The sequence below is a fragment of the Paenibacillus sp. SC116 genome, assembly GCF_024733555.1.
GTDB lineage: Bacteria > Bacillota > Bacilli > Paenibacillales > Paenibacillaceae > Paenibacillus_B.
Genome location: NZ_JANIOF010000001.1, coordinates 1139910 through 1197580 on the forward strand (window position 1 = coordinate 1139910; position 57671 = coordinate 1197580).

Annotated in this window: 60 protein-coding genes, 1 riboswitch and 1 other annotated feature (1 of these 62 only partly in view); of the genes, 7 read left to right on the forward strand and 53 right to left on the reverse strand. The window is 43.7% G+C overall.

The annotated features are described in order from the left end of the window. From NQ117_RS04730 to NQ117_RS04780, 11 genes are all read right to left on the reverse strand, one after another. Nucleotides 1-512: the 5' portion of a lysophospholipid acyltransferase family protein gene (locus NQ117_RS04730; RefSeq protein WP_258276835.1), read on the reverse strand. Its footprint begins 70 nt before the window's first position; only the first 512 of its 582 coding nucleotides appear in the window; it begins with the start codon at nt 510-512; its stop codon lies beyond the left edge, outside the window. Nucleotides 513-519: 7 nt separating this feature from the next. Next, nucleotides 520-1218: a (d)CMP kinase gene (gene cmk / locus NQ117_RS04735; protein ID WP_258276836.1), complete on the reverse strand. Its 699-nt coding sequence runs from the start codon at nt 1216-1218 to the stop codon at nt 520-522. 179 nt (nt 1219-1397) lie between these two features. Further along, complete coding sequence (locus NQ117_RS04740; protein WP_258276837.1) at nt 1398-1652, reverse strand: hypothetical protein; 255 nt, start codon at nt 1650-1652, stop codon at nt 1398-1400. A gap of 106 nt (nt 1653-1758) precedes the next feature. Then, complete coding sequence (locus NQ117_RS04745) at nt 1759-2412, reverse strand: flagellar brake protein (RefSeq protein ID WP_258276838.1); 654 nt, start codon at nt 2410-2412, stop codon at nt 1759-1761. A gap of 151 nt (nt 2413-2563) precedes the next feature. Then, complete coding sequence (gene ypeB / locus NQ117_RS04750; protein WP_258276839.1) at nt 2564-3898, reverse strand: germination protein YpeB; 1335 nt, start codon at nt 3896-3898, stop codon at nt 2564-2566. Between the two features lie 301 nt (nt 3899-4199). Further along, nucleotides 4200-4934: a glutamic-type intramembrane protease PrsW gene (prsW, locus tag NQ117_RS04755; protein WP_258278172.1), complete on the reverse strand. Its 735-nt coding sequence runs from the start codon at nt 4932-4934 to the stop codon at nt 4200-4202. A 209-nt stretch (nt 4935-5143) separates the two neighbouring features. Beyond that, nucleotides 5144-5758, reverse strand: a complete 615-nt coding sequence (locus NQ117_RS04760; RefSeq protein WP_258276840.1) for a genetic competence negative regulator — start codon at nt 5756-5758, stop codon at nt 5144-5146. A 288-nt stretch (nt 5759-6046) separates the two neighbouring features. Further along, nucleotides 6047-6496 carry a DNA-directed RNA polymerase gene (locus tag NQ117_RS04765; protein ID WP_258276841.1) on the reverse strand — a complete coding sequence of 150 codons (450 nt, stop codon included), beginning with the start codon at nt 6494-6496 and terminating at the stop codon, nt 6047-6049. Between the two features lie 82 nt (nt 6497-6578). Then, on the reverse strand, nt 6579-7430 hold the full coding sequence (locus NQ117_RS04770) for a metallophosphoesterase (RefSeq protein ID WP_258276842.1): 852 nt from the start codon (nt 7428-7430) through the stop codon (nt 6579-6581). Between the two features lie 3 nt (nt 7431-7433). After that, nucleotides 7434-7799: a hypothetical protein gene (locus NQ117_RS04775; protein WP_258276843.1), complete on the reverse strand. Its 366-nt coding sequence runs from the start codon at nt 7797-7799 to the stop codon at nt 7434-7436. After that, on the reverse strand, nt 7796-8386 hold the full coding sequence (locus tag NQ117_RS04780; protein ID WP_258276844.1) for a CPBP family intramembrane glutamic endopeptidase: 591 nt from the start codon (nt 8384-8386) through the stop codon (nt 7796-7798). The genes NQ117_RS04775 and NQ117_RS04780 overlap by 4 nt, the downstream gene beginning before the upstream one ends. 194 nt (nt 8387-8580) lie before the next feature. Further along, nucleotides 8581-8832: a binding site (T-box leader), on the forward strand. A gap of 76 nt (nt 8833-8908) precedes the next feature. Here NQ117_RS04780 and serA point away from each other — a divergent pair. After that, nucleotides 8909-10498, forward strand: a complete 1590-nt coding sequence (gene serA / locus NQ117_RS04785) for a phosphoglycerate dehydrogenase (RefSeq protein ID WP_258276845.1) — start codon at nt 8909-8911, stop codon at nt 10496-10498. Between the two features lie 303 nt (nt 10499-10801). Here the strand turns inward: serA and NQ117_RS04790 are convergent, their stop codons facing one another. From NQ117_RS04790 to NQ117_RS04915, 26 genes are all read right to left on the reverse strand, one after another. Next, entirely contained in the window at nt 10802-12229 is a 1428-nt protein-coding gene (locus NQ117_RS04790; RefSeq protein WP_258276846.1) for an ATP-binding protein, read from the reverse strand. Beyond that, on the reverse strand, nt 12230-12946 hold the full coding sequence (locus NQ117_RS04795; RefSeq protein ID WP_028593496.1) for a response regulator: 717 nt from the start codon (nt 12944-12946) through the stop codon (nt 12230-12232). A gap of 67 nt (nt 12947-13013) precedes the next feature. After that, on the reverse strand, nt 13014-14267 hold the full coding sequence (gene ccsA / locus NQ117_RS04800) for a cytochrome c biogenesis protein CcsA (protein WP_309137849.1): 1254 nt from the start codon (nt 14265-14267) through the stop codon (nt 13014-13016). After that, on the reverse strand, nt 14264-15934 hold the full coding sequence (resB, locus tag NQ117_RS04805; protein WP_258276847.1) for a cytochrome c biogenesis protein ResB: 1671 nt from the start codon (nt 15932-15934) through the stop codon (nt 14264-14266). The genes ccsA and resB overlap by 4 nt, the downstream gene beginning before the upstream one ends. 30 nt (nt 15935-15964) lie before the next feature. After that, on the reverse strand, nt 15965-16486 hold the full coding sequence (gene resA / locus NQ117_RS04810) for a thiol-disulfide oxidoreductase ResA (RefSeq protein WP_258276848.1): 522 nt from the start codon (nt 16484-16486) through the stop codon (nt 15965-15967). Nucleotides 16487-16690: 204 nt separating this feature from the next. Beyond that, nucleotides 16691-17434: a pseudouridine synthase gene (locus NQ117_RS04815; protein WP_258276849.1), complete on the reverse strand. Its 744-nt coding sequence runs from the start codon at nt 17432-17434 to the stop codon at nt 16691-16693. 158 nt (nt 17435-17592) lie between these two features. Next, entirely contained in the window at nt 17593-18126 is a 534-nt protein-coding gene (locus NQ117_RS04820) for a spore maturation protein (protein WP_028593491.1), read from the reverse strand. A gap of 53 nt (nt 18127-18179) precedes the next feature. After that, nucleotides 18180-18809, reverse strand: a complete 630-nt coding sequence (locus tag NQ117_RS04825) for a nucleoside recognition domain-containing protein (protein ID WP_258276850.1) — start codon at nt 18807-18809, stop codon at nt 18180-18182. A gap of 107 nt (nt 18810-18916) precedes the next feature. Further along, a complete protein-coding gene (locus NQ117_RS04830; RefSeq protein WP_258276851.1) occupies nt 18917-20089 on the reverse strand; it encodes a D-alanyl-D-alanine carboxypeptidase family protein in 1173 nt (390 codons plus the stop codon). Nucleotides 20090-20330: 241 nt separating this feature from the next. Then, nucleotides 20331-20795: a GerW family sporulation protein gene (gene ytfJ / locus NQ117_RS04835; RefSeq protein ID WP_258276852.1), complete on the reverse strand. Its 465-nt coding sequence runs from the start codon at nt 20793-20795 to the stop codon at nt 20331-20333. Continuing rightward, nucleotides 20768-21460 carry a DUF2953 domain-containing protein gene (locus NQ117_RS04840; RefSeq protein WP_258276853.1) on the reverse strand — a complete coding sequence of 231 codons (693 nt, stop codon included), beginning with the start codon at nt 21458-21460 and terminating at the stop codon, nt 20768-20770. The genes ytfJ and NQ117_RS04840 overlap by 28 nt, the downstream gene beginning before the upstream one ends. Before the next feature lie 182 nt (nt 21461-21642). Beyond that, a complete protein-coding gene (locus NQ117_RS04845) occupies nt 21643-22347 on the reverse strand; it encodes a metal-dependent hydrolase (protein WP_258276854.1) in 705 nt (234 codons plus the stop codon). Then, entirely contained in the window at nt 22337-22957 is a 621-nt protein-coding gene (gene scpB / locus NQ117_RS04850; RefSeq protein WP_258276855.1) for an SMC-Scp complex subunit ScpB, read from the reverse strand. The genes NQ117_RS04845 and scpB overlap by 11 nt, the downstream gene beginning before the upstream one ends. Beyond that, nucleotides 22926-23717, reverse strand: coding sequence for a segregation and condensation protein A (locus NQ117_RS04855; protein WP_258276856.1), 792 nt, complete (start codon nt 23715-23717; stop codon nt 22926-22928). The genes scpB and NQ117_RS04855 overlap by 32 nt, the downstream gene beginning before the upstream one ends. Nucleotides 23718-23784: 67 nt before the next feature. After that, entirely contained in the window at nt 23785-24252 is a 468-nt protein-coding gene (gene ribH / locus NQ117_RS04860; protein WP_258276857.1) for a 6,7-dimethyl-8-ribityllumazine synthase, read from the reverse strand. A gap of 113 nt (nt 24253-24365) precedes the next feature. Continuing rightward, nucleotides 24366-25580 (reverse strand): bifunctional 3,4-dihydroxy-2-butanone-4-phosphate synthase/GTP cyclohydrolase II, encoded by a 1215-nt coding sequence (locus NQ117_RS04865; RefSeq protein WP_258276858.1) that lies wholly within the window; start codon nt 25578-25580, stop codon nt 24366-24368. Between the two features lie 30 nt (nt 25581-25610). Beyond that, complete coding sequence (gene ribE / locus NQ117_RS04870) at nt 25611-26300, reverse strand: riboflavin synthase (protein WP_258276859.1); 690 nt, start codon at nt 26298-26300, stop codon at nt 25611-25613. Beyond that, nucleotides 26285-27442 carry a bifunctional diaminohydroxyphosphoribosylaminopyrimidine deaminase/5-amino-6-(5-phosphoribosylamino)uracil reductase RibD gene (gene ribD / locus NQ117_RS04875; protein ID WP_258276860.1) on the reverse strand — a complete coding sequence of 386 codons (1158 nt, stop codon included), beginning with the start codon at nt 27440-27442 and terminating at the stop codon, nt 26285-26287. Before ribD ends, ribE begins: the two co-directional genes overlap by 16 nt. Nucleotides 27443-27825: 383 nt before the next feature. Next, nucleotides 27826-27992: riboswitch (FMN riboswitch) on the reverse strand. 282 nt (nt 27993-28274) lie between these two features. Next, on the reverse strand, nt 28275-28703 hold the full coding sequence (locus NQ117_RS04880) for a peptidylprolyl isomerase (RefSeq protein WP_258276861.1): 429 nt from the start codon (nt 28701-28703) through the stop codon (nt 28275-28277). A gap of 215 nt (nt 28704-28918) precedes the next feature. Beyond that, entirely contained in the window at nt 28919-30253 is a 1335-nt protein-coding gene (lysA, locus tag NQ117_RS04885) for a diaminopimelate decarboxylase (protein ID WP_258278174.1), read from the reverse strand. 113 nt (nt 30254-30366) lie between these two features. Next, the gene (locus tag NQ117_RS04890) at nt 30367-31944 is read right to left on the reverse strand and encodes a spore germination protein (protein WP_258278175.1); all 1578 of its coding nucleotides are present in this window, start codon (nt 31942-31944) and stop codon (nt 30367-30369) included. A gap of 365 nt (nt 31945-32309) precedes the next feature. Continuing rightward, nucleotides 32310-33065: an RNA polymerase sporulation sigma factor SigF gene (sigF, locus tag NQ117_RS04895; RefSeq protein WP_258276862.1), complete on the reverse strand. Its 756-nt coding sequence runs from the start codon at nt 33063-33065 to the stop codon at nt 32310-32312. 11 nt (nt 33066-33076) lie between these two features. Next, on the reverse strand, nt 33077-33532 hold the full coding sequence (gene spoIIAB, locus NQ117_RS04900; RefSeq protein ID WP_258276863.1) for an anti-sigma F factor: 456 nt from the start codon (nt 33530-33532) through the stop codon (nt 33077-33079). Continuing rightward, nucleotides 33529-33882: an anti-sigma F factor antagonist gene (gene spoIIAA, locus NQ117_RS04905; RefSeq protein ID WP_258276864.1), complete on the reverse strand. Its 354-nt coding sequence runs from the start codon at nt 33880-33882 to the stop codon at nt 33529-33531. The genes spoIIAB and spoIIAA overlap by 4 nt, the downstream gene beginning before the upstream one ends. Before the next feature lie 85 nt (nt 33883-33967). Next, nucleotides 33968-35203, reverse strand: a complete 1236-nt coding sequence (locus NQ117_RS04910) for a D-alanyl-D-alanine carboxypeptidase family protein (protein WP_258278176.1) — start codon at nt 35201-35203, stop codon at nt 33968-33970. A gap of 244 nt (nt 35204-35447) precedes the next feature. After that, nucleotides 35448-35870, reverse strand: a complete 423-nt coding sequence (locus NQ117_RS04915) for a hypothetical protein (protein WP_258276865.1) — start codon at nt 35868-35870, stop codon at nt 35448-35450. A gap of 460 nt (nt 35871-36330) precedes the next feature. On the opposite strand from NQ117_RS04915, the gene NQ117_RS04920 reads away from it, so the two are divergent. Further along, nucleotides 36331-37599, forward strand: coding sequence for a Glu/Leu/Phe/Val family dehydrogenase (locus NQ117_RS04920; protein WP_258276866.1), 1269 nt, complete (start codon nt 36331-36333; stop codon nt 37597-37599). Between the two features lie 81 nt (nt 37600-37680). Here NQ117_RS04920 and NQ117_RS04925 read toward each other — a convergent pair whose 3' ends face one another. The 5 genes from NQ117_RS04925 to NQ117_RS04945 form a co-directional block, all read right to left on the reverse strand. After that, the gene (locus NQ117_RS04925) at nt 37681-39009 is read right to left on the reverse strand and encodes a pyrimidine-nucleoside phosphorylase (RefSeq protein WP_258276867.1); all 1329 of its coding nucleotides are present in this window, start codon (nt 39007-39009) and stop codon (nt 37681-37683) included. A 68-nt stretch (nt 39010-39077) separates the two neighbouring features. After that, nucleotides 39078-39905, reverse strand: a complete 828-nt coding sequence (locus NQ117_RS04930; protein WP_258276868.1) for a purine-nucleoside phosphorylase — start codon at nt 39903-39905, stop codon at nt 39078-39080. Between the two features lie 60 nt (nt 39906-39965). Continuing rightward, nucleotides 39966-41144: a phosphopentomutase gene (gene deoB / locus NQ117_RS04935; protein WP_258276869.1), complete on the reverse strand. Its 1179-nt coding sequence runs from the start codon at nt 41142-41144 to the stop codon at nt 39966-39968. Nucleotides 41145-41213: 69 nt separating this feature from the next. After that, nucleotides 41214-42143, reverse strand: a complete 930-nt coding sequence (locus NQ117_RS04940; RefSeq protein WP_258276870.1) for a tyrosine recombinase — start codon at nt 42141-42143, stop codon at nt 41214-41216. A gap of 79 nt (nt 42144-42222) precedes the next feature. After that, nucleotides 42223-42459, reverse strand: a complete 237-nt coding sequence (locus NQ117_RS04945) for a YqzK family protein (RefSeq protein ID WP_258276871.1) — start codon at nt 42457-42459, stop codon at nt 42223-42225. Between the two features lie 200 nt (nt 42460-42659). On the opposite strand from NQ117_RS04945, the gene NQ117_RS04950 reads away from it, so the two are divergent. Beyond that, nucleotides 42660-44210, forward strand: a complete 1551-nt coding sequence (locus NQ117_RS04950; protein ID WP_258276872.1) for a S8 family peptidase — start codon at nt 42660-42662, stop codon at nt 44208-44210. 121 nt (nt 44211-44331) lie between these two features. Here the strand turns inward: NQ117_RS04950 and fur are convergent, their stop codons facing one another. From fur to NQ117_RS04970, 5 genes are all read right to left on the reverse strand, one after another. Continuing rightward, nucleotides 44332-44790: a ferric iron uptake transcriptional regulator gene (gene fur / locus NQ117_RS04955; RefSeq protein WP_258276873.1), complete on the reverse strand. Its 459-nt coding sequence runs from the start codon at nt 44788-44790 to the stop codon at nt 44332-44334. An 80-nt stretch (nt 44791-44870) separates the two neighbouring features. After that, nucleotides 44871-45512, reverse strand: coding sequence for a stage II sporulation protein M (gene spoIIM, locus NQ117_RS04960; protein WP_258276874.1), 642 nt, complete (start codon nt 45510-45512; stop codon nt 44871-44873). 97 nt (nt 45513-45609) lie between these two features. Next, entirely contained in the window at nt 45610-45795 is a 186-nt protein-coding gene (locus NQ117_RS24020; protein WP_309137850.1) for a hypothetical protein, read from the reverse strand. A 39-nt stretch (nt 45796-45834) separates the two neighbouring features. Further along, nucleotides 45835-46815, reverse strand: a complete 981-nt coding sequence (locus NQ117_RS04965; protein WP_309137851.1) for an endonuclease Q family protein — start codon at nt 46813-46815, stop codon at nt 45835-45837. Then, nucleotides 46812-47390: an NUDIX domain-containing protein gene (locus NQ117_RS04970; RefSeq protein ID WP_258276875.1), complete on the reverse strand. Its 579-nt coding sequence runs from the start codon at nt 47388-47390 to the stop codon at nt 46812-46814. The genes NQ117_RS04965 and NQ117_RS04970 overlap by 4 nt, the downstream gene beginning before the upstream one ends. A gap of 131 nt (nt 47391-47521) precedes the next feature. Here NQ117_RS04970 and NQ117_RS04975 point away from each other — a divergent pair, with 131 nt between their 5' ends. The 3 genes from NQ117_RS04975 (at nt 47522) to NQ117_RS04985 (ending at nt 49818) form a co-directional block, all read left to right on the forward strand. After that, nucleotides 47522-47662: a hypothetical protein gene (locus NQ117_RS04975; protein ID WP_258276876.1), complete on the forward strand. Its 141-nt coding sequence runs from the start codon at nt 47522-47524 to the stop codon at nt 47660-47662. Nucleotides 47663-47844: 182 nt separating this feature from the next. After that, nucleotides 47845-48438 carry a TetR/AcrR family transcriptional regulator gene (locus tag NQ117_RS04980; RefSeq protein ID WP_258276877.1) on the forward strand — a complete coding sequence of 198 codons (594 nt, stop codon included), beginning with the start codon at nt 47845-47847 and terminating at the stop codon, nt 48436-48438. Between the two features lie 99 nt (nt 48439-48537). Beyond that, a complete protein-coding gene (locus NQ117_RS04985; RefSeq protein ID WP_258276878.1) occupies nt 48538-49818 on the forward strand; it encodes an MFS transporter in 1281 nt (426 codons plus the stop codon). A gap of 183 nt (nt 49819-50001) precedes the next feature. On the opposite strand, the gene NQ117_RS04990 is transcribed toward NQ117_RS04985, so the two are convergent. Further along, a complete protein-coding gene (locus NQ117_RS04990) occupies nt 50002-51132 on the reverse strand; it encodes a M20/M25/M40 family metallo-hydrolase (protein WP_258276879.1) in 1131 nt (376 codons plus the stop codon). A 77-nt stretch (nt 51133-51209) separates the two neighbouring features. Here NQ117_RS04990 and prli42 point away from each other — a divergent pair, with 77 nt between their 5' ends. Beyond that, nucleotides 51210-51314 (forward strand): stressosome-associated protein Prli42, encoded by a 105-nt coding sequence (gene prli42, locus NQ117_RS04995; RefSeq protein WP_144988652.1) that lies wholly within the window; start codon nt 51210-51212, stop codon nt 51312-51314. A 149-nt stretch (nt 51315-51463) separates the two neighbouring features. Here prli42 and lipB read toward each other — a convergent pair whose 3' ends face one another. From lipB to lpdA, 5 genes are all read right to left on the reverse strand, one after another. Beyond that, nucleotides 51464-52195: a lipoyl(octanoyl) transferase LipB gene (lipB, locus tag NQ117_RS05000; RefSeq protein ID WP_258276880.1), complete on the reverse strand. Its 732-nt coding sequence runs from the start codon at nt 52193-52195 to the stop codon at nt 51464-51466. Nucleotides 52196-52250: 55 nt separating this feature from the next. After that, nucleotides 52251-53771, reverse strand: coding sequence for a dihydrolipoamide acetyltransferase family protein (locus NQ117_RS05005; protein WP_258276881.1), 1521 nt, complete (start codon nt 53769-53771; stop codon nt 52251-52253). A gap of 40 nt (nt 53772-53811) precedes the next feature. Then, nucleotides 53812-54795, reverse strand: a complete 984-nt coding sequence (locus tag NQ117_RS05010) for an alpha-ketoacid dehydrogenase subunit beta (protein ID WP_258276882.1) — start codon at nt 54793-54795, stop codon at nt 53812-53814. Next, complete coding sequence (locus tag NQ117_RS05015; RefSeq protein ID WP_258276883.1) at nt 54782-55822, reverse strand: thiamine pyrophosphate-dependent dehydrogenase E1 component subunit alpha; 1041 nt, start codon at nt 55820-55822, stop codon at nt 54782-54784. Before NQ117_RS05015 ends, NQ117_RS05010 begins: the two co-directional genes overlap by 14 nt. Nucleotides 55823-56073: 251 nt before the next feature. Further along, complete coding sequence (lpdA, locus tag NQ117_RS05020) at nt 56074-57495, reverse strand: dihydrolipoyl dehydrogenase (RefSeq protein WP_258276884.1); 1422 nt, start codon at nt 57493-57495, stop codon at nt 56074-56076. Between the last annotated feature and the right edge of the window lie 176 nt (nt 57496-57671).

Below are 57671 nucleotides of genomic sequence, written 5' to 3' on the forward strand. Positions count from 1 at the left end.
CTATCTTTAGCATCAAGCAAATCTTGCATATCAATCGGCGGACCATAAGTTACGGTTACCTTACCAAAAAGCTTATAAGAGCCTGCAATAGCAACTGGAACAACCGCTGCACCACTTTTGAGCGCAATCATGGCTGCTCCCTTCTTAGCCGCAACATCCCCTGACATGTTTCGAGTTCCTTCAGGGAATATGCCCATAACTTCGCCTGAGCGCAACACTTGGAATGCAGTCTTTATCGCATCCTTGCCTACACCGCCACGTTTGACTGGAAATGCGCCAAGTGCTGAAATAATAGAGCCAAGAACAGGTACTTTAAACAGCTCCGCCTTAGCCATAAATCGAACCTTGCGCTTTAAAGCAATGCCGATAGTAGGAGGATCAAAATTGCTTATATGATTCGCACATAGTACAACGCCACCTGTCTGTGGCACATGATGCTTCCCCTTCACTTCCAATCGGAAGAAAAAACGATAAAGAACATATAATAGATTTTTACAGAATGTATAGAACATATGCCGATCACTCACCATCCAATATGGAGTTAGCTTGCTTAACCATGCGTTGAACAATCTCATCAATGCTCATATAAGTTGTGTCCAACAACATAGCGTCGTCGGCCTGCTTTAAAGGAGAGATAGCGCGTGTAGCATCTTGATGATCACGTTCGGCAATGTCCTTTATGAGCTGTTCCATCGTAATTTGCTCTTTCCCCTGCCATTCCACATAGCGCCGGCGGGCTCTCTCTTCCACCGTAGCAGTCAAGAACCACTTCTGTTCTGCATGCGGCAGTACATGCGTACCAATGTCTCTGCCATCCATAACCGTTCCTTTACGTTCCGCGAGTTGACGCTGCATATGAACGAGTGTCTCTCGAATTAATGCAATTTGAGCAAATTTAGAGGCTTGAAGGCTTACTTCAGGTGTACGAATTAATTCCGTAACATCTTCGCCGTTTAACAATATAGATTGACGATCTTCACCAGGTAATAATTCCACCTGCAACTGGTTCATTTCCTCAGTAGCTCGCTCAGGTTCGTCTGGAGAGATACCTCTCCGATTCATATGTAACGCGACAGCTCGATACATTGCTCCTGTATCAATATAAATATAACCAAGTTCACGAGCAACATGTTGTGCAACTGTGCTCTTGCCTGCGCCTGCTGGCCCGTCGATGGCAATATTGATTCTTGCTTGAGTGGATCGTGACGATTGCTTCAACGAGTCTACCCCTTTCTACCTGATGACACTTCACTATGTTCATGAATTTCAATAAAAAAGCAGGCATTGCCTGCAGACGTAAAAATTATACCACACCTTATAAAAAGGATGCAAAAGGCCCAAAGACCGATATGAACGGTGAATTCAGCACTTGACTCGCATTACCACCAACGTAACATTTATTTATACCGGACCCCTTCAAGTCTCTCTACTAAGCTAAGCCAGTTCCGAACAAGAGGGATATGCATACTAACTTGAATAATAACCCCGAACAAACTAACGATTAAGAGTAATTTTATTAATCTTGAGCTCAAATTATCTATTCGACAAATCCATTGGCGACGAGCATTAGCCATTTCGTCTTCTTCACGTTCTTCACGTTCCTCATGTTCCTCTGATTCGAAAGGCAATAGCTCTTGCTCACTGTTCTTCATCTTGACACACCCTAACCATGGAATAAGTAGGATTAGTGTGCGGAAATACTATCAAACTTATGTATACTCATCTTATGTATGTACAGTTTCGGCAAATTACTTATGTTTACACACGACGTTGAACGAGCTGTCTTTCAAAACAAAAACGTATTACTTTCTGCTGATCAGAAGCACTTATCTGATGGAATTTAATCATAATTAACCTCTTCCCAACAGATTCATCCTCCTGCACAATACGTATCACTTCAGCTACAAAAGGAATATGTTCATATTCACCATTTCGGAAAGGAGCAACCATCCAGCAGTGTATTTGCTCTTCCACTTGTAACGTTTCAGTTTGTGTTGGTACAGTAAACGATATTCCTCCACCACTTATATCTTCGGTAATAGCCAGCAGCTTTTGTCCACTACTCGTACGAACGGCAATCTCCAATGCAGCATTTACTCTTAAAAAGGAGCGCTGATGGGACGAACGAATATCTTCGGCAGCCGGCTTTCTGATGCCAAACATTCTGACACCAGCTTCCTTTCGTGCAACGATATTAGACATAAATTGAAACACGGCACCTTCATGTTTACTAAAGCGAATTTGTAGCACTTCCGTATTCACAAATATCCCGTACTTGCCTGTATCGTGATTTAGCGGAATTTCGATCCATATGTGCGAATCATCCAAATCCAGCACACGCGCCTTATAATCCCCTGGATGATTAGCAGAATCGGTTTGAATGATTAAAGTATCATTAATAGTCGGAAACATAATTGGACTCCCCTCCGTCCTAATTATACCATTCAAGAAACTTTAGCTCCATAAATATATAGTATAAAAGTCACAGATATGCACAAAAAATCGCCCTATCCTATAGATAAGGCGATTTTCCTCTGGCTCATATTCGTCATCATCGCGTATATTACTTCAATGTTTCAATAGATTCTTCCTCACCTGTGTCTGCATTGATATAGACTCGGTATTTTTGACTTCCTTGTTTGCCAACAAACTCATAGCATAGTACAGGCTTTGACAATTCATTTTTTATTACAGCCAAATTGCTGTCCTCGATGTTTATGTCCTTGTTCAATCGTTTTAGAGCTTCTGCTTCTGTTAGCTTAGGCTTCAAGGAGACAGCTTTCACTTCCTCTGCTCCATATAGGTAATCTGTTGCCTGAATTCCTGTAATGTCACCATTATCCAATGCCACTCTTACTTGAATTTTCTGAGGGTATAAATAAACATCTTGCCTTTCAGGTACGAACGTGAAGCTAGCGATGTTTTGGTGATCATGATATCGAACTGCTTCAAAATCATCATATCCGTGCTTCTCCAAATACTTTTCAGCTTTTGATTCAGCAGTCTCAATTGACACACGAGAACCTTTCACAGTTCTTGTATCCATATATGACATCGCTTGACCTTGCTTCGTGAAGTCAATCATAAGGCCGCCGTCTCCGTGCTTATGATCAGCGCTTACTGTATACGTTTCATGTTCTTGGCTATTGCCGTTCTTCTTCACTTGAACATTTGTAACGGAATGCGGCTTCATTAATTCTAGTGCTTTCTTCTTCATTTCTTCTTGTGTAGCTGGCGGTCCTTGCAGCAATCGAACAGAACGCTTCGTATATATACTGGAAACGGACGGACCCCAATTAATTTCAGGATATTCAGTTACTTTTTTATCAACTGTCTTAAAACCATCAATAATCGTATTATCCGCCTGTTCATTTTCGGTCGCCATCGCCACTTCTACATCCATCCAGCGAAGGTTATTGCTGAGTACTTTTGTTCGAACCTGTTCAAGATCTTTTGATATCGCTGCCGAGTTCGCATAGAGTGTCTTTAACGTTTTAACTTCATCATCCGTTAGCGGTTCCTTTGTCATATCACGAACAGCCGTACGGTACGAAAAATTAGATATGCGAGATAAGAAATCTTCCGTTTCGCTAAAAGGAAGCAGGGTCAAGGGCAATTGATTAATCTCATTTTGCGCTTCACTAGTTAAGCGCCACACGTTGACTAGTCCTTTGCGCTGCATCCCTTGCGAGGATGAATGAACGGCCAAAGTTTGACCAATTTGGTCATGAAGTTTATCTACATGGAACGTCAGATCATGGAATGCTCGCTGATACTGATTTTCAGCTTTAAGCAAGATTGCATTTTTTTCTTGATTCTCTTGATACCCCCACACCACTGCACCAACAAGCAAAAGCGTGACGATCGGAAACATCACGGCACTAAATCGTTTATACATCGTACAAACGTCTCCTTTCACAGCTCCAAGTTAATCGTGTTAGTATTGTGCTGGAAATGGATTCAGATTATACATGCCATGGCATCCATCGTCACGCTCTATTCAGCTTGTTCTTCTACAGCAAAGTGCTCGCGATTATCGCATAGGCACTGCTTAAAACCTGTTTCAATTTTGCCCTTCTCACGTTTGCCTCGTAGGATAAATTTTTCCCCACATAAATTGCATCTTATCGTTACTTTAACTCGCACAGTAACACTCCCTCCACGGAATAAACAGTACGAGTTCATTGTTACCATTTTTTTCAAGGTCTAAACTGACTTGGATCCTCTTCATGCTTTACCATCCGGAGTGGTGAATGAGCATTCGCCTTTCTCACCTTACCCATACCGAAGTACCAGAGGAATACCATAAGTGGAACAACAAACCACAACCAATATTTTGTCATCGTCATCAAAATGATGTCATATATGCCATGCCAGAACCATGGAACGAGAAAAGAAAAAGCAAGCAACTTCTTCTTGTCCTTCAGCATTGTAAATTTGCTTTTTCCCATATAATAGCCCATCAGTACCCCAAAAAGCGCGTGACCAGATACAGGTAACAAGGCACGCATAAGTAAAAAAGCAAACGAAGCTTGATTCAGCCATGCATATAAGATGTTCTCGATTGTAGCAAATCCTAATGAAATGGCTACCGCATATAAAATGCCATCATAATGTTCGTCAAATTCTACATGGTTGTAGATCATATGGTACAGGACAAACCACTTTACTCCCTCCTCCACGAAGGCAGAAATGACGAATGAAAATACAAATGGCTGTTTCCCCCATGACAATACTAACCCATGCTGAATAATCATAATCGGCAGAACGATAAGAAATCCGATCAAGAACAAGCGAACAACCACATGTATAGGTTCAGCATGATATCGATCCTTCAAATAAAAATAAACCAAAAGTGCAATTCCAGGCGCTACAGCTGCGGTAATAATTGAAAATAAAGGGGTGGATATTTCATTTGACTGTATCGTGTTCATTGATAAAGACATCTGGTGAAGCGTATCTAACACAGCCATCTCTAACCTCCTACGGAATCACATGCTGCAACCCAACAGTGTCCATATCCAACTGCTATGCATATACTAGCAACATATTGTATTTATTTTAACACGCTAAAGAGAATATAATTACTCAAAAAAAGAGCCTCGATCATTGACCGAGGACTCTTGCTAAACTAGACATACACTTATGTCCCGCGCGGTTTGAAGTATTCGCACGTCAAGGTAATTGCATGCTCAGGCATAATGCATGCCCCATACTCTTCCAACACTGCAGTGGTTACTGAGGTTGCCTCACCGAACTCCGCTAGCAGAGCAACAAGCGCTTGCAAACGGCTCTGTTCTATGGAAGCGCCGTCCAAATGATACATATACTGACCATTATATAGGTATAGTGCCCCCGACACGTCGAATCGACCATTGACTTCGTGAGCAGCATCAATAAAATGTTCAAAGTCACGGAAAGCAAACAACACCGTATCGCTCTCCTCTAACGTAACTTCCATTTCATATACGCCTTCCATATCTTCATCGTCATGACTTGAAATATTCAAATTATCTAGACGAGTTCGAGTTACAATAACAACCATTCCTTGTGCTGGCATTGCAAATACTTCAACTGCTAGCGGTCCCGTTGCGTCAAATCCGAGCTCGGTATAGGCCTGATCCATCATCTCGGCAAACAGATCCTGTAGCTTTGTCATCTCACGCCACAGATCATCCCGCTGGATCCCGCGCTCTGATAAATCATCAAACGTAAGGAAAATACGAATCTTATCTTGACTTAAACGTTCGATTTTCATGACAGGACCCTCCTTTACAACATCGGTTATAACAGATTATGAAGCAACATATAATATGTGCTGAAAATAGTTCTATGTAATTCATGTTATCATGGTTTCCAACGTTTTGCACGTACTAAAATGATCTTCCATGATCAATATCATACGAGATAAAAATTAAAGAGCCACTTCTGATCTTCTCAGAAGTGGCATCTTATTAGCCTATAGTGCCATTGTTAAGTTGTTCACTCATGAACTGTGCTTCTGCCGCATCCGTTTCGTACGATCTGCACGTTTCTTCTTACGCTTTCAATGAGACGATTGATGATGTGCAGAAGTTTTGTGGCTCGACTTTGCAGCTTCAGCTACTACAGCAGGCACATGGGTTTCACTTGCACTTATAGCGTGTGAAGCTCCACTCTCGCGTAAAATTGCGTCTACTTGTCGCCTTACTTCTGGGTCCCGATCAATCAATTCCTTAATCTGATCAAGACGCGGAGTATGATGCTCTTTCGATACAGCATTCGTCAAGACCTGGCTTGTTTTCGCCAGAGTGCTTCCGACAGTGCTTGAGCCTTGTGCTAATGATTCAAGCGCAGTTTCCACAACTTGATTTTTCGCCTTGCCTACTACATCATTTACTACATCCCCTGCCGTTTGCAACTTAGACTGCAATTGCTCAAACGAGCGACGATCTGCCAAATAAATACCAGCTAACGCCCCAATGCTCAACCCTGTAAGAAACGTCGTTACCCTCACTACTGTTCCCTCCTTACTAAGATAGGATCAGTTATTAGTGTGGGTTGAATTCCGTCTCCACATGCGCTTCAAATAAAGGAAGCTATGGGTATCGCCGTAATGTAATAAAATGACCCTGAGGCTTAGCATTCCAACGCATCGGGACATGCGATGTCCCAAATCCATTGCTAATAAACAACTGAAAAGCGTGATTCGGAACATGTTTGGAAATAATTCCATACCAACCAGACAAATATCGACGGTAAAATTGATTTAATCTTAATGGTCCATATATCGGCAGTCTAATTTGCCCACCATGAGTGTGCCCTGTCAGTACCAACTGCACATAAGACGGCAACTTTTCACGAATAACTACCGGATCATGAGCTAATACGATTGTACAGCTTGGTTCTGAGTCGGATCGTGCAAATGCTAATCTCACATTAGCATATCCACTGCTGCTGTCACCGATCCCACATAGCCAAATCGCTTCTCCATCCTTTTCACAGCGCATTGCTGTATTATCTAATATTTTGACTCCGGCTTTTATAAGTTCTGCATCCAATTGAGCAGTATTGCATTTGTGATCATGATTACCATGAACCATCACAATAGGCGCAATTTTACTTAATTGTTCAACACTTTTCATAGCCTGTTCAATAGTTACACCTTGTTCGATAATGTCACCGCCCAACAATACAAGTTCTGCACTTGGATGACGTGCAAGGAGACTTACGTGCTCAGCGGTGAACGATCTCCTGTGCAAATCAGTAATGAAGAACAACCTTGTACCATCCCACACATGCGGTAAATCATCAATAAAAACATCTTCTTCCGTAACGGTAAAACTGCTTGCTTCCTTTTTCATACTAATCATCAGCAATATCAATATTAGACCCGCACCCATGATTGCTGCGCATACAACCAGTAAAATCTCAGCAGCCAGGCCTGTCATCCGTTACGATCCCTCCACAATTTGACGTCCCCATATTAATAAAGCAACTAATAAAGCAACAAATAAAAAAAACAAAATATTATAAAACCACTTCGACAATCGTCCAGAGCTTGATGGATACAGCGCACTGCGTGGAGGAAGTGTTCGATCTTCTTCTTCCCTCGCTGCGATTAACTCATGCATAGCTTCCGAAGGTAAACCTTCATGTGTAGTCTCCTCCACATGAACATGTTCTGTATTGCTTTTCTTAAGCAGCTTTAGTGCTTTTAATGCTTGGCTGCTGCTGTGTTCTGACTTCATCCCATACGTCCTACGTCTCTGAGGGGTTGGTTCCATATCTGTTCTATAACGTTGTTCTTGCTCGGTCATGCTTCCCTCCGATAACGCAATATTAATCCCATAACAAAATCAATTACAAAATGCGCCATAATCGGCGCCCACAACGATCCCGTCCATTCATACATAAGTCCCATCGCATATCTAATACTAAACACAAGAGCGGTAGGAACCCAATGTTTCAAATAACGAACATGTATAGCCGCAAATAAAATACTCGTCCAATAAGGTCCTATCGCGAATTGAATCGCACCGCGAAACAGCAGTTCCTCACAAATACTGACGATTAGAGCTATAATAAATATATGCCAGACTGGTCGATCGCGGAACAGTCTCTCATTTACACCTCCATCATCGGTAACATCATCTGGAACGAATCTGGAGATTAGCAAGTCAACGATAATAACAATTGCCGCTAAGCCGATTCCCCACAACCACGGCTGTGCGTTACTCGGGAACAGCAGCAGTTCAAATGGATTGCGCTGTTGAAACCATATCCACACAACCCCAATGATAAGCGTAATCGCTTGAGTCAAATATAAATTCAACAGTAACGTTCGATCATCCAATTCGCTAATTCGTGCTTGCTGTTCTTTGAACGCTTTCCACTTTTGCTTCATTCCATCCCTACTGTTCTATGTAGCTTATGGCTATTCTTGTCGATAATAAACCATAAATGTATCATATCAAATACAAGAATACTCGTACAACTACAGGAATTAGGAAGTGAACTGACAACTTCTGCGAATTTGGCAATTGTTATGATTGACACGATTTATGAACCGTGTTAAAGTTAGAAAAAATTTCATGTTCGTAAAGTACGTTGAAGGAAAAGAGCAGTTATGAAGCTTACAGAGAGCCGATGGAAGGTGCGAATCGGTGGTGGATGAACTTGCTCCAGCATTCCTGAGTAGTTGGGCTGAAACTTTCTATTTCTATTGAGAACTAGTAGGTCCAATCGGCTAGAATCCGTTACCATTCTCATCTCTCTTAGAGATGCCAAGGTTGACCGTGCGAACGGACAACGAACTAGGGTGGCACCACGATCTAAACTCTCGTCCCTTACTACGGAAGTAGTATGTGGATGAGAGTTTTTTTATATTTTCAACGATTATATAGGTACACAAAAGGGAGGAACTACAATGTTTAAAGTATTGGTATCGGATCCGATTAGCGACTTCGGAATCCAGCAATTAATGGATGCTCCAGATGTACAGGTAGATAAAAATACCGGTTTATCTGAAGATGAACTCGTAGCAATTATTGGGCAATATGATGCACTGCTCGTTCGCAGCCAAACAAAAGTAACTCCACGCATCATGGAAGCTGGCACAAAATTGCGGGTAATCGGACGCGCTGGTGTCGGCGTGGATAATATTGATCTGCAAGCAGCTACACAACGCGGAATTATTGTTATTAACGCTCCAGATGGAAATACAATCACAACTTGTGAACATGCATTCGCGATGATGATGGCGATCGCAAGACACATTCCTCAAGCGTATGAAAAGACGATTAAAGGAATATGGGATCGCAAGTCTTTCTTGGGCGTTGAACTGCGCAACAAGACGCTAGGTGTACTAGGAATGGGACGTATCGGCAGCGAAGTGGCCAAGCGGGCAAAAGCATTCGGCATGAACATCATTGGATTTGATCCATTCATGACAGACGAAAGAGCAGACAAGCTGGGCATTAAGCTAGGATCTGTAGATGATATTATCCGACAAGCTGATTTCATTACTGTTCATACACCACTTACCCCTGAGACAAAACATATGATTGCAGGACCTCAGTTTGAAGTAATGAAGCCTGGCATGCGCATTATTAACTGTGCTCGCGGAGGTATTATTGATGAGCTAGCACTAGTTGAAGCTATTGATCGCGGTATCGTAGCTGGTGCAGCATTTGACGTGTTCGAAGTTGAGCCTCCTGCACCTGATCATCCATTCTTGAGTAATCCAAACATCATTGTAACCCCTCACCTAGGCGCATCCACAGTTGAAGCTCAAGAAAATGTCGCGATAGATGTCTCAGAACAAGTAATTTGCATCTTAAGAAATCAACCATTTAAAAATGCGGTCAATATGCCTCCAGTTCCAGCAGATGTATTGAACAAAATTCAGCCTTACTTTGATTTGGGTGAAAAGCTCGGAATATTTGTTTCTCAATTGTCTAAAGGTCCGGTTGTTGAGATTATCGTTAACTATTCTGGTGAATTGGCAGAAGTAGATACTCAACCTTTGACTCGCTATATTGTTAAAGGAGTACTGCAGCAGCATTTAGGTTCTAATGTTAATGTTGTTAACTCGATGCACTTAGCTAAAGTTCGTGATATTAATATTCTTGTACAAAAGTCTAATGTTGCAAAAGGCTTCACTAACTTAATTACGGTTACCCTTCGTACGAATGAAGACGAGCGCCTAGTTGCTGGTACCCTTTTGAATGGATATGGTGAGCGAATTGTTCAAATCGATAAATACCCAGTCGACGTATCACCAGAAGGCCATTTGTTATTGGTGAAACACAATGACAAACCAGGGATGATCGGTTCTGTAGGTACATTGCTAGGCAACAACGATATCAACATCGCTACGATGCAAGTGGGACGTAAAATTGTCGGTGGATCAGCTATCATGGTATTATCCGTAGATCGCGCTGTTCCAAAAGAAGTTATCGAACAATTAAAAACAACACCTCAAATTAATAAAGCAAAAGAAATTGTATTCCAATAATACGAAAATGTGCTGATGATTCTGATAATTAAACTTAGCACTATTTATGTTTTATTATCTTAACTAGTTTATAATTACCCGCTGTTCCACGAACAACAAGATTTACAACGCAAAAATGACGTCTGACTACGGCAGACGTCATTTTTGCTGCTTAACCTTTACTTGTCGACAAATCTTATTTCGCAATTCTGTTCCGTTCGTCAACTTTTACTACTTTCATAAAGCAAAAAAGAACCTTTACAGCAACAGTTCAATCGACTATTGCTGTAAAGGTTCTTTCTACTTCAATCTTTGACTTACGTGTTAATTAACGCTAACGAACGGTAATGAAATAGAGAATGTCGTTCCCGCTCCTACCTTGCTGCTCACTTCAATCTTGCCTTGATGCGCCTCAACGATATTTTTGACGATAGCTAGACCCAATCCAGTTCCACCCGTAACTCCACGTGTACGAGCTTTATCTGCTTTATAGAACCGTTCAAAAATATAGGATAAATCTTGAGACGGAATCCCCTGCCCATGATCACGAATGTGTATAACAAGCCATTCTTGTCGCGAATCTACGATTACTTCAGTCTCAACTTGTATCAACTGCTCCGCCTGCGAATGCCGAAATGCGTTATCCAACAAGTTCGTTAATACTTGCTCCAATCGATCCTCGTCGGCACTAGCCAATATATATCGCTCAGCTTTAAGCTCAGCTCCTAGTGGAATACCCTGTTCTTTTGCTAATACTGAATACTTCCGCAAAACACGGTGGATAAGTTCGTTGGCATCTACTTCTGCCCAGTGCATTTGCAAATGTCCCGCTTCCATACGAGCAAGATCCAACAAGTCTTTCACAAGCCGTCCCATACGAAGGGACTCGTCATGAATGACTTGTACAAGCTCTCGTCTTTCCTCCGGGGAAGTAACGATATCATCCAGTAACGCCTCACTATAGCCTTGAAGCATCGATAATGGTGTTCTAATCTCATGAGAAATATTAGCGATAAAGTCTTTTCGCATTTTCTCCAAGCGAACTTCTTCTGTCACATTTCGCAGTACAGCAACAGCGCCTCGAACACCATTAACATTGTGCAAAGGTCCTATTACAACAGACCATACTTCTTGTTTCACATGAATACGTGTCGTTACCTCTACTGCCTGACTAATCACTTCATGAAACAATGGACGCAATGGACCTGGCACGGACTGATCGAGCTCATACTCCTCCATCTCGTTCCATTCAAGCGTACTCCATTTTTCAAGCTGCGCTTGACCTTGAGGATTTGTAGATAGCACGCAACCTACTGCATCGAACGTAATAACTGCATCCGTCATACTGCGCAGTATGCTTGATAGATGTTCTTTCTCGTGTTGCAAGTCTTGAATGACTAAATCAAGTTCTTCTGCCATATGATTGAATGTCTGCGCGAGTTCACCTATCTCGTCCGTAGAGCGAATAGGTACGACTCGCGAAGAATAGTCTCCTTGACGAATCGTTTCTGCAGCCGACTTTAGCAAGCGCATCGGTTGTGTAATCTTGGTGAACAGAAAAAAGGCAAAAAATGTTGTTAGCGAAAACCCTACTATTGCCGTATATACAAATAGACGTTTTACATCATTCGGATCCGCAAAATTACTATCTATATACGGAAGAAGATACACACCTAAAAATAGTAGGATCGCAGCAACCAATCCAATGATCGTGATCCAAAGTTTACCAACTACACTTCGCCAAAATTTCACTTACTTCGGTACCTCCAATTTATAGCCGACTCCCCACACGGTTGTAATCATGGTAGCTGCTTCAGGAGATACTTTATTTAATTTCTCACGCAAACGTTTGACATGTGTATCCACTGTACGCAAATCACCAAAGAACTCGTAGTTCCAAACATCTTTCAACAGTTCTTCGCGCGAAAATACTTTATCAGGTGAAACCGCCAAGTAATGAAGCAGTTCGTACTCTTTGGGAGTCAAGCTGACTTCCTGCCCGCCAGCCGTCACACGATGAGCATCATGTTCAATGATTAAATTAGGGAACACGATATTGTTGCTAGTCTTTGGATCATTCGTCAAGAAGGCCGTAGCTGAAGAACGGCGAAGTACCGCCTTCACACGATAAATGACTTCGCGAGGACTGAACGGCTTGACCACATAATCGTCAGCTCCTACTTCAAAGCCCTGCACACGATTCATCTCTTCTCCTTTAGCCGTAAGAATGATGACAGGTGTAGCTTTCACTTGACGAAGTCTTGTACACACTTCAATACCATCTATACCTGGGAGCATTAAGTCGAGCAGGATGAGGTCGAAGTCATCATTGACCGCTTTGTTAAGAGCTTCCTCCCCATCTTCTGCCTCATCAATTTCGTACCCTTCTTTTTCCAAGTACATTCTCAATAATCGCCGAATTCGTTCCTCATCATCCACGACAAGAATGCGATTTATTTGTTCTGACATGACTAACTCCCCTTTCAACACCACTAACAATACGTTCCTCTATATCATACTGCATAATACCTTAGGTTTACACCCCTGCATATGAATGAAGTCCGACAATTAGCAAATTCACACCGACCAATGTAAACATAACAATAATGAAGCCAATAACGACTAACCACGCCGACTTCTCACCATGATAGCCGCGCGATAAACGCAAATGAAGATAGGCGCTGTAGAACAACCAAGTAATTAATGCCCACACTTCTTTCGGATCCCATGCCCAGAAGCGTCCCCAAGCCTCTTGAGCCCAGATCATTGCAAAAATAAGTCCACCTAGCGTAAAGACTGGGAAAGCAATAGCGGTTGCCCTATAGCTAATCTCATCTAGATCATCAGCATTCATACCGCGAAGAAGAGGTTGAAGTGCTCTGGCAATAGGCTTGCGAATAATTAATCGAATGAGTCCATATAACAATAACCCTGACATGAGAGACCAAGTCACCGTATTCATTTTACGCGCAGTCTTATGACTGTCCATTGCTGCTGGAACTTCCATAAGTGGAAGCTGCATGCCTAAAAACTTCTCATCTCCAACGACCTTACTATTAGAAGCTGCAAAAATCGGTGGTAATGTATAAGAAATTGAATCCGGTTTACTATTAATTTGCGTGGTGTTGTCTACCGTTTCAACCACTTCGACCGTACGCTGCAATTCCACTTCATAACCAGCTGCACGATAGCCGAATACAGCAACGACATATCCTAAAATAATAATGACCGTGAACAAACTGAATTCCAAGGCGATTTGAGATTTACGCTTCGAGCTATCATCCCAGCGCATCGCATGAACCAAGTACATAATTCCAGCTACGAAACCGACTGCAAAGAACGCTTCACTCGCACCTACCATCGATACGTGCAAAATAAGCCAAATGGATTTGAGCTGTGGAATTAATGGCTGAACTTCGTTAGGAAACACGGATGCATATCCCATCATTAGAATAGCCAGCGGGACAGCGAACAACCCAAGCGCAGCTGAACGATAAATAAAATGCATGACGATATAAGCTGCAATTATCATAATCGCCAAAAATGACATGAATTCGTACATATTACTGAGTGGAATATGTCCCGAACCTATCCAACGAGTTATAAAATAAGCTAGTTGAGCAACAAACCCTAATACAGTAACGGCAAAAGAAATCGTTCCCCATTTCTTGAGATGTGCTTCTTGATTTTTTCTGCGTCCTGCTACAGTAAAAACATATAAAATAAGGGCGAAGCAAAAAAGGAAAAAGGAAGTTAAATAGGAGTTCTGGCTGAACTCTAATATGTTCATGACTTGTCCCCTCCACGATCAATAGCATTCACATCTACTTCAAGCTCTGTCTCTCGCAGTATGCGAGCCACTTCGTTACGCATTCCATACCAATTTTTGTTCGTATGAGCTCCGAGCAACAATTGCTTCCCATTGAACCGCAGCCAAATACGACGATGCTGCCAGTAGAAGCCCATAACCAAACCAATCATGGATATTCCTGCTCCCACCCAGATATAAGGGAGGGCCTTCTCGATTCTAACGTTCAAGTAGCTTAAAGATTCTTGGATGGTGACATCTGCCATAGACTGAACGTCGATTTGGATTTTTTTCATAATTTCCTGATTCAGCACATCTTCACGGAAACGCTGCTTGTCTTTTTGCAATGGGAAGTAGAAGTAAGGCTCACCTGTTTCTTCTAATCCAGGCCCTGTGATCATAAATAAAAATGCTGGTGCGTTAGGATTAGGCGTTTTCGTTATCGGCTTACCATCCTCGCCCAAGTCAAAATCCATGTACTTCTCACGAAGCTCCAATGTATAAGGGCCGACAATGTACTTTGGCTCCGATTTATTAATTTTCAATTCGAACGAACCGTACACTTCGTTTGTCTTCGTATTTTTGAGCACCGGCTTAACAGCGACGAGCTTGGGTGTCAGATCAAAATCATATTGAAATATCATCAAATCTTCATATCTCAGCGGCTCGTTTACTCTTATATTGTGCTTATGAACCTCCTCTAATTGCGGTTCTGCTAGAGGATCTTCACAATTCGCCACACAACGGTATAAGGTAGCTTGAGTCTCAAACAATTTAGGAATAACACGACCTTCTTTGGCAAACTCTTCTGGCATTTCATCTAATGTGTAGTATTCAACAGTAAACTTATCATTTTCTAAATAATAGGGGGTATTCTCAATCGGACGTGGTTCATTATGCGGAAACGCTGCATAATATTCTAAGTTCCAGCCAGGAATGCTGCGAGCCAATACAGCCAACAAAAAAACAATTAACCCAATATGGTTAATATAAGGCCCCCAACGACTGAAACGGTTCTTCTCTGCCAGTATTGCACCATCCTGCTCGTATACACGATAGCCTTTGCGCTTAAGCGCCTTCTGTGCTTTCTGTATCCAATCTTCCTGATTCATAGATTCAGGCAATTGCTGTTCATAAACGATGCGTTGACGACGCAGAAATTGATCATGCTTGCGAATTTTTTGCTTATGCAAGGCACGATAAAGTGGTAATACCCGATCCAAGCTACAAATGACCAATGAAGCCCCGATCATAACAAGCAAGGTTACAAACCACCATGATTCGTATGTATGTGACAAGCCTAGCAAGTAATAAATATGTCCTATCGTGCCGTAGTTTTCTTTGTAGTAAGTCGAGGGATCAAAGTTGATGAACTGGCTCTCTTGAGGATAAATCGTTCCCAGCGACGCACCAATGAGTGTAATGATTATAATGACAACTGCTATTTTTACAGAAGAGAAAAAATTCCACACACGGTCAATCACGCTCGGATTTGCTTTTTGAGACTTTCGGGCAACGCCATCATATCTCATCTCTAAAACGGATGTTTCCCTATCACTTTCATGTAAAGGCTTACCACAAGCTTCACACAGTATCGTCTGAGTTGGATTTTGATGCCCGCATTCACATTTCGTATTTTGGAATTCCAAGGATGCAGCCCCCTTGCGTTATGCACTTGGTTAGCTAGTAATTTCCTTTATCTGTGTCTTCAACACAGATTCCTCTACTTCACCTAATATGATATTGTGTACGGTACCATCCGGCTTAATAAAGAACGTGGTAGGAAGAGGTCGAATGCCGTACGCTTTGGCAGCTGATTTCTTGCTGTCCAGCCAAATTGGGAACGTAATATTCATAGCGTTAACATAATTGTTTACGGTAATCGGATCTTCACCATTATTGACAGCTATAATGGAAACTCCTTTGTCTTTCCATTCCTCATGAGCACGTTGAAAGGCCGGCATCTCACGCGTACAAGGCTCACACCATGTGCCCCAGAAATTCAGGACAACGGCCTGTCCTTTGAGATTATTAAGCTCTTGCACATCCCCATTCAATTGCTGAAGCTTTATATTCGGAACCTTACTTCCTATAACAGGGACTGAATCGTTCGCGAATAAAGCTGAACCTATGGCGAATCCGCCAAGAAGTATAATGGCTCCAAGAATAACCATTTGAAGAGATTTATTTCGTTTCCCCATCTTAATTCGCCCTTTCTATGACAATTTTCACAATTAGGCGGCGCATTTCAAACAATTTGATTACACCGAACACGTCCATTATAATCCATATAGGCAAGGACACATCTTCCTTTTTATGAAATTTATGTGTCATAGAAGGGCGACACAGTTGTTATATGCTGTTAGATGCCACAAATCCTTCACGCATCTTGTAACGCTACAATGTTACTTTAAGCGCTCCGATTTGACAGGAGATTGCTTCAATTCATTAATCTCAGCCTTCGTCAATAGACGGTGCTTGCCACGCACAAGACCTTGCAGCGTAATATTACCAAATTGAACACGCTTCAGACGCGTCACAGGATGTCCAATCGCTTCAAACATCCTTCTAACTTGGCGGTTACGGCCTTCATAAATTGTCATACTAATCGTTGCGACTTTTTGCTCCAAATCGACATCGAAATACTCAACCTCAGCAGGCTGAGTCATTCCATCTTCTAGCATGATGCCCTTTTTAAGCTTCTCAAGTGCATCACCATGAGGAATACCTTTGACCGTAGCACGATAAATCTTGCCAACGTGATGACGCGGATGTGTCAGCCAATTCGCCAAGTCTCCATCATTCGTCAAAAGCAGTAATCCTTCAGTGTCATAATCCAATCGACCAACTGGATAAACACGTGTCTTTATTTTGCCCAAGAAGTCCTTGACTGTCTTACGGCCTTCTGGATCTGACATCGATGTAATTACACCTTTCGGTTTATAAAAGGCGATAACGACTTTCTCAGCCGCTTTTCTCAGCGGACGACCATTCACTGTAATCTCATCCGTATTCGGATTCGCTTTTACCCCAAGTGTCAACACCGGTTCGCCGTTTAGTTCTACTTTTCCATCTAATATCAATTGCTCACATTTGCGGCGGGATGCAATACCTGCATTCGCCATAATTTTTTGAAGACGTTCTTCCATTTGTGTCATTCACCTCAAACCTATGATATCCGTTCGTGAACAAGTCCACAAGCGAAACTGATAAAATCGTGTCGAAACAAGAAAAAACACCCTGTTTTAGGTGTATATCACCTAGAAACTGGGCGTCCCTATCACATTATAACACATTTGCGCTTCCATTATACAAATATGAGCATACAAATGATAATTGCGGCTACAAATCCTACGATATCTGAAAACAGCCCTACTTTTAATGCGTACCGTCCTTTGCGAATACCAATGGCTCCAAAATAGACAGTTAACACATATAACGTAGTGTCTGTACTCCCTTGAATCGTAGAAGCAATTCGACCAATGAGCGAATCAGGACCGTAGGTTTTAATCAAATCCGTTGTGAACGCGAGCGAACCGGCTCCTGTAATAGGTCTTAAAAACGCTAACGGCATAACTTCACTTGGTATTCCGAACCAATCGAGCAAAGGTCTCATCAGCCCCACGAGCCAATCCATTGCTCCAGATGCTCGAAATACACTAATGGCGACCATCATCCCGACTAAAGTCGGAATAATGTTAATCGATGTCTGGAACCCATCCTTGGCACCTTCGACAAACGATTCATACACCGGAACTCGCTTCATATATGCGTATAGGGGGATGAAGACGATAATGGCTGGAATCGCCCAAGTAGAAATGGTTGTCAAGAACGCATACAAGCTCCATCATCCTTTCTGCACATGCATTACCGCATTAGGTAGCTGTTAACAAGCTATTGTCCTGCTGGTACAGAATTCGATTCATGATGTTGGGTATGCGGCGGGCTTTTTGTTCGAGATCGGTACCAACGATCTGCAGCGATGGCTGCTATTGTAGCAACCATGGTGGCTAATAAAGTAGTTCCTACGATTTCGGCCGGATTAGCGGAATCAAAGTTCATGCGAATGGCTATTAGTGTAGTTGGTATTAACGTGATACTCGAGGTATTAATCGCCAACAAGGTACACATTGCTGGTGTGGCTGTTGATTTATCGGGATTTAGTTTCTGAAGTTCCTGCATCGCTCGAATGCCCATTGGAGTTGCTGCATTACCCAGCCCTAATAAATTGGCACTCATATTTGACATAATGAAGCCTAAGGCAGGATGGTTGCGCGGAACATCTGGGAATAAATAACGCACCACAGGTCCAAGCAGTTTAGCTAGTGATTTTAGCAAACCTGCATCCTCCGCTATCCGCATCATCCCAAGCCAAAATACCATGACACTGATAAGGCCAAAACTGACCGTAACGCCTGTCTTGGCGCCATCAAATACAGCTTCGGTTACTGCTTCAATCCTCCCTTGTGCAGCAGCTGCAATAAATCCTACGACCAGCATAAAAATCCATATCGCATTAACCATGCTGCTCCCCCTTAAATCACTGATTATGAAACTTGTCCAGCGCACTCACCTCTCCCTGATCCTGTGCGCTAAACATGAATATAACAAAGCAATAAATCTCGTACTGTTTATTGGGTTTGGGTTGTTTTTCTCTGATTCGTTTCTAATTGATTGGTTTCTACTTGCATCGAATTCTTAATCGGAATGGAACCAATTAACTTATCCTCTAGCCAGATGGATAACTTGCCGCGATGGCCAAGTCGATAATCAAGTGAATTTGGTTGGAACCATTCAACTTTTCGCTGGATTTTCGACTGTTCCTCAGTACGCAAAGGATAGCTCCACGACGCATCTATTTCGTACGGCTGTCCTTCCAGTTTATAGCCTTTCTCAATGACGTTCGTAAGCGGATAGTGTGCGAATCCATAGTCAAGCAAGGCTTGATGATCATTCCAATCATCGCCGTCATTCAATGTAACTACAGCAAGCTGTTGTCCATTGCGAGTTGCAGAGCTTACCAAACAACGTAGTGCATTGCTCGTATAACCTGTCTTAACACCATCCGCTCCAGCATAGAAGCGAAGCATCTTGTTCTTATTTGTCCACTTGTAATCCCACTTTTCAATTGGATTTGGGACAACCTTTACTTTGGTCTGTACAATGGTTTGGAAATGCTTGTTATGCAAAGCATACGCACTCAGTTGTGCAAGATCATGCGCGGAAGTGTAATGTTCTTTTTGGTCCAAGCCATGTGGATTGCGAAAACTCGTATTTTCAAGACCGAGCTCTTCTGACTTTTGATTCATCATATAAACAAAGCCATCTTCTGAGCCACCAACATGTTCTGCGATTGCTACTGCCGCATCATTTCCCGAGCGAAGCATTAGACCATAAATCAAATGCTGCAGCGTCATCTCTTCACCTAGACGCAAATATATCGATGAGCCTTCTTTGCCAACTGCTCGCTTACTCGTCTTCACTTTGTCATTTAACTTTCCAGACTCCAACGCCACGATCGCAGTCATAATTTTTGTTGTACTTGCCATAGGTAGACGTGTTTCTCCGTTATCACTGTGAAGAATCCTGCCCGTTGTCACATCGATTAAGGCAAACGCTTTCGCTCCCGTTCTAGGAGCTTCTGAAGAATTCGTTTTCTTTCTATTGCTTTTCTTTTTTTCTTTACTTACAGCTAGTACTTTATATTGATCGTTCATTTTTATCGCTTCTGCATTACCCGCTTGAAAGATAGGATTCCATAGCAATACAAAGGCAATGACGGCTGCTAACTTGCGATGAATCATTAATTCGTAGTCCTCCTTCATGATGTCAGAACATGGAGTTCAGTCTGGATAAGCACCTGCTCCTCACGCCGTAATTCATATGTATGCGAATACGATGCTACGTATGTCCAACATTTTGTCCAAGCTATTCCAATGTAAAATGGTTCAAAAAAAGCGCCATACCCACGCAGCCGCATTATGCTTCAGTCAAACGACTGAATGACAGCTCGAGTTTATTGACGCTTTTGATTTCATCCAGTCATTATGAATCGGCATGTGTATCATGGTTATGTGTTGTTTGTTTCTGAACGTGATTATCTTTACGCTTAAATAATGACTCAAGTCGATCAATAATTTGTGGCGTCGAATCGATAATTTTTTCGAGCAAGTGAGTATTGTTATCCATCGATACAATCTGCACATTTTGCTTTCCTACTACGAGGAAGCCAATCGGATTCATATATACGCCGCCCCCGCTGCCTCCTCCAAATGGTTGCTGCGGTGGATAGCGATGTACTTGCTGGTTTTGATTTTGTGACTTCTCACCGTTAATAATCCGATAGTCACTTCCCCCTGCCGCAAATCCGATACCAACCCTGCTAATTGGAATGATGACAGAACCATCTGGCGTTTGTACAGGATCACCGACAATTGCATTAACATCGATCATCCCTTTAATATTTTCCAGAGCGACTTGCATCAAGCCTTCGATTGGATGCTCCGCCATTGCTTAACTCCTCCTTCAGCCCGCTTGATGCGGAAAATGAGCACAATCACTGCAAAAATAGCATGTACGACACGAATTCGACCTATGCACAGAAACCTCGTGGAAAATACAGGACAATCAAATCGAGGAGTAACTTCTACATCGGGTAAGCGTCGAAAAGTCAGCAACTGAGTAATAAAGCCAGTTACTCCACCAACCACAGCCCAAGCCAAGCCATATAGAATACCCGTATTGGCAGCATTAGAAGTACCATACTCGGTATCCCAGATGTAGCTGTCTACTTCAATATGCCCTAGTGTTTGTAAACCCCACTTTTGCAACCCATATGTACGAGCGGCTAAACGCACAAGCTCTCTGTTCCATTTCTTAATCGTTTCAGAACCTACATAATTACGCATTCGTTCTTTGTGTTTACCTACCCAGGACTGTTCTTTCTGTTTGGACTTCATACTGAACCCTTGCTTAAAATTTTGAAATTGAATGCTGCGGATCTCATATCGCCAACGAAAGATTCCATAGACCGCTCTAATCCCAATCCATACCCGCTCGTGCTTGCCCTGTTTCGAGATAACTAGTTTTACCTCCAAGTGAGACATCAACACGGTTACATTGAATCCAATTACGATTGCCGCAGCAAGCAAGAAGCTCCATAGCCATATGGGCATCTGCAAGTCACCCCTCTTCCTGCAATGCTCGTATTATAGCCACATGTATCCAACTCCATGCAGGACAACAATGAATACATATAAAAATAGAAAAAGAGCTATTCCATTAGCAGCATCAGCTACTAGGGAACAGCTCTCTTCTTCAACAGTTAAGTCCATAATCAATAATTAGGTTGTACCTACTATACGAATTGCCAATTAGATGTATCCAACACTTGTCCAGGCTCCATCACAATTCCGTTAATCCCGAATTGCTTTAGCTTCTCAGCATAATCATGCCCATCTTGCTCAATAAGCGAGAAAGTATTGTAGTGAATAGGGACTACAACCTTAGCTTGCAACCATTGTGCTGCAAGCAGTGCGTCCGTAGGATCCATCGTAAAATGGCTACCAATCGGCAAAAAGGCGATATCCGGTGCATAGCGTTCCCCGATAAGTTTCATATCCGAGAACAAAGCCGTATCTCCTGCATGATATATCGTTACGCCCTCCATTTGAAGGACGAAGCCAGCTGGATTGCCTAAATATATGATCTGTCCATCCACAATAGCCGATGAACTGTGCAGAGCTGGTACCCATTTTAGATCTCCAAACGGGAATGAGGCCCCACCACCAATGTTCATAGGCACAACGGACTCTAGGCCTTGCAGAGATAAATAAGCTGCGAGTTCAACAATCGTAATGACTGTCGCATCGTTTCGCTTGGCTATATTGATCGCATCTCCAGTATGATCATCATGACCATGTGTCAAAAGAATCGTATCCGCCTTAATGGTTTCTGCAGATTCTACAGCGACAGGATTACCTGTCAAGAAAGGATCAACGAGTATGGAATGTTCTTGCCCAGTAATTTGAATGCATGCATGTCCATGAAATTTAATCTGCATCTCCCTGGTTCCCTCCAACATCTTCAATAGTTAGCTGCCTACTATCTAACTTCGCGAATAGAAGCTGGGTTTCCTCCTCCAAGCCATCTGTTTGCTCAAATTGAGCTGCCTCAGGCAGTTCTTCCAAGCTGGAAAGAGCAAAATAATCAAGAAACGCCTTTGTTGTACCATAAAGAATCGGACGCCCAATCGCCTCCGCACGGCCAACCTCTTCAATAAGATCTTTATTAACAAGCGTTTGAATCGCCCGATCAGACTTTACGCCACGCACTTCTTCTATCTCAACCCGGGTAATCGGCTGTCGATACGCTACGATCGATAAAGTCTCTAGCGCTGCTTGAGACAACGAAGCCCGAGCAGGAGAATATGCCATTTTTTCAAAATAAGGAACATGCTCAGGTAACGTCGCTAACTGATACATACCTGCGATCACGAGAACTTGAATACCGCGTTTATTTCGCTCAAAATCTCCTTTTAAATCTTGCACTGCTTCCTCAACGACTTCCACACGCTGTTCCGTTATTTCAGCCATTTGCTTGGTACTTAACCCTTCTTCTCCTGCCATAAACAGCAGGCCTTCAATAATCGACTTCAACTCTTGAAAGTTCATCTGTGTCCACCTCACCTTGCCATTGAATGACGATATCCTCAAATCGCTGATCTTGATGGCAGCGAATATGTTTTGTTTTCATTAACTCCAATAGCGCTAAGAAAGTGACAATAATCTCATGACGTGTCATTTCTGCACTTAATAGCTTGGAGAACATGACTTTGCTTCCTTTACCTGAAGGCTTAAGCATACCGACAATATCGCGTATCCGATCTTTAACGGATATTTCATCACGATGAATGGTTGCTACTTGCTCTCTGCGCTGAGACTTGCTGAGTGCTTTCTGGAACGCACGAACGAGATCCGCCACATGCAATCCTTCAACTGGATTAGCGGGAGCAGTCGGCAAATACGTACTTAAATCCTCGGCTTCTTTTGTGAAAATGAGACTTCTTACAGTTTCCTTCTCGCGCAAATGTTGAGCAATGCCCTTATATTTACGGTACTCGATCAGCTTGCGAATAAGCTCATCACGAGGATCTTCTTCTTCCTCTTCGTACTCGGGATAGTCTTCCCACTCCATAACAGGAGGTTTGGGCAGCAGCTGCTTGGACTTCATCGATAACAAAGTTGCCGCCATTACAAGGAACGCACTTGTAATTTCCAACTCCAACTCCTGCATACTTTGCAAATATTCCATATATTGATCAGTAATTTCGCTAATAGAGATGTCTTGAATATCAATTTCAGACTTGTCCACTAAGTGAAGCAACAGATCGAGCGGACCTTCGAAATGATCAAGCTTATATGTAACGGACACCCCGTAATTCCCCCTGAAAAACAAATGTAGTACCCTATTTAATATAGGGTACTACATTAACTAAGCACTATTTTAGCTGTTTCGTCAAGTTAGCCATCTCAATTGCAGTCGCTGCCGCTTCCCATCCTTTATTGCCTGCTTTTGTACCTGCTCGCTCAATCGCCTGCTCGATGGAATCCGTTGTGAGTACACCGAATATTGTAGGAACCCCAGTTTTCAAGCCTATTTGCGCAACTCCTTTTGCCACTTCACTGCACACATAGTCGAAATGCGGCGTAGAGCCCCGAATGACAGCCCCAAGTGTGATGATCGCATCATATTTTCCACTTTCCGCTAATTTTTGTGTAATTAATGGTATTTCAAATGCTCCAGGCACCCAAGCTATATCAATCTCTTCATCCTGCACTCCGTGGCGCTTCAACGCATCCAGCGCGCCTGAAACAAGCTTGGATACGATAAACTCATTGAATCTCCCAGCTACAACCCCGTATTTAAGACCTTCCGAAACGAGATGACCTTCAAAAATATGCGGCATAATAACAACCTCCGTTTATAATGGATACATCGTAAAAATGAGCAACTATAATATATAAATAGTTACAAGACATAAGACTTGGCTGCTTACATAACTGCGTTTCTTTCAAAACATTAGGACGAGTAGTCAAACAAATGTCCAAGCTTCTCTTGCTTTGTATGAAGATAACGACTATTCGATTTATTTTCCGGCATTTGCAGCGGGACTCTTTCCGCAATTTGCAGACCATATCCTTCTAGTCCAGTAATTTTTCTCGGATTATTGGTCATAAGTCGGATGCTTTGCACACCAAGATCCTTCAATATTTGTGCGCCAATCCCGTAATCTCTTAAATCTGCTGCAAACCCCAGCTTCGTATTCGCATCAACCGTGTCAAAGCCTTCTTCTTGCAAATTATAAGCTCGTAGCTTATTAATTAATCCAATCCCTCTGCCCTCTTGGCGCATATACAGCAGCACTCCACTGCCCGTTTGCTCGATATGATGCAAAGCTGCTGCCAACTGCGGTCCGCAGTCACAACGATGTGAATGGAAGATGTCCCCCGTTAAACATTCTGAATGTACACGCACAAGCACAGACTGAGAGGGATCAATTTCTCCCTTTACCATTGCAATATGCTCCTTATTGTCAACGGCATTCGTATAAGCAATCATGCGAAATTGTCCATATTCCGTCGGCATGCTTGTCTCGACCTCACGCTGGATTAGTTTTTCCTGCGAATGACGATATTGAATCAAATCCCGAATGCAAATTAGCTTCAGGCCATGCTTCTCTTTCAACTGAATTAAATCCAGCAGCCTTGCCATCGTTCCATCGTCATTCATAATCTCACAAATGACGCCAGCTGGAGCAGAACCACACATACGTGCCAGATCGACTGCAGCTTCTGTATGTCCGGCACGACGTAGCACTCCACCCTTTTTCGCTACTAGTGGGAAAATATGACCAGGACGTCTAAAATCGTCAGCCTTTGACGCAGGATCAATAAGTGCCTGTATCGTTAATGATCGTTCATATGCGGAAATGCCTGTCGTCGTGTTCATGTGATCGACCGAAATTGTGAACGCTGTACCGTGAAAATCGGTATTCTGGCTTACCATAGGAGGTAGATTTAGCTCCACGGCCCGTTCTGGCGTAATCGGAACACAAACGAGTCCACGCCCCTCTGTTATCATAAAATTAATGACGTCAGGCGCAGCCTTGTCTGCTAGCGCGATGAAATCTCCTTCATTTTCACGATCCTCATCATCTACTACAATAATGACTTTCCCTGCTTTCAAATCTTCGACTGCTGCTTCAATCGTATCGAAATAAAATGGCTCGCTCATGATCATTCCCCTCCTCAACTTACAGTACAGTTAAAAGAAACCATGCTCGGAAAGAAAACTCTCCGTCAATTTCGATGATTTCGAACTAGACTGTTCCGAATTAGCACCAAAACTATGATCGTTTGTACTTGCGAAGCGAAGTAGTTTTTCAACGTATTTGCCAAGTACGTCACATTCTACATTCACCGTATCACCCATCTTTTTATGGGCTAACGAGGTTTTGCTCAAAGTATGCGGAATAATCGAGACAGCAAAACTGCAATCATCCGCATGGATAAGCGTTAGACTAATACCATCTATCGCTATCGAACCTTTTGGAATCATATATCTCCCTATGCCCGAATGCTCTAGTTGGAATTCGAACACTACGGCATTCGCCTCAACTTGCCGATTCACAATAACTGCTGTTCCATCAACGTGCCCCTGAACAATATGCCCGCCAAATCGCCCATTAGCAGCCATCGCTCGTTCCAAATTGACAGATGCGCCTGGTTGCAGTTGTTTCAAATTCGTATGACGATACGTTTGCGGCATAACATCTGCATGGAACGAGGTGCCATGATGTGCTGTCACCGTCAAGCAAACGCCATTGACCGCAATGCTGTCACCGAGCTTCACCCCTTCGAGAATTTTGTTAGCACGGATGCAGAGTACCATTGCTTCTCCTTGCTTGCTTACCGAATGAAGTGTGCCAACTTCTTCAACTAAACCTGTGAACAAGCTGCATCCACCTCCTGCGTATCTCGTAATTCGCGTAATCTTCGGTTCAACGGACTACCGCTAATCATGACGTTGTCTCCGATCGTTTCCACTTGCAAATCCTCCAGCTGCATTGCATCTTGCATGCTTGCTGCACCTTCAAAAGTGAAGACAGATGGAGCCTCAGGATGACCAACAATTTTGGGAGCTATCATGAGCAGAACACGATCAATAAGTCCAGCTTTAAGCATAGCGCCATTCAACGTCCCTCCGCCTTCGAGCAAAATGGAACCGATCTCTTCCTCAGCGCAAAGCTTCATGGCTAGCGTAAGATCAACAACTGGTCCGTCATTCACTCTGATAACTCGTACTCCTTGCTCTTTTAGTGAGTATGCTGTACGCTCATCTGCTTGAGCAGTCGTAAGTACCCATGTTGGTACTGCGTTATCCTTCACAAGACGAGCATTCAATGGCAATCTTAGCTTGGAGTCCACAATGATTCGAATCGGATTCAGCGCTGGAACCGACAGACGAGTTGTTAGTGACGGATTATCCTGCAACACAGTCTCGATTCCAACCATAATCGCTTGATGGCGATGTCGCATCGCATGTACACGTTCACGAACATCTGCATTCGTAATCCATTGACTATCGCCCGTATGCGTCGCAATTTTCCCGTCCAGTGTGGAAGCCGTTTTCATCGTCACATACGGCATCTTCGTCAGTATAAACTTTGCAAACATCGTAATGAGCGATGCGGCTTCTTTCTGCAATACACTAACCGCCACTTCGATTCCATGGTCACGTAATGCCGTTAATCCACGGCCTGCAACTTGCGGATTAGGGTCAACACAGCCAACGACGACACGCTTAACGCCCGCTTCTATCAACCGCGAGCAGCATGGAGGCGTCTGGCCGTAATGGCTGCAAGGCTCCAGCGTTACATACGCAGTCGCCCCTCTTGCATGCTCACCCGCCATTTGCAAAGCATGCACTTCTGCATGCCCTTCGCCACGCATCAAATGCGCGCCCATACCCACAACACGGCCTCCATGGACGATGACGCAGCCTACAGGCGGATTGATGCTCGTCTGGCCAATCACACGCTCTGCCATTTGAATCGCTAATTGCATATAGAACTCATCATCAAGCCGCGGAATCATACAAACACCTCCTCTTCACAAAAATGTACGGACTAAACTTGCTGCTGTAGTTACGTGCAACCACAAACGAACAATGTAAAAAACCCCTCGGAACAATACTCCGAAGGGTCATTAGGTCGAATAATCAGGTATGTACTATCCTTCACATGAACGGCAAATGCTTGTCGGCAGCGATAAAACCACTTATAAGCATAAGCAAATAAACCGATGCCACTTTTACCTGCATAGAGCAAATAAACTGCATCTTTAGGTCAAAATGACCGTCATGTGAAATACAGCGCGTTGAAAATGAAATGCGTCCACGTCTGCTCCATCCCAATTGATATGACGACCAAACGTCATGACCAAATAAGAGCAAGCAGCAATCACACTCCACCTGTCCTGATATCCTTCTCCCATCCAGACTATACTGTCGGCTCTGGAGTTGCACCAGATCCACCGTCTACGGTATACAACCGCATCCGGGTCACGGACTAAGCATAAAGAGCAAATAACGCACTCTTTATTCATCACCGCCGGTTGGGACTTTCACCCGACCCCGAAGGATAAAACATATAAAATTGTGTTATTTCCGTACTGCAATACCATGCAGACTGGAAATAGACATCGACTATACAAGTCTTGCCATGTATGTTACACCCGCATTTCAAAAAATGCAATAGCCTCTCCACATATTGATATCAGCACTCCTAAAGAAATAGATGGATCAACGACAAAGAGCCCTAGCTACCCATTGCTTAAATCAATGGAAAACTAAGGCTCTGATTCACGTATTAACATGCATAAGTAGTTAATAGCAGTTAGTATTTCTTACTAACTTTTATAACTTTTATTAAGCTACCGTTACGGACTTCATTTTGTCACCTTGTTTGATTTGGTCAACAAGATCCATACCTTCTGATACTTGACCAAATACAGTGTGAACGCCATCCAAATGCGGGAATGGAGCATAGCAAATGAAGAACTGGCTTCCGCCTGTATCTTTACCTGCATGTGCCATAGACAATGCGCCGCGCACGTGCTTGTGCGAGTTACCAGCTGTCTCACATTTAATTGTGTAGCCAGGGCCGCCTGTGCCTGTACCGTGCGGACAACCACCTTGAGCTACGAAGTCTTTAATAACACGGTGGAACGTCAAACCGTTATAGAAACCTTCGTTAGCCAATTTCTCAAAGTTTGCAACTGTTCCTGGTGCTTCTTGATCGAAAAGTTCGATAACGACGTTTCCGCCTTTTTCTAGTTCAATTGTAGCTGTTTTCATATGTAAACATCCTTTCTTTATTGCGAATCTAAAACACAATGAAAATAGTATAGCATTTAAGCATCCAAGCCTCAACCCAAATAAACTGGATCAAAATTACGGTGATAGGTATAAGCAGCAATTAGCCTCGGTGTACATTGCCATACAGTATAAAAAGCCAGTCGAATCCAAACCGTACTCGACGATTTGGATAGCGACCAGCTTCTGGCTATACCTTAGACTTGAACAGCACTCTTCTTCTGAAGGCGAGCAGGGATAACATCTTTCCCTACAATATCCTGATGTGTTTCACGCTCTACTACTACATCAGCCTGACCTTCGTGCACAAACAAAACGGCAGGACGGCGGATACGGTTGTAGTTGTTTGCCATTGCATAGTTGTATGCACCTGTACATGAAACAGCAAGTAAATCATCTTGTTTTACTTTTGGCAAAGAAAGATCCCAAATGAGCATATCTCCGCTCTCGCAGCATTTTCCAGCAATAGATACAACTTCTTCAGCCGCATCAGTGGCACGGTTGGCAAGCACTGCTTCGTAACGGGACTCATATAGAGCAGGACGCGGGTTATCCGTCATACCACCATCTACTGCCACATATTTACGTACGCCAGGAATTTCTTTTACAGAACCTACCGTATACAGCGTTGTTCCTGCTTCACCGACGATACTACGACCTGGCTCTACCCAGATCTCAGGCAATGTTGGGCCAATGCCTGCAAAATGTTGTTTCACACCATCTGTAATCGCCTTAACGTAGTCGGATACAGCTAGTGGCGTATCTCCATCCACATAGCGAATACCAAACCCTCCGCCCAAGTTTACCACCTTGAACGTAGTGCCTGTCTGCTCTTTAATAGAACGAGCGAATTGAGCAACGCGTTCAACAGCCATTTGGAAACCTTGTACTTCAAAGATTTGCGAGCCGATATGAGAGTGAATACCAAGCAAATCAATATGATCCGCATTTGCCGCCTCTTGAACAGCTACAGCAGCCGTACCGTTACCTATATCAAAGCCAAACTTCGAATCTGTCTGACCTGTCGAAATATATTCATGCGTATGCGCTTCAACACCTGGTGTCACACGAAGCAGCACATTAACGCGAACGCCACGTTCCTTAGCAATCGCATTCAATAACTGAAGCTCATTGAAGTTGTCCACGACGAAGCAGCCAATTTGGGCGTCAATAGCCATTTCAATCTCTTCAGGAGTCTTGTTGTTACCGTGGAAATGGATGCGTTGTGCCGGAAATCCTGCCTGCAATGCCGTATACAGCTCTCCATCTGAAACGACATCAAGTGACAATCCTTCTTCTTCAGCAAGTCTACACATTGCCATAACACAGAAAGCCTTACTTGCATATGCCACTTGGAAAGTCAAGCCGGAAGCACGAAACGCTTCCATATATTGACGACAACGCTCACGAACAAGCGCCTCATCAACTATATATAGGGGTGTGCCGAACTGAGCTTTCAATGCGGTCACATCACAGCCACCAATCGTTAGATGCCCTTCATTATTGATCGTACTCGTTCCATGTAGATACATCGTTTTATTCCCCATTTCTACGCGATTTACTGGTTTTGGTACCATGATTATAGCAACTCTTGGTGTTGTTTACCAATGGACTAAATTGTGTTTCATTTGCATTTTATGCGATTTTATTTTTGGTTGTTACGCATTTTTGTCCGATCTTTTGGTTTGTTTAAGCTCGGTCTATCCTTGTTATTAAGCACAGGTTGACGAACAAAAATATTGAACATCGCCTTTGCATTAAATGGTATAAACGGCCACAGATAGGATGAGTTGTACGAACGATGCAACGTTAATACGATAATATATACCGTAATCCCTATAATCAAGCCATGTACCTTGAAAAGGGCAACTGCAACAAGCAAAATCAACCTGACCATACGGTTTGCTAGCGCCAGTTCATAACTCGGTGTTGCAAACATTCCTACAGCAGCAAAAGCCATATAGAGTATGACTTCATACACGAAAACACCTGTCTTTACAGCTATTTCTCCAAGCAGGATTGCAGCCACCAACGTCATCGCTGTCGCTAACGGAGTCGGCGTATGAATGGAAGCCATCCTCATTAAGTCAACCCCAAATTCCGCAAGAATAAATTGCAGAAGGAGAGGCAGCTTACCCGTTTCTTGTGGACCAAGTATTTGGAGATAAGCCGGCTTTAAGCCTGGGTCCATCACTAACAGCAACCAGATCGGAAGCAAAAACAATGATGCAAATATACCCAAAAATCTGATCCAGCGCAAGTAGGTACCCATAAATGGCGTCTGGCGATTCTCTTCTGCGTGCTGACAAAGATCAAAAAATGTCGTAGGCATTATCATGACAGAAGGAGAAGTATCCACCAGAATAACCACACTTCCGTCCAAAAGATGATCGGCAACGACATCAGGTCGTTCGGAGTAACGAACAAGCGGATAAGGATTCCATCCCTTCTGAATGATTGCTTCCTCCAGCTGTTTATCCGCTAACGGAAGCCCGTAAATATCGACTGACTGTATTTTCTTTCGTATCGACTCTACAAGACGGATGTCTGCAATATCATCGATATAAAGAATGGACACATCAGTTTGTGTTCGGCGCCCAACTTGCATAATTTCTACCTTCAATCCAGGATCACGAACTCTTCGCCGCACAAGTGCCACGTTCGTCAGCAGTGTCTCGGTAAATCCATCTCTTGCTCCTCGTACCACTTTTTCCAATGAAGGCTCATCTGGTCCACGCGCGGGATAGTTACGGGTATCTAGCACAATAGAAGTAGATTCCTGCTCTATGTAGAATACGCTGTAACCTTGGAATACTTTGTTTATAGTCTGACTCATTGAAGTCATAAGCTCAACTTGAATATGCGGAATGTAGAGGTCAAAAAAAGCTCTAAGTGCATCTGCGCTTATTTGCTTCTCATCCAACATACTCAGCCGTGCCAGTACAATTTGCATAATATTGTCTTTTGCAAAGCCGGATACAAAGAAATAACCAAATTTACGGCCTGCAAATGTCATTTCGCGGAAAACGAGATCGAATGATTCGCCTAGCCCCGAGACATCCTTTAACGTCCCTTTTACCTCTTCGATATCGGTCGGAATCTTATCATCGCCTTGCCAATACTTTACCGATTCCACCAAGCTGTTGGAATACTCTTGCTTGCGCTTCCTAGCATGCTCTGGACTCTCCTTACCAACAGGACTGCCTGCAGTTCGATCTGGAATTTGATTTGATGCATCATTTTCACCCGATTCCCGCTCCTGATCCCCCTGTTCTTCAGGAGATTCTGACTCATTTCGTTCTTCAGCGTTTGATGAATCCTGGTCATCAGCACCTATATCTTGCTGCTCTGTATCACGTGTATCAGCCACCGTTTTCCCTCCTTCTTACCTTCAACTTCACATTTACCTAGATCGAGATCTAGATGGACATTCCTTAGTATGGAACAGAAGGAAGAAGTTCATGAATGTATGCTGCAATAATTACTATCGATCACAAAAAAACAACCGTTCTTCCCACTGAAGGAAAGAAACGGCTGCTAATTTGTGCATATCGCTCAACTTATTCACTTGTAAAATTTGTATGTTCTTTACTGAGCGATTTGGGACTTAATGGTCTGCAATATTTTTTTCTCCAACCTTGACACCTGCACTTGAGAAATGCCAAGACGACTCGCAACCTCAGATTGCGTCTGATCTTTGAAGTATCTTAAATACACGATAAGACGTTCTCGCTCATTTAAGCCCTCAATCGCCTCATTAAGAGCGAGCTTATCAAACCATTTCTCCTGTGACTCATCTGCGATCTGGTCCATTAGCGTTATCGGATCGCCATCATTCTCGAATACCGTCTCATGGATAGAGGTCGGCGGTTTGTTCGCCTCCTGGGCAAATACAACCTCTTCCGGAGAAACCCCGAGCTCTTCCGCCACTTCCTTAATCGTCGGCAGTCTATTAAACCTCTTGGACAGCTCGTCCTTCGTCTTACGGACTTTGTTAGCCATTTCCTTAAGGGAACGACTGACCTTAAGTGTTCCGTCATCACGCAAAAAGCGTTGAATTTCCCCAATGATCATCGGTACGGCATAAGTCGAGAACTTCACATCGTAAGATAGATCGAACTTATCCACTGATTTCAACAAACCAATGCATCCGATCTGGAACAAATCCTCAGGCTCATATCCACGGTTCATAAAACGCTGCACGACAGACCATACGAGCCGAATATTACAATTTACCAACGTCTCACGAGCCAGACTATCACCAGATTGGCTGAGCGCAATGAGACGTTTTACTTCTGCGTCGTCTAAGTAGCCGGGTGATGATTGTCTCATATCGGCCTCCATTGCTCCAACCACTAGTTATAGAGCGCTTTTTTGGATTCAATCCGCTTTTTCATACGGATCGTTGTTCCTGTACCAGGTTCGCTATTCACTTCAAATTCATCCATGAAATTTTCCATAATGGTAAAGCCCATACCTGAGCGTTCCATGTCTGGTTTGGACGTATACAACGGCTGACGAGCCATTTCGAGATCTTCAATTCCATTGCCTTCATCCGAAACATAAATCGTTACTTCTTCCCCTACGATTTCAGCAGAAATCGTTACGACTCCGCTTGGATTATTGTCGTATCCATGAATAATAGAGTTCGTAACCGCTTCCGAGATTACCGTTTTCAAGTCTGTCAACTCGTCCATTGTAGGATCCAACTGAGATACAAATGCCGCAACTGTAACACGGGCAAATGCTTCATTCTCGGACCTGCTGGCAAATTGCAGTTTCATGTGATTCATGGTAGACAGCTCATTCATGATACGACCTCCAGACCAGTAAGTGCTGTGTGCTCACTATCATAAACGTTCATAATCTTAAACAAGCCAGACAGCTCAAACAGTCGCCGAACTGCAGGATTCATATCGCAGACGACCATTTTTCCGCCTTTTCCTTTAAGCAACTTGTAGCGCCCCAATATGACACCAAGTCCGGAACTGTCCATAAAAGAAAGCTCCTTCAAACTTAGGATGACATGATTGATCTGACCACGCTGAATCGCTTCGTCCAACTGAACACGCACCAACTCTGCAGTATGATGATCCAATTCTCCCTTTAGGCGGGTTATTAGAACATTGCGCTGATGCTCAAGCTCTACATGCAAATTCATGCTTTCACTCTCCTCCCACATTGCCGAACCTTTTCGTTGCCGAAACCTCTAATTCCTGCTAGGTGACAAAACTAGAACTTCCCCATCAATCATTGACAAAAAACAACTTAGAAGTTGCCCGTTTAAGCAGTGTCCACCAGCCAGCTTTCGCAATATCGCGGTCTGATTCGACAGGAATTTCACGAATGACTTGTTCTCCCTGATAGACGACAATTTTCCCTATCGATTGTCCCTTGGCAATAGGTGCAGATAAAGATTCAGGTGCAGACAACTCGAAGCGAACTTTGTCTTTGCTAGCCCCTTTTTTAAGCAGCAGATGATACGGTTGCTCAGCTTTCAGCTCCAGCTTGGACTGCATGCCCTTCTCGATCTGAATTTCTCCAATGCGATCCCCTTTTTTAAGAAGAGGAACATTCATATATTGAGCAAATGCGTAATCGAACATTTGTGTCACTTCTGCATTGCGTGTCTTCGTATTTGGCTCACCTAACACGACCGCAACAACACGCAAATTATCTCGCTTCGCAGTTGCAGACAAACAATATTTAGCTTCTGATGTGTAACCTGTCTTCAGCCCGTCAGCACCGCTATAGAACCGAACTAGTTTATTGGTATTGACCAGCCAAAATTTCTTTTCTGTATGTTGTCGCAAATAGTCCTCGTATGCTCCTGTAAACTTCGTTACTTCAGGATATTTCAATAGCTCACGAGACATAATCGCAATATCTTGTGCTGAAGTATAGTGGTTGTTAGCTGGCAAACCATTGCAATTCACGAAATGGGTATTATTCATCCCGAGCTTCTTTGCCTTCTCATTCATGAGCTGTACAAATGCTTGCTCGGAACCTGCTATCTTCTCTGCAATCGCTACTGAGGCATCATTTCCAGAAGCCATTGCAATTCCTTTGAGAATATCGCGAACGCTCATTTCTTCCCCAGGCTCTAAAAAGATTTGGGACCCACCCATTGAAGCGGCATATTCGCTTGTCGAAACTTTATCATCCCATTTTATTTTCCCATCCTGTATAGCTTCCATAGCTAGCAGCATCGTCATAATCTTTGTAATGCTTGCAGGAGGCAGGCGATCATTGCTGTTTTTCTCATAAATGATAGTTCCAGTATCTGCATCCATAAGCACGGCAGAACGAGCATTTGATGCAAGCTGTACAGCATCCGTACTTGTTGAGACTTCCGTAATTGGGGTTGTAACTGCTGCTTGATTCTCATTCGTATTTATAGGCGGCAGATCAAGCCCATACACTGCTGATGATCCTGTCAGAAATAATGTTCCACACAATGTGATACAGACAAAGATCTGCATCGTTCGGCTTTTACGACTCAAGTCGTTTCCCTCCTCATTGATTGAATCCACTCTCGACTCTCTATAACTGCATAAGATTATGTATGCACACTCTCGCAAAACGAACGGTTGCCATTCATAGCGATCACGAATGTAAGAGAGAGAAAGAATGCCTTTTCACATTGTCGACCTCTTACGCCTAAAATATTCCACACATAAAAAAAAGCACAGTACGCTCGAGGCGCAACTGTGCTTTTTTCCCCTATTATCTAGTTTTGGACGATTTTTTACGAACAACACGAGTAAACTCCGAGTTGAGTACACGATGCGTAGGATTCAAGTTGCCTCCCGCTGTTTTACCGAATACACCTAGAAGCGCGCTGCGGCCAGTGATTTTGATTTCTACCTCAAATTGCAAAACATTGCGGCTCAAGTTAACAGAAAGAAAGTCAGATGAGCCTGGAGAAAGGGTCACGGAATCTCTTGTAATAAGCTTTTTCTTACCGTTTAGCCTAAATACAGACACCTCAGCTTTAACCTGACCAGTACCATTGTTAAGAACTTTTGCAATTACAGTGGCGGAACGATTGTTTGCCGCATTTTCTAGTGGACCTGTCGAAAATGTCCTAGTAGTAGAAGTAGTAGTAGTAGCTGCTCCTGCGGTCTCACTATTACTGCTGAATCCCATATAAACAACTCCTTTATGTTTTATCTATCTATAAGATGCAGCAGCAATGTTTTTGGAAAGGTACATTCGTCGAAAGGTACATTCACCTTACTAGATTGAACAGGTTCAAGTACGGTTTAACAATTCCAGCAGGATCAGCAGATTACAAACTAACATTTTATGTATATGCATAATTATACATGCACTGTATTGTAATAAAGCGTTTTATTCATGGAAAATACAGAGTCTCTATGTCTATTACTGCCTTATAAAACATTGAATTATAGGGATCTATAAAGATTTCTTTTGTACTCATATAAAAAATTTCATTCACACAACTAGTAAGTTTACAAGTTGACCCGACGCATATTTATGATAAAATACAAGAAAATATTTAGATAGTGCAAATGAAAGGACCTATTTCTAGGAATCCTTTCAAAAAACTTACACCATTGAAAAATAAGTAATTTGGAGGAGAACCATGACTATTACATCAACAGCAGTTAAGCAAGAGACATTGAATCCTTACGAGATTGTACAAAGGCAAATCGAAATTGCTGCATCTCACTTGAATCTTCCTCAGCAAGAGATTGAATTTCTTAAACGTCCTATGCGTGTGCTCACTGTTAACTTTGCAGTAAAGATGGATGATGGATCTGTAAAAGTATTTGAAGGGTATCGTTCGCAGCATAATGATGCAATCGGACCAACAAAAGGCGGAATTCGTTTCCATCCGGATGTAACACTCGATGAAGTAAAAGCTTTGTCGATGTGGATGAGCTTCAAATGTGGGGTTGTCAGCTTGCCATACGGCGGTGGTAAAGGCGGGGTCATCTGCAATCCTGCTGAGATGAGCAAAGGTGAATTAGAACGTCTCAGCCGTGGATTCATGGAAGCAATCGCTGACTTCGTGGGACCTGACAAAGACATCCCAGCTCCTGACGTTTATACGAACGCTCAAGTCATGGCTTGGATGGTCGATACTTACAGCAAAAAGAAAGGCTCCTTCCAACCTGGCGTCATTACAGGTAAACCGATTATTCTCGGCGGCTCCAAAGGTCGTAATGAAGCTACGGCTCGAGGCTGCGTATTTACGATTCTTGAAGCTCTTGAAGAGCTGGGCAAGAAGCCAGGTGAAGCAACTGTTGCTATTCAAGGATACGGCAATGCAGGCCGTATCGCTGCAGAACTTTTGACTGAGCTTGGATTTACGATCGTTGCAGTTAGCGATTCGAAGGGTGCTATTTACAATGCGAACGGCCTAGACTTAGATGCAGTCAATGCATGTAAAGATGTTGGCTCATTGGCTAACTATGATAAAAAGTATCAAATCAACGCCGACAGCATTCTTGAGTTAGATGTAGACGTTCTTATCCCTGCCGCATTAGAGAATGTGATTACTTCTGTTAATGCTGCAAATGTTAAAGCCAAAATTGTTGCGGAAGCAGCAAACGGTCCTACTACCCCTGAAGCTGACCAAATCTTGAGTGAAAAAGGAGTCTTGGTCATTCCTGATATCCTTGCCAACGCGGGCGGAGTAACCGTATCCTACTTCGAATGGGTTCAAAACTTGATGAGCTTCTATTGGAGCGAAGAAGAAGTCAATGAGAAGCTTCAAGTGAAGATGGTAGAAGCTTACCGTGAAGTTCGTTTCTTAGCTAAAGAACATCAAACGGATCTGCGTACAGCTGCGTTTATGATTTCTATTAAACGCATCGCAGAAGCTATGCGCATTCGCGGCTGGGTATAATAAATAGGAATAAATAAGAAAGCTGCTTATTCCCGTTGAGGGAACAAGCAGCTTTTCATTTAGCTATTTTCAAAGAGTGGACTATACAAAACGTTGCACGCCATCCTTCGTTACGATTGCATAAACAAGCGGCTTCTCTTCAACTGGCTCAGCAGACAACTGATAAGCCTGGATAATACGCTGTTTGGATTCTTCCACACGTGATTCATCGTTCACATGCAGGATTGCCAGCACATCGCCCTTCTTCACTTCATCAGCTACTTTTTTGCGAAGGTCAAGCCCTACAGCCAAATCGATGACACTTTCCTTCGTCTCACGACCAGCACCTAGCAGCATAGCTGCAATTCCAATGCTCTCTGCTTCAATGCTGGACACGTAGCCATCATTTTCAGCAAGCACTTCTATACGTTTAGCTGCATGTGGAAGCTTAGCTGTATCTTCAACCATGCTCACATCGCCGCCTTGCGCTTGTACAAGCTGCTTCAGGCGCTCGAATGCAGAACCGTCTGCAATTGTTTTCTCGAGAATCTCACGAGCCTCTTCCGTAGTGGAAGCTTGTTTGCCTAGCACGACCATGTGAGAACCAAGAATCATAGACAATTCATGCAAATCCTCAGGGCCCTTGCCATGCAACGTTGCAATCGCTTCCTCAACTTCAAGACCATTACCAATTAGATGCCCTAACGGTTGATCCATATCAGAAATAATCGCAACTGTATCACGACCTACTTCTGTTCCGATATCAACCATCGCTTGTGCAAGTGCAATGGAATCGTCAAGCGTCTTCATAAACGCACCGCTGCCTGTCTTAACATCAAGTACAATCGCATCTGCACCAGCAGCAATCTTCTTACTCATAACAGAGCTTGCGATAAGCGGAATCGATTCTACTGTTGCTGTTACGTCACGCAATGCATACAGCTTCTTATCAGCTGGTGTGATATTGCCACTCTGACCGATCAAGGATACACCAATTTCATTCACTTGATTAATGAACGTTTCACGCGGAAGTTCAACTTGGTAACCTGCAATCGCTTCCAACTTGTCTATCGTTCCACCTGTATGTCCAAGCCCGCGTCCTGACATTTTTGCTACAGGAACACCTGCTGCCGCAACCATTGGCGCAAGAATTAAAGTTGTTTTGTCGCCTACACCGCCAGTAGAGTGCTTGTCAACTTTGACACCAGCAATTGGACTCAAGTCAATCTGATCACCAGACTTCGCCATTTCCAATGTCAATTGTGCAGTTTCCTTAGCGCTCATGCCTTGGAAATAGATAGCCATAGCCCATGCTGCTACTTGATAGTCAGGAACGTTCCCTTCACTATATCCACGCACCATAAATGTAATTTCTTCTGGTGTAAGTTCCTTACCTTCACGCTTTTTCTGAATAATGTCTACTGCTCTCATGTTTAATTCCTCCTACCTGAGGTTATTCTTGTTGTTCATTTGCACTAGTTGTATAATAACCTCGGCAATTACATTGCAGGTATGATATCTAGCACTAGTCCCAGGAATTGTTCTTTAACTTGCTCTGCTGTTTCCATAACCTCTTCATGAGAAAGTGGCTGATCAAGGATTCCAGCTGCCATATTGCTAATACAAGATATTCCAAGCACTTCAAGGCCAGCATGTCTTGCTACGATAACCTCCGACACGGTTGACATGCCTACCGCATCAGCTCCAAGTGTACGCATCATTCGAATTTCGGCAGGCGTCTCATAATTCGGTCCTAACAGGCCGACATAGACACCTTCCTGGAACGTAAAGGAATGACGCGCGGCAACTTCTTTAGCGACGGCGCGCAAGCGCTTACTATAAGCTTCCGACATATCAGGAAAACGAACGCCAAATTGTTCATCATTCGGACCTATTAACGGATTACGTGCAGTTAAGTTCAAATGATCGCTAATAAGCATCAAATCCCCTGGACGATACTCCGTATTAATGCCTCCCGCCGCATTTGTTACAAGCAGCTGCTTAACACCGACCGCTTTCATGACACGTACTGGGAATGCAGTAAGCTCAGGACCGTATCCTTCATAGATATGAAAGCGACCTTTCATCATCATAACGGTGCGTCCGCGAATCGTTCCAATTAAGAGCTCGCCAGCATGCCCTTCTACTGTTGACTTCGGAAAATGCGGAATATCTTCATAAGCAATTGTAGTCGGGTTCTCAACTAAAGTGCTGAGAACCCCCAATCCTGACCCGAGAATCAAACCAATCTCAGGTTTATGGGAAGTACGGCTATGTATATACGCTGCCGCTTCCTGCACTTGGTTATACGTTACTGCTGAATTCATAACTTACATCCTCCTTAATATGATATCAAGGAGCTGGATGCAATCTCATGATGTTTATTCTTATAGCTCCGACAAAAAGCTTGTTCCGATCTCTGGAAGCTTCGCTCCAAAGTTATCAGCTACTGTAGCGCCCAAGTCCGCAAATGTTGCACGGATTCCAAGCGAGCGGCCTGGCTCAATCGATGGGCTGTATACCAACAAAGGTACATATTCACGAGTATGATCCGTTCCCGGATGAATCGGGTCATTCCCGTGGTCAGCTGTAATAATAAGCAAGTCATCAGGACCTGTCATTTCCAATAATTTTGGAACAGCAGCATCGAATTCTTCCAACGCGCCTGCATAGCCTTCTGGATCACGACGATGTCCGAACAAGGAATCGAAGTCAACCAGATTCGTGAACAATAGCCCTTCGAAAGATTGTCCCATCAAATCGATCGTCGTTTCAATACCGTGTGCGTTGCTCTTCGTTGGGTAAGAAGCAGTAATACCTTCGCCACTGAAAATATCGTTAATTTTGCCGACGGATATAACGTCTTTGCCAACATCCTTAAGCGCATCCAATACAGTTGGTGACGGCGGGGATACCGCGTAGTCATGACGGTTAGGTGTACGCTTAAAGTTGCCTGGAGTACCGACATATGGTCTAGCAATTACGCGACCAACCATAAATTCTTCCTGCAGCGTAAGCTCGCGAGCAATTTCACAAGCACGGTACAATTCATCTAGCGGGATGATTTCTTCATGAGCTGCAAGCTGGAATACACTGTCAGCTGATGTGTAAACGATCCAGCTGCCAGTCTTCATTTGCTCTTCGCCATACTGATCCAATACTTCAGTACCAGAAGCAGGCTTGTTGCAAAGCACCTTACGGCCTGTTTTTTCTTCAAATTGACGAAGCAATGCTTCTGGGAAACCATCTGGGTATGTTTGGAATGGAGTTGTAATGTTAAGACCCATCAACTCCCAATGACCTGTCATTGTATCTTTACCAACTGAGATTTCGGCCATTTTACCATATACGCCTGTTGGAGCATCCACAGGCTTCAACGTGCCCAGATCAGCAATGGAACCCATGCCAAGTTGATTCATGTGTGGAATCTTTACAGCAGGAACACGTTCGATAATATGACCTAGTGTATGCGAGCCTTTATCGCCAAAAGATTCAGCATCAGGAAGCTCACCAATACCGACACTATCCAACACGATAACGGTTACTTTTTTGAATTTGCGTGACATCGTACCACTCCTCTTTGTGTCTTTGCTATTGTGCTTAGGGCACGTCATGCTCATACGCAATATAGCAGCTTACTTATTTTTCTTAGCTCTCGGATGAGCAGATGAATATACTTCCTTCATATTTGGCTTCTCAGGAAGTGACGCGTAACGCTGTGTCGTTGCGGCATCCGCATGGCCAAGCAGTTCTTGTACAACACGAATATCAGCCCCATTGTTCAATAAATGAACAGCAAAAGTCTGACGAAGCATTTGCAAAGTCAGCTCTGGCATATCTGGTATTTGTGTTGCATACGTGCGAAGACGCTTCCAGAACCCTTGTCGAGTCATCCGCTGTCCATGGCGATTTAGAAATAGAGCTTGTCCCTCTTGCGTATTATCTCCAGATGACTGGGACTGCAAGTCTTCTCTGCTCTTCTCTAAATAAAGTCGAATCGCTTCAATGGCTACTTCCCCTAGTGGAACAACGCGCTCCTTGCGATTCATCACACAACGAACAAATCCCAATTGCAAATTCACATCCGTTATGTTCAAATCCAGCAGCTCAGATACACGGGCACCTGTCCCATAAAGCGTTTCCAGCATCGCACGATCTCGAATTCCTTGCGGTGTGTGCAGCGAAGGCGCTTCCAACAGCCTGCTAACTTGCTCAACCGACAGCACCGTTAACTGCTTAGGGTCGCTTTTGGGAACTTCAAGATCCATTGTGGGATCTTTGCTGGCTTCCCCTTCCCGAATCAAATAACGATAGAAAGCACGAAGAGCGGCCTTATGTCTCGTAATCGTCGACGCAGCCCGTCCTTGCCTTCTTAGCCAACTTACATAATGAAATAAATGTACAGGAAGCACTTCGTTTGCCTGCTCGATACCTTCAGCTGACAAGTGACGAACAAAAGATTGAATATCCCGCTCGTATGCATCTTTCGTATGAGGGGATATTTGACGTTCGTCGGTTAGATACTGCATATATTGCGCCATTTGTCGTTCCAACGTCGTCTTCATGTTCGTCAATCTCCTTCTCTTACACTTTAACACCATTTATGGACGACTTCCACCACAAAGAAGGCAATATTAACTGCCGTTATTCTCCAAGCCAGTAATACAACTTTAAACGTTCGCGAAATTGTTCGGGTTCCATATCCAATTCCACATTAGGATGGAATACTTTTACTGCGCGACCTTGCGGCTCACGGTATTTATTCACCGGAGCGATCCACGCCGAAACAACACCAAGCAATTGCACCACTACGTACGTAGCCAAGAAGAAAATGACAATAAATCTTAAGCGCTGCATAAAAGAGCGAATCGATACAATCAACGTCTACACACCTTTCTAGAATGGATTGACAAACACCACAACGAAAATTCCGAACCATTTTCATCTATCATAATCAACGTATGTCCACTCTAGATTGGTTATAACCCATTGTGTATAAATGTGCATGTAAACAGGCTCACCTGAATCGGTCACTGTTCATAAAATAGGAGACCAGACAGCATCGTGAGAGGAGCTACGTCATGCGATCGTTATCCGCTTATATGAAGGCCCATATTCAATCCCAGCCTCATAAATACAGTGTTCGTAAAATGATTGTGTGCCGCAATCGTGAAGCTTATGAGAATTGGCTGCATGAGCTTCATAAGCAGGGCATTACTCCCCTGAAGCAGATCCCTTCTGCTCTCACCATATGTTGTCATATGAATCCCGATAAAGAGCTCCATACATCAAGTTACCATCCGAGCATCCGTAAGGTAGAAACAGATAGGCTGGTTCGTATTCATCGTTGGTCGAAAGGATGGGTACGGTCATCCACCTCTTCACCCGGAGCCTATTCGCCTACATTCACTTCTAAGTCGATGAAAGAGGTTAAAGTCAAACTTCCACAAATCCCGTGGAACATTCACGCCATAGAAGCCCCGAAAGTTTGGAAGCAGACAAAGGGAGAAGGCATTAAGATTGCAATCATTGACACGGGAATATCAGAACATTCTAACTTAAAAATTGCTGGCGGCATAAATATGATTAATCGGCTTGAATCCTATGAGGACGACAACGGTCACGGAACTCATGTTGCTGGTATAGCTGCCGCAATCGGGCATCAAAAAATGCCATTTGGTGTAGCTCCGGATATTCAATTGTATGGCATAAAAGCCCTTGATAATACCGGTACGGGCTATGTATCCGACATTATAGACGCGATCGAATGGTGTATTCAGCAACGAATCCATATCATTAATATGAGCCTTGGGTTGGACGATCCTAGTGACGTCCTTCGTCGCGCTATCATCAAAGCCAATCAAAGAGGAATTATTGTGGTTGCTTCTGCTGGAAACGATGGGCCAGATACCCTATCTGTAGATGAGCCAGCAAAGTATCCGGAAACGATCGCTGTCGCTGCAATGAACGCTAAATATGAAGTTGCATCCTTCAGCAGCAGAGGCAAAGAAGTAGATGTTATAGCTCCAGGAGAGCTTATCATTTCAACGAACAACAAAAATGGCTTCGCTATCGAATCCGGGACATCAATGGCAGCTCCGCATGTTGCTGGTGCAGTTGCATTGTTACTGTCATTGCATGGGGCATTAAATCCTGATGATGTGCGAAGATTGTTGATGAACACGGCTGAACCGTTGAAAAATACAAATGAACGCTCTCAAGGCAGCGGCCTTATTCAAACGATGAAAGCGATCCAATCAACACCTCAATATGCAACAGCCAGCGGACGTTCTTTCTCAAGAAGAGTGACAACTGCCTACAAGCTAGAAGCTGCACGTTCAACAAAAGGAAAGCCAAATTACTCACGTCCCATTTTCGGAATCGCTTTGTCCAAGAATATGAAAGCCAGGGCTAAAGCAAGTGCGAATGTAAATTCGAAAGACAAAACAGACAAAGTAAACAAAGCAAACGGTCAAGCTAAACGAGAAAAAGTAATAAAAAAGCAGGGACAGTCAACTAAACTAAGCACGAAAAGAAAATCTCCTCTCATTCGGAAGCAACATGGTTTCTCCTGTCCGGTGAGAAAACAAACGAAGTCTCAATCGACTCGTAAACTGCGTTATCGTAAATGAACATGAGCTACCAACGAAAAAGGGCTGCCCTAGTCATTGTACATGACTTATCGGACAGCCCCTTGCTAATAAGCGGATATAATTGTTGTGTAACAGCAGTTGCATATTCTAAATACATGAACTACTGTTGTGGTTTAGATTCCTTCTCCTGACATTTATTACAAATGCCCTGGAAATCCAAACGATGATCGAGTACATGGAAATTGTATTCTTGTGCTAACCGCTCTTCCAACGGTCCCAGCCAGTCATCCAAAATTTCTTGCATCGTACCGCACTGCACGCAGATCAAGTGATGGTGATGATGCTTGTTGCTATCGCCGCGCAAATCGTAGCGAGCAACTCCATCTCCAAAGTTCAACTTCTGTACCACATGCAATTCACTAAGAAGCTCTAACGTACGGTAAACGGTGGCAAGACCGATTTCGGGAGCTTTCTCCTTGACAAGCATGAAGACATCCTCTGCACTTAAATGGTCCTCTTCATTCTCGAGCAGCACGCGTACAGTCGCTTCACGCTGCGGTGTCAGCTTATATCCTTGGGATTGCAGTTGTTGTTTAATAGTATCAATCCGCGACTCCATGGTCTCCCCCCTTGCCGCCTATCCGCAATTCAACTCACTTCTATTATTATAGGGGGACTATCTAATCAGTGTCAAATTATTTACGAGATCTTTAAAGCACTTTCGACATCCATTATCGTCGAAGACATCCAATTCATAAGATAAGGACTCACCCACGTCATAATAACGGCAACTACCATCATTCCTATACATACCCCGGCTTGTGTCGTTAAGTAATCAAGAAACGGCTTTTTTAAAGAACGCATCTTCGGCACGAACAGCCTGTCCTTCATCACATGTATAGCAAAAGAAAGGGCAGATACGCTTGCTATAAGCATAAGCGGGATGGCTATCATATTGTGGGGAGCCACACCAAGCAGGGCAGCGAACATCCCTTTCCATGAAAATTGGCTGACTAATGTTCCCACCGTAAATCCAATAAACATGCCTTTTGCAAAGTCAAGAATCAAAATAAGAGGAAACCCCACAATTGAGATGCCTAGCACGGCAATGAGCAATATCCACCGCCAATACATCCAGAGTGAAGACCAGAATTCAGCGCTGTCAGCAGAATCGCCTGCTGTTAAAAATATTTGCTCCAATTGACGCGATAGCTCCTCTTGTTGGTCATACGTTAACGAGTTGACCAATAAAGCACCGAACACAACGCCTACGACAAATATAAGTGAGACGAACACGTATAAATATAAATGTTTCTTTATATCTGGCATGATTGCTAACAAGGCCAACGTCCCCTTTCTCCATGCGGAAAGCTTGTCCGCTTTGACGTTTGCTCCATGTATATGCAAGTTCTTGCCAGAATATGATGATGCGAAATATTTATTCTTGCGTGTTCATGACTCCCCCATACGTTCCTCCACCACCACTTCTAAGCTCTAGCGTCCCTGTGCGTGCGGCATGAATCAAATATGCTATTTTGTCACCTACGACAGCACGAAGGTCATCTAAGCTTGCTCGATGCAAAATATTCATTTCCGTACCGAAACGCTCCAGCATCTTCCTCATCGTGCTTGGTCCAACTCCAGGTAAGTATTCTAACGGAACCTAATGAATATACGGAGTATGATCAGGCCTTACAGCCTCTTCTACACTTCGGTCTGCAATAGATGAAATCCGATCGAACACCCCACCGATGACTATTTTACTGCCGCACGTTGGACAGAGACGAGATAAATGATCTTCTTCTAATAAAAAGTGGCCATTGCCACAGGTTGTGCGATGATACTTTCCAAGACGCGGATTAAGACCATAATTCGATGCAACACTGCGACCTTCCTGTTTGCGAAGCACTTTGCACCATTCTGCAAAATTTGGTTCTGCCATTCTAAACGCATTGTACTCCCTGCCAATTTTCGATAGCGAGTGTGCATCTGAGTTCGTTAATAGCGGAAACGGATCGAGTTCCGAAATACGAGCTGCCATGTCACGATCTGCGCTTAGACCAACTTCTACAGCATCGACAAGCTGCATATCCAGCACTTCTTCCATGCGGTCCGTACAGCTGCCGTATATGCTTTTGTGCGGTGTGAAAATATGTGCGGGGACGAAAACTCCCCCGTAGGCAGCAACTTCCTGCTGCAGCTGCTCTGCCTCGACATAAATTCGCTGAGTGGACAAATGGATATTACGCATATGTGCAGACATCCACTGAGAAAAGCGCTTCATCGCTTCAAGGCTAGGCATGTAGCAGAGTACATGCGCCGTACCTTTTCCGCTAGGCTTAATCTCAATTTCACTCCCCAATAAGATGGTCGTATTTTTATATCGAATCCCACCTTGCGGGAGTTCCTCCATTTCACCTTGAGCGATTAAGCGATCGATATCAGCTAGCACACCTGGTGATTGCGCATCAATAATCCCAATTAAGTCTATGCCTTTACGATCCGCCGCTTCACGCGAAATCGCCTCGAAAGTTAAATTTCTGCTGGCACTTATCTTAACAGGTCGTCCCTCCGAAGTTGCTCCAATATGAACATGCAGATCAGCGTAGTATGTACTAAGATTAAGACTTATCTTTTCACTCACAATGGCCACTGTCCCGTTAGCTTCTTAATTTGCCATGCATAAACTGCACTTATCGTCTTTGCATCACTAATGCGCCCCGCTCGAATTGCTTCGAAAGCTTCATCCAACGTTAGTGCAGTGACTTCAAGAAACTCATCCTCATCCGTCTGCATCGAACCTTGCACAAGCTGCTCAGCAACAAATAGATGAATGATTTCATCTGCAAAACCAGGTGAAGTATAAAAAGAAGTTAGCGGAATTAGAGACTCTGCTTGATTACCGGTCTCTTCCTCCAATTCCCTTTTTGCTGCTGCCTCAGGCAGCTCGCCTGCATCAAGTTTACCCGCAGGTATTTCGACTTGAGACTTCCCTAGCGGCTTGCGGTACTGTTCGACAACAATCATTTTGTCGTCACGAATCGCAAGTACAGCAACAGCACCTGGATGCTTTACAATTTCACGAGTAGCTGTCGATCCATCAGGCAAAGACACCGTATCTACTTGCAAAGAAATCACTTTTCCATCGAATATTTTCTTCGTCTCTATCGTCACTTCTTCAAAGAGTTTACCCACTTCATATTGATTCGAATGATTCATTCTCTTCATCTCCTTATCCATCTTCGTCTAATAATCTATTATTTTTCACATATACACGCATACTATTACATACAAATTATATCAGATGACCTTCATTAACACGATGGAAGACAAGGAGCTGAGATGAAGCAATGAAACAATTTCGTACGAATAAACAATTGTGGCTTTCCGGTAAGGGATACGATATAAATGCAACGTTACGACGCATGATGATGAAAGAAGGCAAAGACGCAAAAATATCAGATATACTAAATAAACCGCAAAGAAAATAACGGTTTAACCAGCTTCGTTTACATCTCTTCACACATTTGCATACACGAAGTGAAACACCGTATACAAAGTTTTACAACAAAATGAACTTTCTCCGCATGTATGCTGCTTGACACTTCCTCTTCATCAAGCTAAGATTGAATTATACTGACCGATCGTTCTAATTAATGGAGGATACTTATTCATGGCACGTCGAACTGCGGAAGAAGCCGAACAGACCAAGCAAGCAATAGCTGCTGCTGCAAAACAGCTATTTATTCAACAAGGATACCAAGCCACTTCAATGGAGCAGATTCGCGCAACATCTGGCATGAGTAAAGGCAGCATTTACTATCATTTCAAAAGTAAAGAGCAGCTGTTTATGTACTTGCTTGAGTTAAATATGGTGGATTGGATCTATAAATGCACCGAACGATTCAAAGTTGCTTCAACCGCGACTGAGAAGCTGTATACAATCGCACATCATTTCGCCCATGATTTTGAAAATCCGTTGATGCAAGCATCGATGGAATTTTCCGGGACAAAAGGTGCAGATCCTGAAGTAATCGAGAAAATTGTGGAAATGTCCAAGTTCCCGCTTCCGCTCATTCTTGATGTTATTCAAGAAGGGATAAGACTGAATGAATTCGCTGAGGATGATCCAGAAAAGCTGGCTCTATTGCTGTACAGCATTTTAGGCGGATTGGGCATCATTCAATTTGATAATTATTCGCTTGAAGAAATTGAATCGATACATCGCAAGGCGATCGATGTGTTCCTTAATGGTATTCGCGCATAACATATAGGATGAAATAGATGGATGAACAGATCCATCTTTATTTTCACCCATTATTAAACCGGACAGTCAGTATATTTTAATGTAGGGGGATTATGAATCATGTCTAGCACCGCTACGCCTGTAGCAACTCCACCGTCTTTGTGGACCAATCGAGTTTTCCTAATCGTAGCCTCTGCTGATTTACTCCAGCAAATTGGCATATGGGTCCGCAATATGGCACTTCTATTTGCAGTGACTGAAATGACGAATGGCAATGCAGTAGCCATTTCCTTGCTCACTGTATTTGAAATGGCGCCGATATTTATCTTTTCGTTAATTGGTGGCGTATTCGCCGATCGCTGGAATCCGAAATGGACCGTTGTTATCGGCGATTTGCTTAGTGCCTTATCGATCGTCGTCATCATGCTCTGTCTCGCATCGGGCATTTGGCAAGCTGTATTTTTGGCCACCGTTGTGTCAGCAATTGTAAGTCAATTTTCAGTACCTTCTTCTTCCGTAATATTCAAACGTCACGTTCCAGAATCTCAAGTTCCAACCGCAATCGGGATTACGCAAGGACTCAGTTCCATATTCGTCATCGTCGGTCCCATTATCGGTACCAGCTTGTACACAATGCTAGGGCTGCAAGGTTCCTTGATCGTACTATGCTGCATTTTCACACTGGCAGCACTTATTCAACTTGCACTTCCCTCCTTTAAACGAGAGAAGAAAGAGCCAACACCCGTATTGGAAGATATTAAAGCAGGCATTGCCTATGTATGGTCACACTCCAGCCTACGTCTGTTAACACTTACGCAAATTGTAATCAGTCTTGGAGTCGGCTTAATTCAGCCTCTTGAAATATTCATCGTAACAGAACGACTCGGACTGCCTAAAGAATCGCTGCCTTGGATAACAACGGCTGCAGGTGTTGGATTGTTCGTCGGCATTAGCATCGCCTCAGCATGTGGAACATTTATTCAGAAGCATCGCAAAATTATTTTTGCAGTTGCTATATTAGGATTAGCCATATCGTTAGTCATTGAGGGATGGTCTACGATCTTATGGTTAACTCTGAGCATACGATTTCTAAGTGGTTTGCTGCTTGCTGCGCTGCAAGTTATTTTGAGTACATGGTTCATCCAGTTTGTAGACGAGAATTATATCGGACGTGTAAACGGAATTACGATGCCGCTGTATACTGCAGGTATAATGATCGCTTCCGCGATGGCTGGATTTCTTAAAGAACAATTTTCACTTGTCGCTGTCTTCACACTTTCAGGTATCGTGGTCGCCTTAAGTGCTTGGCTGAGCCTTTATATTAACTTATCTTTAGCCAAGCAACCTGCCAAAGAAGCGGAAAACGTGGAAGTTGGTAAATCTTTAAGCACAGCGAAGTGATTGTATCACATACCCACGAGTCTGATTTTGTACAAAGCAACAAGGCACAAATAAAAGAAGCATCCTCCTTCACTAACAAATAGTGAATCGGGATGCTTCTTTCGTCTGACGACGCTTGCTCCAACATACTTGATGCAACGAGCAGCAGTATCGCAAATCGTTTATTTAAAGGTGATTTCCAGCCTAAGCTTTAATTGCTTCCTCAATAATTGCAACGACAAGCTCAGTTGTCTTCACCAAATCAGACGTATGAATATGTTCATTTGTCGTATGGATATCTTTGTAGCCAACCGCGAGGTTAACTGTAGGTACACCATGACCATTGAAAATATTTGCATCGCTTCCGCCACCGGAATGGAACACACTTGTCTTCACGCCAATTTTCTCATTCGCACGAGCAACCAGTTTCACAACTTCATCTTCTTCTGTAAAGTTGAATGCTGGGTACATCACTTCACTTGTGAATTGAGCACGAGCACCGTACTCCGTAGCTGCTGATTCAAGAGCTTCCTTCATTGCAGCAGTTTGCTTGTCCATCTTATCTTGAACGATACTTCTTGCTTCAGCTGTAAGCTTCACATAATCGCAAACGATGTTCGTTGCGCCGCCACCTTCGAAGCGACCGATGTTCGCTGTCGTCTCGTGATCGATGCGACCGAGCGGCATACGGGCTACAGCCTTACCTGCCACCTGAATTGCGCTGATTCCATCTTCAGGGTTAACGCCAGCATGTGCAGACTTCCCGAAAATCTCCATTGTAACTTTCGCCTGTGTTGGTGCAGCAACTGCGATGGAACCGATCTCACCGTTTGAATCCAACGCATAACCCAAGTCAGCCTTCAAGAGAGATGCATCCATAACACGAGCACCGTTCAAGCCAGATTCTTCTCCAACCGTAATGACGAATTGAATTTGACCATGTGCTTGCCCAGATTCTTGAACCACACGAATCGCTTCGAACATAGCAGCAAGACCTGCTTTGTCATCCGCACCAAGAATAGTTGTGCCATCGCTGCGAATCATGCCATCCGCATCGATAACAGGCTTAATACCTTTACCAGGCGTAACGGTATCCATATGCGAAGTGAAGAAAATACGCTTCGCCTGCTCTTGCCCTTCTGATGCTGGCCACGTTACAATAAGGTTACCAGCGCCATGTCCAGACTTCTCTTGAGTATCATCTTCATATACGTCAAGTCCTAGTTCGCTGAACTGTTTTTTTAACAAATCACAGATTTCACGCTCATAGCGTGTTTCACTATCTACTTGAACCAATTGCAAGAAATGTTGTACTAATCGCTCTTGTTGTACCATCGTATCTTTCCTCCATACTCATTTTTCGTTAAAATAAAAAGTATATCATTGATTTAGAGAGAAAGGAGTGCCGTCCTATGCAATCCAAACGTTGGTTTAAGATCATTGTCTACGTCATGCTCATCGCTATGATCGCTTCTACTTTAATCTTCCTTATTGAGCCAATATTATATGGTCTATAAGATATCGCTTTGAGAAGTTCCCAAACACCATTCGGTTCGATCATATAGAATCGTTTAGGCAGGACGAGCCTAGTTGCTAATTGTCCACACATGTTTGCTTGTACCTACGGATGAAGCCATGCTATCAGCATGGCTTTCAACGTGTTATGTTATGAGACAGAATGATGAATGATCTCAGGATATCCGAACACATTCATAAAATGAGGAAGCAATTCCTGCCCTACCTGCTCTACCGTAAAGGTTAGACCTGTTACATCTTCTAATGACGTTACTCCGAATTGTTGAATGCCACACGGAACGATTCCGGTAAATCCAGTATGCTGAATTCCTTGCTTAATATTAAAAGCAAACCCATGACTCGTAATGAATCCTCTGCGACTTCTACATTTGTTGAACTTAACTCCTATCGCTGCAATCTTTTCATTGCCGACCCATACACCAGTAAAATCTGGTTTGCGATCCCCAACGATACCATAAGAAGCAAGATACTGTATCATCATTTCTTCCAAATTTCTTAAGTATCCATGCAGGTCCAAGCGTGGACCTTCAAGCAGCAGCATGGGATACCCAACGAGTTGACCTGGCCCATGATACGTAATATCACCACCACGATCAATTTCGTAAACAGAAATCCCCTGTTTCTCCAACTGTTCGGCGGATAAGAGCAAATGCTCAGGGTTACGCTGTGAACCAATCGTATAGGTTGGCGGATGCTCCAGCAAGAACAATGTATCATTCGCTAACCCTTTATCGATCTGCTTTACAATGTCTTTCTGCATATCCCATGCTTGCTTATAATCCATTTTTCCATAGGTATGTAGGTGCAGCGCCTGAGTGTTAGTCGTATCCAAACTGATCTGATCCTGCTGTCTGTTTATCATGCTATCACTCTTTCTTCTCTGACATCCTACTCTAGTATACCACGGAATGAATCAATCAATATAATTTCGTATCTGAATTATAGCTTTCCAAATTTTCTTTTACACGTTGTAGGAATCGTCCACAAATGACTCCATCCAAAATACGATGATCAAGAGACAAACACATATTCGCCATCGATCGAACCGCAATCATATCATTAATAACAACCGGACGCTTCACAATTGATTCAAATGTAAGAATTGCAGCTTGCGGATAGTTAATAATCGGATAGGATTGAATGGAACCAAATGAACCCGTATTGTTGAACGTAAATGTTCCGCCTTGCATGTCATCCAAGGTCAATTTGCCTTCACGTGTACGGCGTGCTAAGTCGTCTATTTCTCTAGCAAGACCTGCAATGTTTTTCTGATCCGCTTTTTTAATAACCGGAACCATAACAGAATCTTCTGTACCAACCGACAACGAAATATTCACGTCACGCTTCACAATAATCTTATCAACGGCCCATACCGAATTCATAATTGGATAATCTTTAATCGCATTTACAACTGCTTTAAGTACAAATGCCAAATAAGTCAGATTGACGCCTTCTTTACGTCGGAATTCATCTTTCCACTTATTGCGTAGCTCCACCAAGTTTGTCACATCAACTTCAATCATTGTCCACGCATGTGGGATTTCAGAGACACTCTGGCGCATGCGAGTTGCAATGGTATTACGAATTGGCGTTACATCGATAAAGCGCTCACCATCGCCTACAGTCTGCGGTCTCTCCACATCAATATGCGGCACTCGCGGAGATTCCGATAAGTGCAGACCCGAACTGCGAACTGGTAAACTAACTGAACTTGCATCGGCAACCACGCCTTGATCAAAATTAGTCAATTGTTCTTCGTTCCGCTGGTGCTGCAATTGACTATTTTTCGGTTCTATTGGCACAACTGCAGACAAACCGGCCTGTGTAACGTTTACGCCCTGCCTCAATGCTTCTTGCGTCACATTGCCACGAAGCTCAATAAATTGCAAGACGTCCTTACGCGTAATGCGGCCACCAAGACCTGATCCTTGAACATTGGTCAAATCAACATCATATTCACTTGCCAGCCGCTGTACAGCAGGTGATAAACGAGCACGCATAGGGGCATTCTCGTGGTTATATTGCATACCAACCTGTTCGGCAATAGACTTAAGCTTGTCTGCTGTAACTGCTGTAGAATTAGAAATCGACGCAGTATGCTGCACTGCAGCCACACTTGCTGCCCCTGTTCCATTCGCAACCTTTTCGCCTGCTCCAACTTCTACAGATGAAGTATCGACTTTCGCACCTGAAAGATACGTACAAATGACTTTACCTACTTCAACCACATCGCCCTCATGCACGAGATGCATACCCATAACCCCATTTTCCGTAGCGGGAATCTCGGCGACGACTTTCTCCGTAAACACTTCACATATCGGTTCATAAGCTTCAAACGCTTCGCCAGGCTGCTTCAACCACTTATTGAGTGTCGCAGATACGAGGGATTCCGCAAGCTGCGGCATCGTAATCTCTTTCGTTAATCCATTGTCTGACATCGATCACTTCACTCCCGTCTTTCTTTCGACTTTCTCACATTTAGTATTGAGCGAGCTTTCGCATCGCTTCTTTGAGCTTGTCTTTATTCAACATAAACTCCCGCTCTAACGGAGGACTGATTGGCATCGCCGGAACGTCAGGGCCACATAGACGCATAATCGGAGCATCCAGTTCATGCAGCAATTCCTCAGCAATAATCGCAGCTACTTCGGCACCAATACCCCCGGTCTTATTGTCCTCATGAACGATCAGTACTTTTCCTGTCTTCGCCACCGCTTCTAAAATGCCTTCCTTATCAAGCGGCTGCAGTGTGCGAAGATCGAGAATATGAGCGCTAATGCCTTCCGATACCAATTCTTCAGCAGCCTGCATAGCAAAGTGAAGCGGCAAGCTGTAGCCAATAACAGTAATGTCCTCTCCTTCACGAATGACATTGGATTTGCCAATCGGAACGATATAATCGGTTTCTGGCACTTCGCCTTTGATCATGCGATAGCACTTTTTATTTTCAAAGAAAATAACGGGATCAGGATCACGAATTGCCGCCTTAAGCAACCCTTTCGCATCATATGCCGAATATGGCGCAACAATTTTCAAGCCCGGTGTTCCAAAGAACACTGATTCTGGACACTGGGAGTGATATAGTCCGCCAAATATACCTCCGCCAATCGGTGCTCGAAACACAACAGGACAGTTCCAGTCATTATTTGAGCGATAACGAATCTTCGCTGCTTCGCTAATAATTTGATTCGCTGCCGGGAACATAAAGTCTGAATACTGCATTTCAGCGATTGGCTTCATACCAACCATTGCAGCCCCAATCGCCACTCCAGCAATCGCAGACTCAGCTAATGGAGTATCCAATGCGCGAGCCTCTCCAAATTGCTCGTACAGCCCTTTCGTTGTTGTAAAGACACCGCCTTTTACCCCAACATCTTCGCCCAGCACGAACACTTCAGGATCGCGCTCCATTTCCTCTTTCATTGCCAAGCGAATGGCATCAATATATTCAATAACGGCCATTGGACGCTCCTCCTTCCGATTCAGCATACACATGCGTATAAGTTTCATCAGGATGAGGATAAGGAGCTTCCTCCGCATAAGCCGTAGCTTCGTTGATAATCGCTAACAATTCTTTCACTAAAGCCTCATCTTGAGCTTCTGACCATATACCGCAATCGATCAAATACTGCTTAAAACGAGGAAGTCCGTCATTCGCGCGATGCTGCTCTACTTCTTCCTTCGTCCGATACGCAAGATCGTTATCCGAAGTGGAATGCGGCTGCAATCGATACATGACAGATTCAATAAGTGTCGGTCCCTCGCCGCGAATAGCACGCTCGCGCGCTTCCTTCACGACTCTATATACTTCTAGTGGATCTGTTCCATCAACACGCACGCCCGGGAAACCATAGCCTGCTGCCCGATCGCTTATTTTTCCAGCCGTTTGCTTCGATAGAGGCACAGAAATCGCGTATTGATTGTTCTGACACATAATAATAACGGGCAGACGATGAACGCCAGCAAAGTTGCAGCCTTCATGGAAATCTCCCTGATTACTCGATCCTTCGCCGAAGGTTACATACGATACGATATCCTGCTTGCGCATTTTAGCAGCCAACGCAATGCCTACGGCATGCGGCACTTGCGTGGTAACTGGGCTTGAACCCGTCACAATGCGATGACGCTTCGATCCGAAGTGACCCGGCATCTGACGTCCTCCGCTGCTAATATCTTCCGCCTTTGCAAATATAGAGAGCATCAAATCCTTTACCGTCAGACCTACCGATAGTACAAACCCATAATCACGGTAATACGGCAGGAAGTAATCCCTCTCCCGATCCAAGGCAAATGCTGCTGCAACTTGCGTCATTTCTTGGCCGATTCCCGATACATGGAATCCTACTTTGCCAGCGCGCTGCAGGAGTAAGCCCCTTTCGTCGTATTTGCGTGCAAGTACCATCATACGATACATCTCCAAAGCTTGATCATCCGAGATTCCTAGCTGCTCATGGCGTGAACGCTCACGAACCGTTACATCTGGTGTCATGGAGTGATCCCCCTTTTCCACATGTCCTAATCGCGTTAACTTACATGTAACTACAAAAGTTGTCATCAACATCTAATACCAGGTACTAATTTTCTGGTTAGCTGTATTATACCCTCTTGCTGAGCAAAAAGAAAATGTTAAACGTCATATCGTTACGATGACAATTGCGATGACTTACAAAAAGAAACGCCTCTACTCTTCCCTAGATCAACCCATCACATCATCAATAGAAGGTTAGAATGTGTGGGGTTTTACAGGATATGAGATCGACCTTGTACAGCTAACATTGCTTCCTGTACGGCTTCTGACAAAGAAGGATGCGGATGGATTACTTGTCCAATCTCCCATGGGGTACCATCCAAGAGCTGAGCTACTGCAGCTTCACTGATAAGCTCAGTCGCGTGAGGGCCAATCATATGAACACCCAGCACATCATTCGTTGTTTGATCGGCAATCACTTTGACAAATCCACCTGTCTCACCATATACAAGCGCTTTACCAATCGCTTGGAAAGGAATTTTTCCAACTTTAACATCATGACCAGCAGCACGAGCCTCTGCTTCCGTGAGACCAATTGAAGCCGTTTCCGGTCTTGCATATACACAGCGCGGTATCATTCGTGGTTGCGGTGCCATGTTGTTGTGCCCACTCAAATGCTCCACCGCAGCTATTCCTTCTGCTGATGCTGCATGCGCAAGCTGCAGTCCGCCAATACAGTCACCAATTGCATAGATATGTGGTTCATTGGTTTGCAAATGTTCATTCACTCGAATAACGCCGTTTTCAACTTGGACATTCGTCTGCTCCAGACCAAGCTTCTCCACATTAGCTACACGACCAACCGACACAAGCATACGATCTACTTGCAGATGAATCGTCTCTTCCGCACAGGTCGCCAAAATATCCATCCCAGCTTCATCCTTGCGAATACCTTCCGCATCAATGGCACATTTCGTAAAGATCGTGACGCCTCGATCTGTAAGCTGCTTATACATTTCTCTAGCAACATCTTCGTCTTCGAAAGGAAGAATCCGATCACCCGCTTCTATCACGGTCACTTCAACGCCAAAATCCACCATCATCGATGCCCACTCTATACCAATCACACCACCACCAACGATTGCGATACGCTGAGGCAGCGTGTCCCATTCAAGAGCCTCATCGCTCGTGAATACGTACTGCCCATCAGCTTCTAAGCCGTGCAGCACTCGTGGTCGAGACCCTGTTGCAATAATAAGATATTTCGGTACAACCGTCTCCGACTCACCATTTTCCAGTTCAACAGCAACCGAGCCGCTTTGCGGTGAAAATATGGAGGGACCCATGACACGCCCATTACCATGTATCACCTCAATTTTATGCTTGTTCATCAAATATTGAACACCTCGGTGCAACTGCTCCACAATTCCTTGTTTACGAGCTTGCACTTCATCAAATTGCAACTTCACCCCTTCTGTATGCACGCCAAACTGAGCACTTTCCTTAGCTAGCGCATATACTTCTGCACTGCGAAGCAGCGCCTTACTCGGAATGCAACCACGATGGAGGCAAGTACCTCCCAACTGCTGCTTCTCTATCACTACAACATGATGACCTGCCTGCGCCGCTGCAATTGCAGCTACATAGCCACCTGTTCCTCCACCAATAATGGCAACGTCTACTTGCTTTGTCATGAAACTTTTCACTCCTCTTTTGTATCTTGGTGATATTGTAACTCCTTTTTACGCTCCAGCCAATTCTATAACCAACCGAACAAGTATCCTCTACTAAAAAAATATGATAAAAAAGCAAGATTAGACATATTTCCATACTCAAGGTAAGATGAAGCGAGAGCAGAAAAATATGTAAA

Excerpts from the sequence above, each read along its gene's own strand:
- NQ117_RS04740 (WP_258276837.1), bottom strand. The coding sequence starts at position 1,652 with ATGAAGAACAGTGAGCAAGAGCTATTGCCTTTCGAATCAGAGGAACAT.
- NQ117_RS04745 (WP_258276838.1), bottom strand. The coding sequence starts at position 2,412 with ATGTTTCCGACTATTAATGATACTTTAATCATTCAAACCGATTCTGCT.
- ypeB (WP_258276839.1), bottom strand. The coding sequence starts at position 3,898 with ATGTATAAACGATTTAGTGCCGTGATGTTTCCGATCGTCACGCTTTTG.
- prsW (WP_258278172.1), bottom strand. The coding sequence starts at position 4,934 with ATGAACACGATACAGTCAAATGAAATATCCACCCCTTTATTTTCAATT.
- NQ117_RS04760 (WP_258276840.1), bottom strand. The coding sequence starts at position 5,758 with ATGAAAATCGAACGTTTAAGTCAAGATAAGATTCGTATTTTCCTTACG.
- NQ117_RS04770 (WP_258276842.1), bottom strand. The coding sequence starts at position 7,430 with ATGACAGGCCTGGCTGCTGAGATTTTACTGGTTGTATGCGCAGCAATC.
- NQ117_RS04775 (WP_258276843.1), bottom strand. The coding sequence starts at position 7,799 with ATGACCGAGCAAGAACAACGTTATAGAACAGATATGGAACCAACCCCT.
- NQ117_RS04780 (WP_258276844.1), bottom strand. The coding sequence starts at position 8,386 with ATGAAGCAAAAGTGGAAAGCGTTCAAAGAACAGCAAGCACGAATTAGC.
- serA (WP_258276845.1), top strand. The coding sequence starts at position 8,909 with ATGTTTAAAGTATTGGTATCGGATCCGATTAGCGACTTCGGAATCCAG.
- NQ117_RS04795 (WP_028593496.1), bottom strand. The coding sequence starts at position 12,946 with ATGTCAGAACAAATAAATCGCATTCTTGTCGTGGATGATGAGGAACGA.
- ccsA (WP_309137849.1), bottom strand. The coding sequence starts at position 14,267 with ATGAACATATTAGAGTTCAGCCAGAACTCCTATTTAACTTCCTTTTTC.
- resA (WP_258276848.1), bottom strand. The coding sequence starts at position 16,486 with ATGGGGAAACGAAATAAATCTCTTCAAATGGTTATTCTTGGAGCCATT.
- NQ117_RS04815 (WP_258276849.1), bottom strand. The coding sequence starts at position 17,434 with ATGGAAGAACGTCTTCAAAAAATTATGGCGAATGCAGGTATTGCATCC.
- NQ117_RS04825 (WP_258276850.1), bottom strand. The coding sequence starts at position 18,809 with ATGGTTAATGCGATATGGATTTTTATGCTGGTCGTAGGATTTATTGCA.
- NQ117_RS04830 (WP_258276851.1), bottom strand. The coding sequence starts at position 20,089 with ATGATTCATCGCAAGTTAGCAGCCGTCATTGCCTTTGTATTGCTATGG.
- ytfJ (WP_258276852.1), bottom strand. The coding sequence starts at position 20,795 with ATGGCGGAGCATCCAATCGAAGGCTTGATGCAAGTCGCTCTGGAAAAT.
- NQ117_RS04840 (WP_258276853.1), bottom strand. The coding sequence starts at position 21,460 with ATGCCCATATGGCTATGGAGCTTCTTGCTTGCTGCGGCAATCGTAATT.
- NQ117_RS04845 (WP_258276854.1), bottom strand. The coding sequence starts at position 22,347 with ATGCAGATTAAATTTCATGGACATGCATGCATTCAAATTACTGGGCAA.
- scpB (WP_258276855.1), bottom strand. The coding sequence starts at position 22,957 with ATGAACTTTCAAGAGTTGAAGTCGATTATTGAAGGCCTGCTGTTTATG.
- ribH (WP_258276857.1), bottom strand. The coding sequence starts at position 24,252 with ATGCCGCATATTTTTGAAGGTCATCTCGTTTCGGAAGGTCTTAAATAC.
- NQ117_RS04865 (WP_258276858.1), bottom strand. The coding sequence starts at position 25,580 with ATGAGCGAGCCATTTTATTTCGATACGATTGAAGCAGCAGTCGAAGAT.
- ribD (WP_258276860.1), bottom strand. The coding sequence starts at position 27,442 with ATGATTCCGCGGCTTGATGATGAGTTCTATATGCAATTAGCGATTCAA.
- NQ117_RS04880 (WP_258276861.1), bottom strand. The coding sequence starts at position 28,703 with ATGAAAACAGCTACAATTGAACTAGAAAAAGGCGGAAACGTCGTTATC.
- lysA (WP_258278174.1), bottom strand. The coding sequence starts at position 30,253 with ATGTATCTACATGGAACGAGTACGATCAATAATGAAGGGCATCTAACG.
- sigF (WP_258276862.1), bottom strand. The coding sequence starts at position 33,065 with ATGGAGGCCGATATGAGACAATCATCACCCGGCTACTTAGACGACGCA.
- spoIIAB (WP_258276863.1), bottom strand. The coding sequence starts at position 33,532 with ATGAATGAGCTGTCTACCATGAATCACATGAAACTGCAATTTGCCAGC.
- spoIIAA (WP_258276864.1), bottom strand. The coding sequence starts at position 33,882 with ATGAATTTGCATGTAGAGCTTGAGCATCAGCGCAATGTTCTAATAACC.
- NQ117_RS04910 (WP_258278176.1), bottom strand. The coding sequence starts at position 35,203 with ATGCAGATCTTTGTCTGTATCACATTGTGTGGAACATTATTTCTGACA.
- NQ117_RS04915 (WP_258276865.1), bottom strand. The coding sequence starts at position 35,870 with ATGGGATTCAGCAGTAATAGTGAGACCGCAGGAGCAGCTACTACTACT.
- NQ117_RS04920 (WP_258276866.1), top strand. The coding sequence starts at position 36,331 with ATGACTATTACATCAACAGCAGTTAAGCAAGAGACATTGAATCCTTAC.
- NQ117_RS04925 (WP_258276867.1), bottom strand. The coding sequence starts at position 39,009 with ATGAGAGCAGTAGACATTATTCAGAAAAAGCGTGAAGGTAAGGAACTT.
- NQ117_RS04930 (WP_258276868.1), bottom strand. The coding sequence starts at position 39,905 with ATGAATTCAGCAGTAACGTATAACCAAGTGCAGGAAGCGGCAGCGTAT.
- deoB (WP_258276869.1), bottom strand. The coding sequence starts at position 41,144 with ATGTCACGCAAATTCAAAAAAGTAACCGTTATCGTGTTGGATAGTGTC.
- NQ117_RS04940 (WP_258276870.1), bottom strand. The coding sequence starts at position 42,143 with ATGAAGACGACGTTGGAACGACAAATGGCGCAATATATGCAGTATCTA.
- NQ117_RS04950 (WP_258276872.1), top strand. The coding sequence starts at position 42,660 with ATGCGATCGTTATCCGCTTATATGAAGGCCCATATTCAATCCCAGCCT.
- fur (WP_258276873.1), bottom strand. The coding sequence starts at position 44,790 with ATGGAGTCGCGGATTGATACTATTAAACAACAACTGCAATCCCAAGGA.
- NQ117_RS24020 (WP_309137850.1), bottom strand. The coding sequence starts at position 45,795 with ATGAGGAAGATGCTGGAGCGTTTCGGTACGGAAATGAATATTTTGCAT.
- NQ117_RS04970 (WP_258276875.1), bottom strand. The coding sequence starts at position 47,390 with ATGAATCATTCGAATCAATATGAAGTGGGTAAACTCTTTGAAGAAGTG.
- NQ117_RS04975 (WP_258276876.1), top strand. The coding sequence starts at position 47,522 with ATGAAACAATTTCGTACGAATAAACAATTGTGGCTTTCCGGTAAGGGA.
- NQ117_RS04980 (WP_258276877.1), top strand. The coding sequence starts at position 47,845 with ATGGCACGTCGAACTGCGGAAGAAGCCGAACAGACCAAGCAAGCAATA.
- NQ117_RS04985 (WP_258276878.1), top strand. The coding sequence starts at position 48,538 with ATGTCTAGCACCGCTACGCCTGTAGCAACTCCACCGTCTTTGTGGACC.
- NQ117_RS04990 (WP_258276879.1), bottom strand. The coding sequence starts at position 51,132 with ATGGTACAACAAGAGCGATTAGTACAACATTTCTTGCAATTGGTTCAA.
- prli42 (WP_144988652.1), top strand. The coding sequence starts at position 51,210 with ATGCAATCCAAACGTTGGTTTAAGATCATTGTCTACGTCATGCTCATC.
- lipB (WP_258276880.1), bottom strand. The coding sequence starts at position 52,195 with ATGATAAACAGACAGCAGGATCAGATCAGTTTGGATACGACTAACACT.
- NQ117_RS05005 (WP_258276881.1), bottom strand. The coding sequence starts at position 53,771 with ATGTCAGACAATGGATTAACGAAAGAGATTACGATGCCGCAGCTTGCG.
- NQ117_RS05010 (WP_258276882.1), bottom strand. The coding sequence starts at position 54,795 with ATGGCCGTTATTGAATATATTGATGCCATTCGCTTGGCAATGAAAGAG.
- NQ117_RS05015 (WP_258276883.1), bottom strand. The coding sequence starts at position 55,822 with ATGACACCAGATGTAACGGTTCGTGAGCGTTCACGCCATGAGCAGCTA.
- lpdA (WP_258276884.1), bottom strand. The coding sequence starts at position 57,495 with ATGACAAAGCAAGTAGACGTTGCCATTATTGGTGGAGGAACAGGTGGC.